The 54,421-nt window shown below is 63.9% G+C and carries 60 protein-coding genes and 2 tRNA genes (2 of these 62 only partly in view); 27 read left to right on the forward strand and 35 right to left on the reverse strand.

The features are described from left to right. A protein-coding gene (gene mbfA / locus KLP42_RS16080; protein ID WP_215567928.1) for an iron exporter MbfA crosses the window boundary here: on the reverse strand, window positions 1–142 show its 5' end (the start). The gene continues 842 nt to the left of window position 1, outside the view; 142 of the gene's 984 nt are visible here — the first part of the coding sequence; the start codon lies at window positions 140–142; its stop codon lies beyond the left edge, outside the window. 240 nt (window positions 143–382) lie between these two features. Here mbfA and KLP42_RS16085 point away from each other — a divergent pair, with 240 nt between their 5' ends. Together KLP42_RS16085 and KLP42_RS16090 are read left to right on the forward strand one after the other, a co-directional pair. Then, window positions 383–1,480, forward strand: a complete 1,098-nt coding sequence (locus KLP42_RS16085) for a TRAP transporter substrate-binding protein (RefSeq protein ID WP_215567929.1) — start codon at window positions 383–385, stop codon at window positions 1,478–1,480. Window positions 1,481–1,662: 182 nt separating this feature from the next. Further along, entirely contained in the window at window positions 1,663–1,950 is a 288-nt protein-coding gene (locus KLP42_RS16090) for a hypothetical protein (protein ID WP_215567930.1), read from the forward strand. 63 nt (window positions 1,951–2,013) lie between these two features. Here KLP42_RS16090 and KLP42_RS16095 read toward each other — a convergent pair whose 3' ends face one another. Further along, a complete protein-coding gene (locus KLP42_RS16095) occupies window positions 2,014–2,187 on the reverse strand; it encodes a hypothetical protein (RefSeq protein WP_215567931.1) in 174 nt (57 codons plus the stop codon). 176 nt (window positions 2,188–2,363) lie between these two features. On the opposite strand from KLP42_RS16095, the gene KLP42_RS16100 reads away from it, so the two are divergent. Then, a complete protein-coding gene (locus KLP42_RS16100; RefSeq protein ID WP_215567932.1) occupies window positions 2,364–3,428 on the forward strand; it encodes an alpha/beta hydrolase family protein in 1,065 nt (354 codons plus the stop codon). A 2-nt stretch (window positions 3,429–3,430) separates the two neighbouring features. On the opposite strand, the gene KLP42_RS16105 is transcribed toward KLP42_RS16100, so the two are convergent. Together KLP42_RS16105 and KLP42_RS16110 are read right to left on the reverse strand one after the other, a co-directional pair. Further along, the gene (locus KLP42_RS16105) at window positions 3,431–3,943 is read right to left on the reverse strand and encodes a GNAT family N-acetyltransferase (RefSeq protein WP_502941309.1); all 513 of its coding nucleotides are present in this window, start codon (window positions 3,941–3,943) and stop codon (window positions 3,431–3,433) included. A gap of 29 nt (window positions 3,944–3,972) precedes the next feature. After that, window positions 3,973–4,548, reverse strand: coding sequence for a helix-turn-helix domain-containing protein (locus KLP42_RS16110; protein ID WP_215567934.1), 576 nt, complete (start codon window positions 4,546–4,548; stop codon window positions 3,973–3,975). 195 nt (window positions 4,549–4,743) lie between these two features. Here KLP42_RS16110 and KLP42_RS16115 point away from each other — a divergent pair, with 195 nt between their 5' ends. The 4 genes from KLP42_RS16115 to KLP42_RS16130 all read left to right on the forward strand — a co-directional run bounded on the left by KLP42_RS16115 (window position 4,744) and on the right by KLP42_RS16130 (window position 8,552). After that, on the forward strand, window positions 4,744–6,018 hold the full coding sequence (locus tag KLP42_RS16115; RefSeq protein WP_215567935.1) for an MFS transporter: 1,275 nt from the start codon (window positions 4,744–4,746) through the stop codon (window positions 6,016–6,018). 105 nt (window positions 6,019–6,123) lie between these two features. After that, a complete protein-coding gene (lepA, locus tag KLP42_RS16120) occupies window positions 6,124–7,944 on the forward strand; it encodes a translation elongation factor 4 (RefSeq protein ID WP_215567936.1) in 1,821 nt (606 codons plus the stop codon). 78 nt (window positions 7,945–8,022) lie between these two features. After that, on the forward strand, window positions 8,023–8,253 hold the full coding sequence (locus KLP42_RS16125) for a type II toxin-antitoxin system CcdA family antitoxin (RefSeq protein WP_215567937.1): 231 nt from the start codon (window positions 8,023–8,025) through the stop codon (window positions 8,251–8,253). Continuing rightward, on the forward strand, window positions 8,253–8,552 hold the full coding sequence (locus KLP42_RS16130) for a CcdB family protein (protein WP_215567938.1): 300 nt from the start codon (window positions 8,253–8,255) through the stop codon (window positions 8,550–8,552). The genes KLP42_RS16125 and KLP42_RS16130 overlap by 1 nt, the downstream gene beginning before the upstream one ends. A 6-nt stretch (window positions 8,553–8,558) precedes the next feature. Here KLP42_RS16130 and KLP42_RS16135 read toward each other — a convergent pair whose 3' ends face one another. Next, on the reverse strand, window positions 8,559–9,845 hold the full coding sequence (locus KLP42_RS16135) for a UDP-N-acetylglucosamine 1-carboxyvinyltransferase (protein WP_215567939.1): 1,287 nt from the start codon (window positions 9,843–9,845) through the stop codon (window positions 8,559–8,561). A 136-nt stretch (window positions 9,846–9,981) separates the two neighbouring features. Beyond that, window positions 9,982–10,725, reverse strand: coding sequence for a PRC-barrel domain-containing protein (locus KLP42_RS16140; protein WP_215567940.1), 744 nt, complete (start codon window positions 10,723–10,725; stop codon window positions 9,982–9,984). A gap of 189 nt (window positions 10,726–10,914) precedes the next feature. Between KLP42_RS16140 and KLP42_RS16145 the strand changes: the two genes are divergently transcribed. The 3 genes from KLP42_RS16145 to KLP42_RS16155 all read left to right on the forward strand — a co-directional run bounded on the left by KLP42_RS16145 (window position 10,915) and on the right by KLP42_RS16155 (window position 12,310). Further along, the gene (locus KLP42_RS16145) at window positions 10,915–11,784 is read left to right on the forward strand and encodes an NAD(P)-dependent oxidoreductase (RefSeq protein WP_215567941.1); all 870 of its coding nucleotides are present in this window, start codon (window positions 10,915–10,917) and stop codon (window positions 11,782–11,784) included. 5 nt (window positions 11,785–11,789) lie between these two features. Further along, on the forward strand, window positions 11,790–12,107 hold the full coding sequence (locus KLP42_RS16150) for an Rdx family protein (protein WP_215567942.1): 318 nt from the start codon (window positions 11,790–11,792) through the stop codon (window positions 12,105–12,107). 118 nt (window positions 12,108–12,225) lie between these two features. Next, window positions 12,226–12,310 (forward strand) — tRNA-Leu (locus KLP42_RS16155). 131 nt (window positions 12,311–12,441) lie between these two features. Here the strand turns inward: KLP42_RS16155 and KLP42_RS16160 are convergent. The 4 genes from KLP42_RS16160 to KLP42_RS16175 form a co-directional block, all read right to left on the reverse strand. Beyond that, window positions 12,442–12,801 carry a hypothetical protein gene (locus KLP42_RS16160; protein ID WP_215567944.1) on the reverse strand — a complete coding sequence of 120 codons (360 nt, stop codon included), beginning with the start codon at window positions 12,799–12,801 and terminating at the stop codon, window positions 12,442–12,444. A gap of 96 nt (window positions 12,802–12,897) precedes the next feature. Beyond that, on the reverse strand, window positions 12,898–13,749 hold the full coding sequence (locus KLP42_RS16165; RefSeq protein ID WP_215567946.1) for a C40 family peptidase: 852 nt from the start codon (window positions 13,747–13,749) through the stop codon (window positions 12,898–12,900). Window positions 13,750–13,761: 12 nt separating this feature from the next. Next, a complete protein-coding gene (locus KLP42_RS16170) occupies window positions 13,762–14,112 on the reverse strand; it encodes a MarR family transcriptional regulator (RefSeq protein WP_215567948.1) in 351 nt (116 codons plus the stop codon). 67 nt (window positions 14,113–14,179) lie between these two features. After that, window positions 14,180–15,562, reverse strand: coding sequence for a leucyl aminopeptidase family protein (locus KLP42_RS16175; RefSeq protein WP_215567949.1), 1,383 nt, complete (start codon window positions 15,560–15,562; stop codon window positions 14,180–14,182). Window positions 15,563–15,700: 138 nt separating this feature from the next. On the opposite strand from KLP42_RS16175, the gene KLP42_RS16180 reads away from it, so the two are divergent. After that, a complete protein-coding gene (locus KLP42_RS16180) occupies window positions 15,701–16,540 on the forward strand; it encodes a tetratricopeptide repeat protein (RefSeq protein ID WP_215567951.1) in 840 nt (279 codons plus the stop codon). Between the two features lie 43 nt (window positions 16,541–16,583). On the opposite strand, the gene KLP42_RS16185 is transcribed toward KLP42_RS16180, so the two are convergent. The 9 genes from KLP42_RS16185 to KLP42_RS16225 all read right to left on the reverse strand — a co-directional run bounded on the left by KLP42_RS16185 (window position 16,584) and on the right by KLP42_RS16225 (window position 25,439). After that, window positions 16,584–17,564 carry a type II secretion system F family protein gene (locus KLP42_RS16185; RefSeq protein WP_215567953.1) on the reverse strand — a complete coding sequence of 327 codons (981 nt, stop codon included), beginning with the start codon at window positions 17,562–17,564 and terminating at the stop codon, window positions 16,584–16,586. 10 nt (window positions 17,565–17,574) lie between these two features. Continuing rightward, on the reverse strand, window positions 17,575–18,588 hold the full coding sequence (locus tag KLP42_RS16190; protein WP_215567955.1) for a type II secretion system F family protein: 1,014 nt from the start codon (window positions 18,586–18,588) through the stop codon (window positions 17,575–17,577). Window positions 18,589–18,601: 13 nt separating this feature from the next. Further along, window positions 18,602–20,083 (reverse strand): TadA family conjugal transfer-associated ATPase, encoded by a 1,482-nt coding sequence (locus tag KLP42_RS16195; RefSeq protein WP_215567957.1) that lies wholly within the window; start codon window positions 20,081–20,083, stop codon window positions 18,602–18,604. A gap of 37 nt (window positions 20,084–20,120) precedes the next feature. Then, window positions 20,121–21,404 carry a CpaE/TadZ family protein gene (locus tag KLP42_RS16200; RefSeq protein WP_215567959.1) on the reverse strand — a complete coding sequence of 428 codons (1,284 nt, stop codon included), beginning with the start codon at window positions 21,402–21,404 and terminating at the stop codon, window positions 20,121–20,123. Between the two features lie 22 nt (window positions 21,405–21,426). Next, window positions 21,427–22,077, reverse strand: coding sequence for a CpaD family pilus assembly protein (locus KLP42_RS16205; RefSeq protein WP_252193048.1), 651 nt, complete (start codon window positions 22,075–22,077; stop codon window positions 21,427–21,429). Between the two features lie 14 nt (window positions 22,078–22,091). Beyond that, on the reverse strand, window positions 22,092–23,699 hold the full coding sequence (locus tag KLP42_RS16210) for a type II and III secretion system protein family protein (RefSeq protein WP_215567963.1): 1,608 nt from the start codon (window positions 23,697–23,699) through the stop codon (window positions 22,092–22,094). Continuing rightward, window positions 23,696–24,508: a Flp pilus assembly protein CpaB gene (gene cpaB, locus KLP42_RS16215; RefSeq protein WP_215567966.1), complete on the reverse strand. Its 813-nt coding sequence runs from the start codon at window positions 24,506–24,508 to the stop codon at window positions 23,696–23,698. Before cpaB ends, KLP42_RS16210 begins: the two co-directional genes overlap by 4 nt. A 127-nt stretch (window positions 24,509–24,635) precedes the next feature. Beyond that, window positions 24,636–25,154, reverse strand: coding sequence for an A24 family peptidase (locus KLP42_RS16220; protein ID WP_252193049.1), 519 nt, complete (start codon window positions 25,152–25,154; stop codon window positions 24,636–24,638). Window positions 25,155–25,253: 99 nt separating this feature from the next. Then, window positions 25,254–25,439, reverse strand: a complete 186-nt coding sequence (locus KLP42_RS16225; RefSeq protein ID WP_215567968.1) for a Flp family type IVb pilin — start codon at window positions 25,437–25,439, stop codon at window positions 25,254–25,256. Window positions 25,440–25,848: 409 nt separating this feature from the next. On the opposite strand from KLP42_RS16225, the gene KLP42_RS16230 reads away from it, so the two are divergent. From KLP42_RS16230 to upp, 6 genes are all read left to right on the forward strand, one after another. Continuing rightward, a complete protein-coding gene (locus tag KLP42_RS16230) occupies window positions 25,849–26,223 on the forward strand; it encodes a pilus assembly protein N-terminal domain-containing protein (RefSeq protein ID WP_252193050.1) in 375 nt (124 codons plus the stop codon). A gap of 121 nt (window positions 26,224–26,344) precedes the next feature. Next, entirely contained in the window at window positions 26,345–26,977 is a 633-nt protein-coding gene (locus KLP42_RS16235) for a TadE/TadG family type IV pilus assembly protein (protein ID WP_215567970.1), read from the forward strand. Then, a complete protein-coding gene (locus KLP42_RS16240) occupies window positions 26,974–27,576 on the forward strand; it encodes a TadE/TadG family type IV pilus assembly protein (RefSeq protein WP_215567972.1) in 603 nt (200 codons plus the stop codon). The genes KLP42_RS16235 and KLP42_RS16240 overlap by 4 nt, the downstream gene beginning before the upstream one ends. Before the next feature lie 91 nt (window positions 27,577–27,667). Continuing rightward, the gene (locus tag KLP42_RS16245) at window positions 27,668–28,888 is read left to right on the forward strand and encodes a phosphopentomutase (RefSeq protein ID WP_215567975.1); all 1,221 of its coding nucleotides are present in this window, start codon (window positions 27,668–27,670) and stop codon (window positions 28,886–28,888) included. Next, window positions 28,885–29,898, forward strand: a complete 1,014-nt coding sequence (locus KLP42_RS16250; protein WP_215567977.1) for an adenosine deaminase — start codon at window positions 28,885–28,887, stop codon at window positions 29,896–29,898. Before KLP42_RS16245 ends, KLP42_RS16250 begins: the two co-directional genes overlap by 4 nt. Window positions 29,899–29,977: 79 nt before the next feature. Then, window positions 29,978–30,607, forward strand: coding sequence for a uracil phosphoribosyltransferase (gene upp, locus KLP42_RS16255; protein WP_215567979.1), 630 nt, complete (start codon window positions 29,978–29,980; stop codon window positions 30,605–30,607). A gap of 84 nt (window positions 30,608–30,691) precedes the next feature. On the opposite strand, the gene deoA is transcribed toward upp, so the two are convergent. From deoA to KLP42_RS16305, 10 genes are all read right to left on the reverse strand, one after another. Further along, entirely contained in the window at window positions 30,692–32,002 is a 1,311-nt protein-coding gene (gene deoA / locus KLP42_RS16260) for a thymidine phosphorylase (protein WP_215567981.1), read from the reverse strand. A gap of 2 nt (window positions 32,003–32,004) precedes the next feature. Continuing rightward, window positions 32,005–32,775, reverse strand: a complete 771-nt coding sequence (deoC, locus tag KLP42_RS16265; protein WP_215567984.1) for a deoxyribose-phosphate aldolase — start codon at window positions 32,773–32,775, stop codon at window positions 32,005–32,007. A gap of 123 nt (window positions 32,776–32,898) precedes the next feature. Then, window positions 32,899–33,702, reverse strand: coding sequence for a purine-nucleoside phosphorylase (locus KLP42_RS16270; protein WP_215567986.1), 804 nt, complete (start codon window positions 33,700–33,702; stop codon window positions 32,899–32,901). Further along, window positions 33,699–34,091 (reverse strand): cytidine deaminase, encoded by a 393-nt coding sequence (locus KLP42_RS16275; RefSeq protein WP_215567995.1) that lies wholly within the window; start codon window positions 34,089–34,091, stop codon window positions 33,699–33,701. The genes KLP42_RS16270 and KLP42_RS16275 overlap by 4 nt, the downstream gene beginning before the upstream one ends. A 2-nt stretch (window positions 34,092–34,093) precedes the next feature. After that, window positions 34,094–35,065, reverse strand: coding sequence for an ABC transporter permease (locus KLP42_RS16280; RefSeq protein ID WP_215567996.1), 972 nt, complete (start codon window positions 35,063–35,065; stop codon window positions 34,094–34,096). Window positions 35,066–35,075: 10 nt separating this feature from the next. After that, the gene (locus KLP42_RS16285; RefSeq protein WP_215567998.1) at window positions 35,076–36,179 is read right to left on the reverse strand and encodes an ABC transporter permease; all 1,104 of its coding nucleotides are present in this window, start codon (window positions 36,177–36,179) and stop codon (window positions 35,076–35,078) included. 13 nt (window positions 36,180–36,192) lie between these two features. Continuing rightward, a complete protein-coding gene (locus tag KLP42_RS16290; RefSeq protein ID WP_215568000.1) occupies window positions 36,193–37,704 on the reverse strand; it encodes an ABC transporter ATP-binding protein in 1,512 nt (503 codons plus the stop codon). A 79-nt stretch (window positions 37,705–37,783) separates the two neighbouring features. Beyond that, entirely contained in the window at window positions 37,784–38,776 is a 993-nt protein-coding gene (locus tag KLP42_RS16295) for a BMP family lipoprotein (protein ID WP_215568002.1), read from the reverse strand. Window positions 38,777–39,017: 241 nt separating this feature from the next. After that, window positions 39,018–39,671, reverse strand: a complete 654-nt coding sequence (msrA, locus tag KLP42_RS16300) for a peptide-methionine (S)-S-oxide reductase MsrA (protein ID WP_215568004.1) — start codon at window positions 39,669–39,671, stop codon at window positions 39,018–39,020. Window positions 39,672–39,712: 41 nt separating this feature from the next. Next, the gene (locus KLP42_RS16305; RefSeq protein ID WP_215568006.1) at window positions 39,713–40,027 is read right to left on the reverse strand and encodes a hypothetical protein; all 315 of its coding nucleotides are present in this window, start codon (window positions 40,025–40,027) and stop codon (window positions 39,713–39,715) included. A gap of 224 nt (window positions 40,028–40,251) precedes the next feature. On the opposite strand from KLP42_RS16305, the gene KLP42_RS16310 reads away from it, so the two are divergent. From KLP42_RS16310 to KLP42_RS16350, 9 genes are all read left to right on the forward strand, one after another. After that, window positions 40,252–40,341 (forward strand) — tRNA-Ser (locus KLP42_RS16310). A gap of 172 nt (window positions 40,342–40,513) precedes the next feature. Beyond that, a complete protein-coding gene (locus KLP42_RS16315) occupies window positions 40,514–41,464 on the forward strand; it encodes a Rossmann-fold NAD(P)-binding domain-containing protein (protein ID WP_215568008.1) in 951 nt (316 codons plus the stop codon). Next, window positions 41,461–42,312, forward strand: coding sequence for a sugar phosphate isomerase/epimerase family protein (locus KLP42_RS16320; RefSeq protein ID WP_215568011.1), 852 nt, complete (start codon window positions 41,461–41,463; stop codon window positions 42,310–42,312). The genes KLP42_RS16315 and KLP42_RS16320 overlap by 4 nt, the downstream gene beginning before the upstream one ends. Next, window positions 42,309–43,379, forward strand: coding sequence for a hypothetical protein (locus KLP42_RS16325; protein WP_215568013.1), 1,071 nt, complete (start codon window positions 42,309–42,311; stop codon window positions 43,377–43,379). Before KLP42_RS16320 ends, KLP42_RS16325 begins: the two co-directional genes overlap by 4 nt. After that, entirely contained in the window at window positions 43,376–44,539 is a 1,164-nt protein-coding gene (locus KLP42_RS16330) for an FAD-dependent oxidoreductase (RefSeq protein WP_215568016.1), read from the forward strand. Before KLP42_RS16325 ends, KLP42_RS16330 begins: the two co-directional genes overlap by 4 nt. Beyond that, a complete protein-coding gene (locus KLP42_RS16335) occupies window positions 44,536–44,970 on the forward strand; it encodes a GtrA family protein (RefSeq protein WP_215568017.1) in 435 nt (144 codons plus the stop codon). The genes KLP42_RS16330 and KLP42_RS16335 overlap by 4 nt, the downstream gene beginning before the upstream one ends. Beyond that, window positions 44,963–45,775, forward strand: a complete 813-nt coding sequence (locus KLP42_RS16340) for a glycosyltransferase family 2 protein (RefSeq protein WP_215568018.1) — start codon at window positions 44,963–44,965, stop codon at window positions 45,773–45,775. The genes KLP42_RS16335 and KLP42_RS16340 overlap by 8 nt, the downstream gene beginning before the upstream one ends. Window positions 45,776–45,967: 192 nt before the next feature. Next, window positions 45,968–47,482 (forward strand): hypothetical protein, encoded by a 1,515-nt coding sequence (locus KLP42_RS16345; RefSeq protein ID WP_215568019.1) that lies wholly within the window; start codon window positions 45,968–45,970, stop codon window positions 47,480–47,482. 156 nt (window positions 47,483–47,638) lie between these two features. Next, a complete protein-coding gene (locus KLP42_RS16350) occupies window positions 47,639–48,982 on the forward strand; it encodes a hypothetical protein (RefSeq protein ID WP_215568020.1) in 1,344 nt (447 codons plus the stop codon). On the opposite strand, the gene KLP42_RS16355 is transcribed toward KLP42_RS16350, so the two are convergent. The 6 genes from KLP42_RS16355 to KLP42_RS16380 all read right to left on the reverse strand — a co-directional run bounded on the left by KLP42_RS16355 (window position 48,979) and on the right by KLP42_RS16380 (window position 53,211). Next, window positions 48,979–49,977: a DUF3618 domain-containing protein gene (locus tag KLP42_RS16355; protein WP_215568021.1), complete on the reverse strand. Its 999-nt coding sequence runs from the start codon at window positions 49,975–49,977 to the stop codon at window positions 48,979–48,981. The genes KLP42_RS16350 and KLP42_RS16355 overlap by 4 nt on opposite strands. Continuing rightward, window positions 49,977–50,393, reverse strand: coding sequence for a phage holin family protein (locus KLP42_RS16360; RefSeq protein WP_215568022.1), 417 nt, complete (start codon window positions 50,391–50,393; stop codon window positions 49,977–49,979). The genes KLP42_RS16355 and KLP42_RS16360 overlap by 1 nt, the downstream gene beginning before the upstream one ends. Continuing rightward, complete coding sequence (locus tag KLP42_RS16365) at window positions 50,386–51,270, reverse strand: hypothetical protein (RefSeq protein WP_215568023.1); 885 nt, start codon at window positions 51,268–51,270, stop codon at window positions 50,386–50,388. The genes KLP42_RS16360 and KLP42_RS16365 overlap by 8 nt, the downstream gene beginning before the upstream one ends. Before the next feature lie 162 nt (window positions 51,271–51,432). Then, a complete protein-coding gene (locus KLP42_RS16370; protein WP_215568159.1) occupies window positions 51,433–51,834 on the reverse strand; it encodes a DUF2177 family protein in 402 nt (133 codons plus the stop codon). Window positions 51,835–51,943: 109 nt separating this feature from the next. Next, entirely contained in the window at window positions 51,944–52,633 is a 690-nt protein-coding gene (locus tag KLP42_RS16375; RefSeq protein WP_215568024.1) for a ChrR family anti-sigma-E factor, read from the reverse strand. Continuing rightward, complete coding sequence (locus KLP42_RS16380) at window positions 52,630–53,211, reverse strand: sigma-70 family RNA polymerase sigma factor (protein ID WP_215568025.1); 582 nt, start codon at window positions 53,209–53,211, stop codon at window positions 52,630–52,632. Before KLP42_RS16380 ends, KLP42_RS16375 begins: the two co-directional genes overlap by 4 nt. A gap of 212 nt (window positions 53,212–53,423) precedes the next feature. Between KLP42_RS16380 and KLP42_RS16385 the strand changes: the two genes are divergently transcribed. Further along, on the forward strand, window positions 53,424–54,421 hold the 5' portion of the coding sequence (locus tag KLP42_RS16385; protein WP_215568026.1) for an NAD(P)/FAD-dependent oxidoreductase. The gene runs 346 nt beyond the window's last position; only the first 998 of its 1,344 coding nucleotides appear in the window; its start codon is at window positions 53,424–53,426; its stop codon lies beyond the right edge, outside the window.

The following is a 54,421-nucleotide window of genomic DNA, read 5'->3' on the forward strand; positions in this document are numbered from 1 at the left end:
GCGCCTGCGCGTCGAGCGCGCGGGCATAAGAGAGATAGATGCGCGCATCCTCCTCTTCCGAGGAGATGGCCAGCGCCAGGATTTCCGCCTCGTCAAGCGAGGCGAAGCTGCGGCGGCCCTGGCCGCGGAAAAGCTCAAACATGTTTTCTGTCCTTTTTAGAATTATTATAATTCTAATGTAATGCACCCTCCCTGGCAAGCCGCCTCACGCTGCGGATGGCGACGCCAGGCGCCGGCAACCGGGCGCAACGAACCGCGCGCGCCGGTAGCGAAGAGCGCAATTTTCGCCCGTTTTGCCTTGCAGCCCTTGCAACAAAATGATTTAGGGGCAACCAGCCTGAGCTTTTGCTCAGCACCCCCTGAAATTGAAGGTTTTTAGTCCATGAACCGCAGATCCTTCTTCCGCCAGGCCGGTGTTGCCGGTGTTGGCGCCGCCGCTCTGGCCGCCCCGGCCATTGCCCAGGAAAATCCGGCGCTGACCTGGCGGCTGACCTCCTCCTTCCCGAAGAGCCTCAATATCCTGTTCGACACCGCGACCGAAATCGCGAGAAGCGTGTCCGAGGCAACCGACGGCAAGTTCCAGATCCAGACCTATGCGGCCGGCGAAATCGTGCCGCCGCTGCAGGCTGCCGATGCGGTGGCCGCCGGCACCGTGGAAATGGCCCATACCTGCGCCTATTATTATGTCGGCAAGGATCCGACCTTCGCTCTCGGCACCGCCATTCCCTTCGGCCTCAATGCCCGGCTTGGCAATTCCTGGTTCTCGGTCGGCGGCGGCAACGAGCTGCTGAACGAGTTTCTCGCCGGCCACAACCTCTATGCCCTGCCCGCCGGCAATACGGGCGCCCAGATGGGCGGCTGGTTCCGCAAGGAGATCAAGACGGTCGACGACCTGAAGGGACTGAAGATGCGCATCGCGGGCCTTGCCGGCCAGGTGATGAGCAAGGTCGGCGTGACGCCGCAGCAGATCGCCGGCGGCGATGTCTATGCGGCGCTCGAAAAGGGCACGATCGACGCCACCGAATTCGTGGGCCCCTATGACGACCACAAGCTCGGCTTCTACAAGGTCGCGAAATACTACTACTATCCGGCCTGGTGGGAAGGCGGCCCGACGGTTCATGCCTTCTTCAACAACGAGAAGTTCCAGAACCTGCCGAAGCGCTACCAGCGCATCCTGACCGATGCCTGCGCCCGCGCCAATGCGCTGATGCTGGAGCGCTACGACGCGCTGAACGCCAAGGCTCTGCGCGAGCTGGTAGCCGAAGGCGCCGTCCTGCGCCCCTTCAGCCAGGACATCCTCGATGTCTGCTATAAGGCGGCGCAGGAAACCTATGCGGAAATCAGCGCCGGCAATGCCAGCTTCAAGAAGATCTACGACAGCCAGCAGGCCTTCAAGAAGGACGGTTACCTGTGGCTGCAGATCGCGGACTACAGCTTCGACACCTTCATGATGATCCAGCAGCGCAACGGCACGCCGTAACACCAGACGGTCCACGACGACATTGCAGGAAGGCGGCAGTCCGCAGGGGCTGCCGCCTTCCTGCATCCGGAGCCCGGCACTCGCGGCCGGCGGTCACCGGCCTGACGGACCGTTTTTTAACATTTGATATTGCGCAAGTTCGGTTACGACCTATTGTTGAAGGCTGCTGAACGGAGAAAGGCATGCCGCAGCGGCACATCCGGTTTTATCCGAACATTCTCGACCCCGGCGATCTCGCCATCATGGACACGGCGGTCCGGTCGGTGCTGTTTGCCTGCACCATGCAGGAGCGCGCCCTTGATGCGGACCGCATCGCGCGCATCGTGCTCAGACTTTACCGGATGGGCCTGACCGATCCGGAAAAGCTGGCGGCTCTGGCCGCCCGGCTGGCCTGCGAGGCCTGTGTGACCGGCAGCGGCGCCGACCGCTTTGCCCGGCGCGCCGCGGTTCCGCCACCATCCCGCCAGTGAAGCCCCGCAACAAGGCGAGGCTTCGGTCATTCCTGTTCTGACACGCATCCCGAAGGAGGCGGCTCAGTTGCTGCCATTGTTCGGCCGGGCTTTCGCGCCGACCCGATCATTGTCGCTTGCCGTCTTGCCGTCCGGCTCCTGGCCGTAATAGGTGCCCCCCAGATGGCCGCCGGCGCTGGTGTTCTCCACCTGTGCCTTGGCCCGGGCCTGCTGTTCCTTGACGTTCGTCTTGCTCATGGTTTGCCTCCGTGGTTGGCGGGGATAATGGGTACCAACCGGCAGGAGGCCGGGAGGTTCCGCAGGTTTCCCCTGGCCCGGATCACGTTCGAGACGACCTCGAACATGTTCGAGGTCGAGAAGCCTCATGAGATCCGCAAGTCTCGCCTCGTCTCTTCATCCAACGAGGTTCTCCCATGACACGCCTTCTTCTGCTTGCCACCCTGCTCTCGACCACCTTCCTGCCCTGGACGGCCTCTGCCGATACCTCCATCGGCGCGACCACGATTTCCGTTCCCTCGCTGCAGCGCGGCAGGCCACTTGCCGTCGATGTCTGGTATCCCGCAAAGGCGCCTGCGCCGGAGGGTCTCATCGGCGACAACCGCATCTTCACCGGTGCTGCCGCAAAGCCGGATGCCGTAATCGATCCCGGGCGCCATCCGCTGATCCTGCTGTCGCACGGATCCGGATCGCGGGCGCAAGGGATGGCCTGGATTGCCGCACGTCTTGCGGAACAGGGCTTCATCGTCGCCGGTCCCGATCATCCCGGCACGACCAGCGGCGATTCCACGCCGATTGCCACGCCGCGCATCTGGGAACGAACGCAGGATCTGTCGAATATCATCACCTGGATGACCGGTGACGCCCGCTGGAAGGCATCGGTCGATGCCGCAAAGATCGGCGTCATCGGCTTCTCGCTTGGCGGCAGCACCGCGCTGGAGTTGATCGGTGCGCGTGCCGATCTCAATGCCTATGCCGATTATTGCGACCGCTACACAATGATGATGGATTGCCAGTGGTTTGCCGGCGGTTTTGGTTTCGTCGACGGCAAGCGGGTCGCCTCACCGGTCGTGAAGCTGCGGGCGTTCGACAAGGCGCATTTCGAGCAGTCGAATCTCGATCCGCGCGTCACCTCCGCCGTGATCGTCGACCCCGGTCTCGCCACAGCCTTCAAGGCGGACAGCCTGAAGGCGATCAAGGTGCCGACGACCATCATCAACCTCGGCAGCCCGGGCGCCGTGCCGGTCGCAGTCAAATCCGACGCGCTGTCTGCCGAAATCCCCGGCGCGCAGTATCACCAGATCCCCGGCGCCAATCATTTCAGCTTCCTGCCGATCTGCAAGCCGGGCGCTGAGGAGATGCTGAGCGAAACCGGCGATGCTGACCCGATCTGCGACGGCAAGGGCCTGCGCGACCGCGCCGAGGTTCACAAGGACGCGGAAAAGCTGATTGTCGAGGCGTTCGAAAAGACGCTGAAATAGGCTCAGCCGATCCGCTTGTAGAACACAGTGGTGTCGCAGAACCCGCCCTGCGGCCAGAGCGCATAATCGGGAATGACGCCGGCCTTTTCCCAACCGAAGCGGGGGTAGATCGCCTCCGCTTCGCTGCCGGTTGCGGTGTCCAGCACCAGCAGGGTCCGCCCGCGGCGTGCTGCCTCCTCCTCCACGGTCGCCATCAGCCTGCGCGACAGGCCGAGCCCGCGCGCCGAGCGGTGGACGAGGAGTTTCATCAGGTCGCCCCGGTGCGGCTGATTGGGCTTTTGTGCCAGCCCCACCTGCACCGTGCCAACGACGCGCCCTTCATGCTCCGCCACCGCCAGGATGGTGTGGCCGGCGGCGACGCTTGCCACGACACCGTGCCAGTAACCCAGCGCATCCTTCGGCTCGAAGGGCAGCATGAACCCCAAAGAGGCGCCGCCATTGATGCAATCGGACAGCACCTCGCTGAGGTCGGACAACAGCGGGAGGGCCTCTTGGGCGGAGACGATACGAATCATGGACATCGCGGAATGGTTCCTGGGAGTGGTCAGCGCCCGCGGTCGAGAATGACGGCGTAACGCACGGGTTTGTCGGTCGGGTTATGAAACTGGAAGGCGTCGCCGATATCCATGAAAAGGCAGTCGCCCGCTTCCAGCCGGTAGGTCTCGCCGGGCAGGATCATTTCGAGCACGCCCGCAAATACCCAGATATGCTGGGTCATGGAGCGGCTCTCCTCGCGCGGCGGAAAGCTCACGCGCGCCCCCGGCGGAAAATCCACTTCGACGATGTCCACGCGCGAGGGCATGCCGGGCGGCGAAATCGAACGGCGCAGATAACCGGTGACGGGGTCGCGCCACAGGCGCTGGTCCTTTCGCCGCACAAGCGGTGCGCGGCTCGGATTGTCGGGGGCAAAAAACTCCGACAGCGACAGGCCAAGCGCCTCGCAGAGCCGCGCCAGCAGGGCCGCCGTCGGGCTCGCCTCGCCCCGTTCGATGCGCGAGATCATCGCGCGGCTGACGCCGGAGGCGGTCGCCAGCTGGTCGAGCGTGAAGGCCTGTCGCGCCCTCAGCGCCTTCAGCCGGTCCCCCAGCGCCCCTTCGAACTGTTGATCTGTCTGTTCCATATTCTGATCATGCATTTCCACTATAGTGGAGTCAAGTGACCGCATGATGGAATTTCTGCCGCCAGACGATCAGGGCGCGGCGTCTTTACGACAGCCACGCGGCATGGCAATGCGGTATCGTTGATCGAACTCCACGACTCTTGCCCGGATGGCCGGCGCTGGTCTCGTTGCTGTTTGTGTGTTTGCGGAGGCTTCATGCACGGCCAGCCTGATCGGGCGTCCTCTCCCCTGTCGATCGCCAGCATCGTCGCCTCGATGACCACGGCAGCGGTGGGCAGCGGCCTGATGTTTGCCTACAGCCCCTATATGCTGGCGCTGTCGCCGGATGCCGCCTGGGCGCCGGGCGCGGCGGTCACGGCGGTCGCCTTCGGCGGGCTGGTCGGCTGCGTGGTGACCGGACCGCTGATCCAGCGCGTCGGCCATGCGCGGCTGTTTGCCTGCTCGATGGCCATCGTCATCATTGCCGCCGCCTTCATCGCCTCCAACCTTTCCGTCTGGCTGTGGATCCTCGGCCGCGGGCTCTACGGCGCGGCCGCCAACTGCAACTTCATCATCGCGCAGAGCTGGCTCAACCATGCCGCCTCCAACACCTGGCGCGGCCGGGCCATGTCCTTCTTCTACATGGCCTATGTGCTGGGGCTTGGCTGCGGCGCCTGGCTGTTCGGACAGATCCCGACCTCCGGAAATCTCACGCCACTTCTGACGATCTTCTTTACCGCGCTCGCCATCCTGCCGATCGGCCTGACGCGGCTGCCCAACCCGCCGGCGCCGGCAAGGGTGAATGTCGACGTGGCGATGGCCTGGCGGATCTCGCCGGTCGGCCTGATCGGCGTTCTCGCCTCTGGCGGGCTGTCGATGGTCGTGCAGGGTTTCGTGCCGATCTATGCCACCACCAATGGCGTGGCGCAGCAGCAGGTGGGCCTGCTGATGTTCGTGATGCAGACGGGCCTGCTCTTCGTGCAGTATCCGCTCGGCATCCTCTCCGATCGCATGGACCGCCGCCGGGTGCTGCTGATCACCTGCGCGATCATCCTGGCCGCAGGAAGTGCCGCGCTGTTTGCCTCCTTTGCCCAGATGATCCTGTTCATGCTGATCTTCATGGTCTTCGGCGGCGCGATCGAGACGATCTATTCGATCGCCAATGCCCATTCCAACGACCGGGCCGATCCAGGCGATTACGTGCCGCTCTCCAGCACGCTGCTGGTGGCATGGTCGGCGGCGGCCACCGTGGTGCCGCTGGCCGTCACTGCGCTTACGCCGGCCTTCGGGCCCAAAACCTTTATCGGCGCCGCCCTGCTGGTCGCCGCCGCCTATCTTCTCTTCACGCTCTGGCGCCTCAACGAGCGCGATCCGGTTCCAAGCGCCGAGCGGGAGACGTTCGAGCTGCGCAGCGCCCAGCTGCCGAATGCCGCCGTGCTGACCGATCCGGAAGCGCGTCCGGCCGACCAGCCGGCGGAGCCAACCGGCTGACGACGGCGAAACAGGCGCCCGGACCGGCGAAAGCCCCGGTTTTCTCAAGCTTTGCCGCAATTTCCCGCTAGGCGTTGCAAGGCCTCGCTGCTATATGCGCGAGCCATGAGCACAGACCGCACGCCCCTTGACCATATCCGCAACTTTTCCATCGTCGCCCATATCGACCATGGCAAATCGACGCTTGCCGACCGCCTGATCCAGTCGACGGGCGGCCTCGCCGACCGCGAGATGTCGGAGCAGGTACTCGACAACATGGAGATCGAGCGCGAGCGCGGCATCACCATCAAGGCCCAGACGGTGCGCCTGCACTACAAGGCCAACAATGGCGAGACCTATGTGCTGAACCTGATCGACACACCCGGCCACGTGGACTTTGCCTACGAAGTCTCGCGCTCGCTGTCGGCCTGCGAGGGCTCGCTGCTGGTGGTGGATGCCAGCCAGGGCGTGGAAGCCCAGACGCTGGCCAATGTCTATCAGGCAATCGACAACAACCACGAACTGGTGACGGTTCTCAACAAGATCGATCTGCCTGCCGCCGAACCGGAGCGGATCAAGGACCAGATCGAGGAAGTGATCGGCATCGATGCCTCCGATGCCGTGCTGATCTCGGCCAAGACCGGGCTTGGCATCCCGGACGTGCTGGAGGCCATCGTCAACAGGCTGCCGGCGCCCAGGAGCGAAGGCGGCGACAAGGCCCCGCTGAAGGCGCTGCTGGTCGACAGCTGGTACGACACCTATCTCGGCGTGATGGTTCTGGTGCGCATCGTCGACGGCGTGCTGGTGAAGGGCCAGCAGATCCGCATGATGGGCACGGATGCCAAATACACGGTGGAACGCGTCGGCGTGCTGACACCGAAGATGGTCAATGTCGACAGCCTCGGCCCCGGCGAGATCGGCTTCATCACCGCCTCGATCAAGGAAGTGGCCGATACTCGCGTCGGCGATACCATTACCGATGACCGGCGCCCGACGGCACAGGCCCTGCCCGGCTTCAAGCCGGCGCAGCCCGTGGTCTTCTGCGGCCTCTTCCCCGTCGATGCCGCCGACTTCGAAGACCTGCGCGCGGCGATGGGCAAGCTTCGCCTCAACGACGCCTCCTTCTCGTTTGAAATGGAAAGCTCGGCAGCGCTTGGCTTCGGCTTCCGCTGCGGCTTCCTCGGCCTCCTGCATCTCGAAATCATCCAGGAGCGCCTGGAGCGCGAGTTCAACCTCGATCTCGTCGCGACCGCGCCCTCCGTCGTCTACCAGATGACGCTGACCGACGGCACCGAGAAGGAACTGCACAACCCGGCCGACATGCCGGACGTGGTGAAGATCGAAGAAATCCGCGAACCGTGGATCAAGGCGACCATTCTGACGCCGGACGAATATCTCGGCGGCATTCTGAAGCTCTGCCAGGACCGGCGCGGCATCCAGACGGAACTGACCTATGTCGGCACCCGCGCGATGCTGACCTATGAACTGCCGCTCAACGAAGTGGTCTTCGATTTCTACGACCGTCTGAAATCGATCTCGAAGGGTTATGCCTCCTTCGATTACAACATCATGGATTACCGCGAGGGCGACCTCGTGAAGATGTCGATCCTCGTCAACGGCGATCCGGTGGATGCGCTGTCGATGCTGGTGCACCGCTCGGCGGCCGACCGACGCGGACGCGGCATGTGCGAAAAGCTGAAGGAACTCATTCCGCCGCACATGTTCCAGATCCCGATCCAGGCCGCAATCGGCGGCAAGGTGATCGCACGCGAAACGGTGCGCGCACTGCGCAAGGACGTGACCGCCAAGTGCTACGGTGGCGACGCCACCCGCAAGCGCAAGCTGCTGGAAAAGCAGAAGGAAGGCAAGAAGCGCATGCGCCAGTTCGGCAAGGTGGAAATCCCGCAGGAAGCCTTCATTGCAGCGCTGAAGATGAACGACGAGTGAGGCTTTTCACCGTCTAGCATCTGCGTCATAATCCTGTCCGCGGGCCAGCGTGGCCCGTGCAGCAAGGAATGCGCTCTCATGGTTCAGACGGGCCGCAAGAAGGGTGAGGTTCCGATCGACAGCCGGCTTCTGGCAGAGGCGAACGACCTGAAGCTGGACGTAGCCCGCGCGGCCGAAGACGGCATTGCGCGTGCCGTGAAGGCGGAGAAGGAGCGGCTCTGGCGGATCGAGAATGCCGAGGCGATTGCGGCAGCGAATGATTACGTCGAAAAGCATGGATTGCCGCTGGCAAAATACCGGCTGTTCTGATGGCGCGGTTCTGGGTTCACCGGCTGGGGCCGAACGGCGATCTGGCGCTTGATCTTCAGGCCAGCATCCTCGACGGACTGCACACGCGGGTGGTGGCGCCTCTGGTCCGGCACGACGACGTAACCCGGCTTGTGCCGCGGCTCAACCCACGTTTCGAGATCGGCGGGCAGGTCTTCGTGATGATGACCGAGTTCATCGCCACCGTTCCCCTGAAGGATATGGGTGAGCGCGTTACAGACCTTTCACACCGCGCCGACGAGATCACCGCCGCGACCGATTTCCTGTTCCGCGGCTTTTGACGCCGCCTATTCCCAGTGCACGCGGGCGCCGAGCGCCGTCAGCTTCTCCACGAAATCGGGATAGGCGCGGCGGATCGGGTCGGCATTCTTGATGCGGCTGACACCCGGCACCTGGATCGCCGCCACCAGCAGCGCCACCACCACGCGGATGATATAGGGCGCCTCCACCACGGCGGGGCGCAGCGTGTTGCCGCCGAAGACGATCAGGCGGTGCGGATCGGAGAGATGCACGCGCGCGCCGAACTTCAGGAGTTCCGCCGACCAGCCGAGCGCGCCCTCATAGACCTTGTTCCAGAACATCACGTCGCCCTGGCAGCCGACGGCAACACCGATCGCCTGCGGCAGAAGGTCGGCCGGAAAATAGGGCCAGGGCGCCGCCTCGATCTTCGGCAGCAGTTCGACGGTAAAGGGCTCCGCCACCTTGCGGCTCCAGCCGGCGGTGGTGATGGCATTCTCTTCCACCTCGAAGGCGATCCCCAGCTTGCCGAACTGGCGCAGGATCAGCTCCATGTGATGGCCCACCTGCGATTCGACCCGCAGCCGGCCGCCGGTGACGGCGGCGATGGCCAGGAAGGTTGCCACCTCATGATGATCGTCCGGCACGCTAGCGCGCGTGCCCGCAAGGCGGCCGACGCCGGTAATCGTCAGCTTCGAGGTGCCGATGCCCTCGATGCGGGCGCCCATGGCCACCAGCATCTCGCAAAGCGCCTGCACATGTGGCTCCGAGGCGGCATTGTTGAGCACCGAGGTCCCCTTGGCGACGCTTGCCATCATGATGAAGGTTTCGGTGGCAGTGACGGAGGCATAGTCCGGCCAGATGCGCGCACCGCGATAGAGATCCGGCGCCTCCATCTCACAGGGATGGGAGGAGAGGATGCGGCAGCCGAAGGCCTGCAGGATTTCCAGATGCGGATCGATTTCCCGCACACCGAGCGCACAGCCCTTCGCTTCCGTGTCGAAACAGAGCCGGCCGGTGCGGATCATGGCCGGTGCCAGGAGCAGAACGGCGGCGCGCATGCCGAGCGGCAGGTCCGCCTCGCGGGCGGCAAAGCCTGCAAAATCGTGGCGGATGGAAAGCGTCTGGGCGGCGCGGTCACGCCGCACTTTCGACCCCTTGCTTTCGAAATAGGCGACGAGCTTGTCGATATCGCTTATATCCGGAACGTTTTCGAGGGTGACCTCGTCATCGGTCAGAAGCGTGGCGCACAGCATCGGCAGCACCGCGTTCTTGTTGCCCGAAGGCCGCATTGTTCCCGCGACCGGAAAGCCGCCTTCTACCACCAGATCTGCCATGATGCCCCCACATGCGTCGATTTCCGCTGATTGGGCGTCAATCATGGCAAAAATGCAGGTGCACTGCAGGTGCGAGGGCACGGCAGAAGGCCCCGCGGCTTGCGCCGCGGAGCCACGGTTCCGGATCGGAATTCGATCAGCGTGCCGGCGTCATGCCTTCGAAGGCCGGAGCATCTTCCAGCTGTTCGCGCGTCACGTTCAGCACGATGCGCTCCGGCAGGCCGTTTTCGCCGATCTGGGCATCGCCGGTCGCGGATGCCGCGCTGTTGGCCGCCGTCTGGTTGCCGGTAGCGGCATTCGGTGTCGCGGCGTTCGGGTTGGCGGCCGTATTGGCCCCCTGCGCCCCCATGCCGACACCGCGATTATTGGTGTTGGCGCCAGGTGCCGGGTTGGAGGTGGTGGCATTATTGGTGGACGCGGTCGTCTCGCCCGACACGGCCGGGGTGGTGGCTGCCGCCTGGTTGGCTTCCTCCTGCGTCATGCCGGGGCCGAGCTGCAGGGCGTTCATCTGAACCGCGACATCCTTCTCGCCGATGCCGAGGAAGCCGCCGACGCCGATGATGACGGCGTTCACGCTGCCGTCCTGGCTGACCAGCACGTCGGAAATGTCACCGATGTTCTCACCCTCGGTGCCATAAACGGCCTTGCCTTCCAGATCGCTGACGCGCCAGGCGCCATGGCCGGGCACGGTCACGAAGGGGCCGGCTGTCGTCGCCTCGCTGCTGCGCGGCGCATCGGCCATGCCACCCTGCGCGTTGTTCTGATTGGTCATCTGGCCGGTTGCCGTGTTGGGCGTTGCCGGCGCGGTGCCGGTCTGCGCGATGGCGGCCATGGGAAGCACGGTGGAAAATGCGAGAGCGGCGATGAGCTTGCGTGTCATGGACGTTTCCTCTTGGTTGTTGATGGGACTGATCAGGAAACCGCCAGAGGGCCGCCTTGTTCCAATTTTTCGCAGCCGGCGGGGCGCCGACCGGTGGTTCGACCGATTCGCCACGTCGGTTTTTTTCTACCCACAGCCGCCGCGAAGGCGGTATGAAGGACGGCAACGGACTGCGGGAAAGGGAGGCGCATGCAGACGCAACGCATCGGGATCATCGGGCTTGGGCGGATGGGCAGCGCCATGGCCGAACGGCTTGCCAGCGAGGGTTTTTCGGTCACCGGCTGGACGCGGCGCGGCGTGAACGAGGAGCAGGCGGCAGCTCTCGGCTTTCGCCCGGCAGCGGATCTGGCAGGTCTGGTCGAAGCCGCCGACATCCTCATCCTGTCGCTGATGGACGACGCGGCGGTGGAGTCCGTGCTCGGCGAACTGGAGCGGCTCGACCTTTCCGGGCGGCTGGTGGTGGAAACCAGCACCGTCAGCCCGAACATCCTGCCCGCCCATCGGACCGCTCTGGCGGCGGCCGGCGCCCAGGCGATCGATGCGCCGATTTCCGGCGGGCCGGACCAGGTGCGCCAGGGCAGCATCGGTCTCTATATCGGCGGCGATGCCGACAACGTGGCGCGCTTCATGCCGGTGGCGGAACGGCTCTCCAACCGCATTCACCACATTGGCCCGCTGGGGCATGGCGCGGCGGCCAAGCTCGTCAACAACATGATGCTGCTCGGCCTGTGGCAGACGCTGAAGGAGGCGCTGCAACTCGGCCAGGCGGCGGGCCTCACCCGCGAGACGATGTTGCGCTTCCTCGAAACAAGCCCGGCGGCAAGTCCGGCGCTCAGATCCCGCCTGCCGGTCATTCTGGGGGAGAGCGATAGCGTCGGCTTCTCGCTGTCCGGCGTGGCGAAGGATGCGGGCGTGGTGATGGATCTCGCCCGCGCCCTGAACCTGACCCTGCCGGCGATGATCGCCGCCCGGCAGAGCTTTGTCGACGCGGAACAGGCGGGGCTCGGTGAGAAGGACCTTGCCACCATGGTGCGCGCCGCGACCGAATCGGAAGGATGAACGAAATGAGCAACAAACCCCGCGTGACGATCCACTACTGCACCCAGTGCAACTGGCTGCTCCGCTCCGCCTGGATGGCGCAGGAACTGCTGCAGACCTTTGCCGACAGCCTCGGCGAAGTGGCGCTCGCCCCGGGAACCGGCGGCATCTTCGAGATCCGCGTCGATGACCAGCTGATCTGGGAGCGGGTTCGCGACGGCGGTTTTCCGGGTCCCAAGGAGCTGAAGCAGCGGGTCCGCGATGTGATAGAGCCGGATCGCGATCTTGGCCACATCGATCGATCTTCCAGCAAAAACAAGGGGGAAGAAGCGAAAACCCCGTGAATGCAGGCTATCTGCAAAAAGCCTCATGAACGGCCGGGGAAGAAAAATCGCGCTTGACACAGAAACTTCAAAAAGGCCGTTGACAGGCGAAGCGGCTACCAGTACATGGCTCCTCGTCGCCCAGATGGCGGAATTGGTAGACGCGCAGGTTTCAGGTACCTGTGCCGCGAGGCGTGGAGGTTCGAGTCCTCTTCTGGGCACCAAATTCCCAAGGTCAAGTCGGTACCAACGGCTTGAATTCCAACAAAAAAGCCCGGCTCTGCCGGGCTTTTTTGTTGCCTGCAAACCGGGGCGCAAACGACAGCCTGCCGGTGGTGCCGGGCGGCTGTACCTTTCAGTATCGCGGCAGGTCGGTGGGGTTGAGACCGGGCACCCACGGACGGTCGGGCATCTCGGTGCTCGAATAGGTTATGCCGTTCTTCTCGCAACGATAGACGGTCACGGGAACGCTGTCGCTGCTGAGGATGTCGTCGCGCCGCCAGCGACGGTATTCGATGGCGGTGGTGCAGGTCGGCTGTTCTGCCGCCTTCTCGTTTGCCAGCGCCTCCGGGGAAACGACGCCCGGCAGATCCTTGTAGACCGGCGCCGGGTTGGCCCAGTAGGGCGTGGGCTTGCCATCGGCGGCAAGCGACGGCGTGGCCAGCAGGAGGCCGAACATCAGCGCCTGGAAAAAGCCTCGTTCTGCCATCGTCATCACACGCCCTCCGTGCTCGTCATTCATGCCTCATGTAATCGTTCCGTCGCGCAGCTGCCATAGGCCGGCAAAACGTTTGCGTGATGAATGGCCGCCTCAGACGGGGCGGCGGAAGCCGGTCGGCTGGCCATAGAGCCAGCCGATGCGGGCAATGGCATCGGTGAGCGGCTCGCGCGCCACCGTCATGCTGTGGCCATTGGCATGCAGCAGGGTGGCCTCATCTTCCAGAATGCCGACATGGCCCTTCCAGAAGACCAGATCCCCGCGCCGGGCCTCCTCCGGGAGAATAGGTGCACCAAAGGCTGCCAGCATGTCGGAATCGCGCGGTGCGGCGTGGCCGGCCATCATCAGGGCAAGCTGCACCAGTCCCGAGCAATCGATGCCGAAGCCGGAGCGGCCACCCCAGAGATAGGGCGTCTCCAGGAAGCGCGCGGCAATCCTGGTATAATCCTCGGCAACGACCTTCTCGACGGGCAGGCAATGGGCGGCAATCACCGCACCGCCGGAGGCCAGCGTGAAATAGCGCGTGCCGCGCGTTTCCGCCTCGCCCGTCACCGTGACACGGCTTCCCATGGACAGCGCCATCAGCGGCACCTTGCGCAGTTCCGCCTCGGGATAGACGAAGCTGCGCGGCGCCACGAGCCAGTGGGTGGGCGCCAGAGGCGCCTGCAGCATGCGTTCCGGCAGATAGCCGACATAGCCGTCCTGCTCCGCCTGCACCCAGGCCCAGCCATCGCGACGGTCGAAGACACGAACTTCCTCGCCGAACAGAAGCTGTGTATCGATGCCTCGCGCTGGATCGGGTGCGGGCCTGAGATCGGCAACGGGCACGGCAATTGTCGCCGGCTCGCCACGCACGAAACGGGCGGCCTCGACGCGGCCGGAGAGCCGCTCATCGGCAAGATCCGGGCGGAAGGCATGCAGGCGGCGATCGAGCGGTTCGGTCATGAGCGCCCCTCCTCAGGGCATCGGGCGGCGGGCCTCGCTGCGGATGAGGTCGCCGAGTTTTTCCAGATAGAGCGCACCCGAAAGCGTGCGCCTGATGACGACATTGCGCCGGTCACGCTCGTCACGCACCCGGTCGACCAGCTGCAGCGCGCCCATGCTGTCGAGCGCCCGCGTGATCACCGGCTTGCTGACGCCGAGCGTGGCGGCGAGCCCCCGCACCGTGTGGGGCGGAGGCACGAGATAGATGTGCAGGAGGATCGACAGCTGGCGAAAGCTCAGGTCATGCCCGCCCTGGCGCACCTGCTCCAGGGTGACACGATGCCAGAGGCCGAGCGCCTCGGTGGCCGAAAGTTCCGCCGGCATATGGCTCTCCCCTTCCCTGCCTCACGCCCTCATCCTTCCAGCAGGCCGGGAGGAGGGCAAGCCCCGATCAGGCGAGCGTGGCAATGTGACGGTAGAGCGCGCGGATCGCCTGCGCCTCACCGCCCACCGGCGTCTGCGGCTTTTCGGCAGGCGACCAGGCGTAGATGTCGAAATGCGCCCAGCTCCTGGTATTGGCGACGAATCGCTTGAGGAAAAGCGCCGCCGTGATCGACCCCGCCATGCCGCCCGAAGGAGCGTTGGTCAGATCGGCCGCCCGCGTGCGCAGATCCTTCTCGTAGCCCTTGAACAGCGGCAGGCGCCAGACCGGATCGGATTCGGCGCGGCTGGCAGCAGCAAGCGCCAGCGCCAGATCCTCGTCATCGGTGAAGAAGGGTGGCACGTCGGGGCCGAGCGCCACGCGGGCGGCCCCCGTCAGCGTTGCCATGTCGATCATCAGATCCGGCGTCTCCTCGTCGGCATAGGCCAGCGCATCGGCAAGAACGAGACGTCCCTCGGCATCGGTATTGTCGATCTGCACCGTGAGGCCCTTGCGGCTGCGATAGATGTCGCCCGGGCGGAAGGCATTGGCGGAAATGGAATTTTCAACCGCCGGCACCAGCACGCGCAGATCAAGATCCAGCCCCGAATCCATGATCATCAGCGCCAGCGCCAGCACATTGGCGGCTCCGCCCATGTCCTTCTTCATGAGCAGCATCGAGGAGGGCGGCTTGATGTCGAGGCCGCCGGTATCGAAGCAGACGCCCTTGCCGACCAGCGTGACCTTGCGGGCACCCTTGCGGCCCCAGCGCATCTCGAGGAGGCGCGGCGCCTCGGCGCTGGCACGCCCGACCGTGTGGACCAGCGGAAAATTCGCCGTCAGCAGGTCATCGCCGACGATGGAGGACGCGGTGGCGCCATAATGGCTGCCAAGCGCCCGGAACACGGCTTCCAGTCGCTCCGGCCCCATATCGTTGGTCGGCGTGTTGACGAGATCGCGGGCGAGGAAGACGGCGGCCAGCTGGCGGTTCAGCGCGTCGGCATCGACGCCGTCCGGCAGGGCGAGGAAGGCCTCGATCGGTTTCGGCGTGCGGTAGGTATCGAAGCTGTAGCCGCCAAGGCCGAAGCCGAGAGCCGCCTGCTCCGGCGTCAGCGCGCCGGCCTTGATGCGCCAGGTGCCGGGCGGAAGGGCGCGGGCAAGTTTTCCCGTGATGAAGGGATCCGGGTCGGCACCCAGACCGAACAGGGCGCCGGAGACCACGCCATCGCCCCCCTGCAGCAAAAGCAGGCTTCCCGCCTCCGCCTTGAAGCCGGCGGAGCGCGCAAAGGCCACCGCAGCGGCAGAGGGCCGGCCCTCCTCCAGCTCGGCGGGGGTCAGCGCATGGACGATCAGCGCCTCGGAATTTCCGGAAACGAAGGGGGAGGGTCTTTCGACGAACTGGTAGGGGGCCATGGAATGCTTTCAGAATCGGGCACTTAACGTGTTGTTAGGGTTAACAGACTATTGCTTGTATCGAGATTGCGCCACCCATGATCTGCCGCGCGTGAAGCAGAAAAATGGCGGGGCCTGCTTCGCTTGCGGGATATCACCATGACTGCCTCCTCCCTGCCCTTCCGTCGCCCCGGCCTGCTGCGTTCCACCGCGGCCTGCCTGCTGGTTTCGCTGGCGCTGGCCTCCTGCGCCACGCAGGGCCAGGACCGCGTGACGACGGGGTCCATCGCGGCGCCGCGACTGGCAAAGCCGGTCGAAACGATGACCGCTCCGGAACTGGCGGAGGCGGAACGCTCCGTGGGGGCGGCCTATGACCGCAACCCGAAGGACCGCGATACCGGGCTGAACTATGCGACCATCCTTCGCATGAACGGCAAGAACGAACAGGCGCTGGCGGTGATGCAGCAGGTGGTGATCGCCAATCCCGCCGACCGCGAGGTGCTGGCGGCCTATGGCAAGGCGCAGGCCGCCGCCGGCCAGCTGGAACAGGCGCTCGCGACGATTTCGCGTGCCCAGACACCCGACCGCCCGGACTGGCGGCTCCTTTCGGCAGAGGGAGCGGTGCTTGACCAGCTCGGCCGGTCCGACGAGGCACGGCGCAAGTATCGCATGGCGCTCGACATACAGCCGAACGAGCCGAGCGTGATGTCCAATCTCGGGATGTCCTACGTGCTCTCCGGCGAATTGCGCACGGCCGAAACCTACCTGCGCACCGCCATCCAGCAGCCGACGGCCGACAGCCGCGTGCGCCAGAATCTTGCCCTCGTCGTCGGCCTGCAGGGTCGCTTCGCCGAGGCGGAAGAGATTGCCCGGCGCGAACTGACGCCGAGCCAGGCGGAAGCGAACGTCACCTATCTGCGCACCATGCTGTCCGAGCAGAATGCCTGGGCACGCCTGGCCGGCAAGGACGGCAAGGCAGCGGCTCGCAGCATCGAGTGAACGGGCGGCACGCGCCCCGCGGCACGATCCCGGCCAAGCATCGTCAGAACCGGTCGGCCACCTGAATGCCGGCCGGGCCCAGGATGACGGCGATCAGCACCGGCAGGAAGAACAGGATCATCGGCACGGTGAGTTTTGGCGGCAGGGCGGCCGCCTTCTTCTCCGCCGCATTCATCCGTTCGTCTCGCCCCTCCTGCGCCAGAACGCGCAGCGCCTGGGCAACCGGCGTGCCATAGCGGTCCGCCTGGATCAGCGCCGTGGTGACGGCCTTGACGATGTCGAGCTGGGTGCGGATGGCAAGGTTCTCCAGCGCCTGGCGCCGGTCGGGCAGGAAGGACAGCTCGGCCGTGGTCAGCACCATTTCCTCCGCCAGTTCCGGCGATTGCGGCGCGAGCTCCTCGGCAACGCGGCGCATGGCGGCCTCCAGCGAGATGCCGGATTCAACGCAGATCAGCATCAGGTCCAGCGCGTCCGGCCAGGCGCGCTTGATCGAGGCCTGCCGCTTGGCGACGCGGTTGCTGACATAGATGTTCGGCGCATAGAAGCCGATATAGGCCGCCACGATGGTGGCAAGCAGCCGCATCGGCAGCGGCCGCGAGGCGAGATTGCCAAGCCCGAAGATCCACAGGGCGGCAAACGCGAGACAGACGAAGGGCAGCACGAAGCGGCAGACGAGGAAGATGTTCAGCGCATTCTGCGAGCGCAGGCCGGCAGCCTTCAGCCGGTTGACCGTCTTGTCGTCCACCAGCGCCGTATAGAGATTGAAGCGCTCGACGATCTGGCGGATCGACTGGTTGTTCTGCGCGCGAAGCGAGGCCCGGCTGTGCTCCGCATTCAGCCGCGCCCGCTCGCGGGCCCGCATCTGTTCGCGCTCGGAGGAAACCGCCTTCATGCGCTTCTTCAGCGCATCGCCTTCCAGAAGCGGCAGGACGAGCGTGCAGAGCGTGGCAAAGACGGCCACCGCGACGAGAATCGCCACCAGCAGGCCGGGATCGTTCAGTTTCGCCACCAGCGCCTCGACCATGCTGCCGCCCTCAGATCTCGAAGTTGATCATGTTGCGCATCACGAAGATGCCGATCGACATCCACACGCCGGAAAACAGCAGGATCATGTGCCCGCGCGGATCGGTGAACAGCACCGCGAGATAATGCGGCGAAGTGAGGTAGACGAGGAGCGCCACGATGAAGGGCAGCGCGCCGATGATGGCTGCCGACGCCTTGGCCTCCATCGAGAGCGCCTGTACCTTGGCCTTCATCCGCCGCCGCTCGCGCAGCACCCTGGCAAGATTGCCCAGCGCTTCGGACAGATTGCCGCCCGCCTGCGCCTGGATGGCGATGACGATGGCAAAGAAGTTCACCTCGGGCAACGGCATGGTCAGGATCATGCGCGCACAGGCATCCGGCAGGCTGATGCCGACCTGCTGGCTTTCGACCACCCGGCGGAATTCGCTTCTGACCGGCTCCTGCCCCTCGCTGGCGATCAACCGCATGGCATCGTTCAGCGGCAGGCCGGAGCGGATCGAGCGGGTAATGAGGTCGAGGGCGTTGGGCAGTTCCTCGAGAAACTTTTCCTGCCGGCGGCGGATCACAACGCCAAGCCCCCAGCGCGGCACGCCGAGGCCCGCGACAAATCCCGCACCGGCCACCACGGGCAGCGGCAGGCCGGCAAGCAGGCCGATGAGGCAGACCAGCAGGCCGAGACCGGCGCTGAGGAGGTGAAAGCGCGAGGGCGACAGCGGCAGGCCGGAACGGGAAAGCTTCGCCTTGATGCTTCGGTCACCGATCTTGCGCGACTGTTCCAGCTGCTTGCTCTCCAGCGCCTTCAGCGATTCCTGCAGGGATTTGCGGCGCCTCGAGATTTCCTGCACCCGGTCGCGCGCCGCCTTCACCTTGCCGCGGTCGGTCTCGGCCGCCTTGACGCGGGTGACGCGGCTTGCCGTCTTGCGTTCGACCTCCAGACGGGAAAACAGGAAGACATAGGCCAGCCCGCCCGCCGAAAGCGCGACGAGGCCCGCCAGGGCAAGGGCCGTCAGATCCAGTCCGAACATGTCGTCCCCCTTCTCAGCTGCTGAGCTTTTCCATCTGGTCGAGGGCGGCGGCCAGTCGCCGGTCCTCGTTGTAGTAGCGGGCGCGGTCCCAGAAATGCGGCTTGACGATGCCGGTGGAAAGATGGCGGCCGATCAGCCGGCCGGCGGCATCCTCGCCCTCGATTTCGTAGCGCATGAGATCCTGGGTGATGATAACGTCGCCTTCCATCCCGACGACCTCCGTCACATGGGTGATGCGGCGTGAGCCGTCGCGCAGGCGGGCGGCCTGGATGATGACATCGATCGAGCCGGCGATGATCTCGCGCACGGTGCGGGCCGGCAGCGAGAAGCCGCCCATGGCGATCATCGATTCCATACGGCTCAGGCATTCGCGCGGCGTGTTGGCGTGAATGGTGCCCATGGATCCGTCATGGCCGGTGTTCATCGCCTGCAGCAGGTCGAAGACTTCGGGGCCGCGCACTTCGCCGACGATGATCCGCTCGGGGCGCATGCGCAGGCAGTTCTTCACCAGGTCGCGCATGGTGATCTCGCCCTCGCCCTCGATATTGGGAGGACGGGTTTCGAGGCGCACCACATGCGGCTGTTGCAGCTGCAGTTCGGCCGTGTCCTCGCAGGTGATGACGCGCTCGTCGAGATCGATGTAGCGCGTCAGGCAGTTGAGCAGCGTCGTCTTGCCGGACCCCGTGCCGCCGGAAATCACCACATTGCAGCGCACCCGGCCGATGATCTGCAGAAGCGTCGCGCCTTCCGGGCTGATCGCCCCGAAGCGGACCAGCTGTTCCAGCGTCAGCTTGTCGCGCTTGAACTTGCGGATCGTCAGCGCCGGCCCGTCAAGCGCCAGCGGCGGCGCAATCACGTTGACGCGCGATCCGTCCGGCAGACGCGCATCGCAGATCGGGCTCGATTCATCGACACGGCGGCCGACCTGGCTGACGATGCGCTGGCAGATCGACAGAAGCTGGGCATTGTCGCGAAAGCGCACATCCGATTCGATGGTCTTGCCGCCGACTTCGATGAAGGTCTGGCCGGCGCCGTTGACCATGATGTCTGCGATGTCGTCGCGCGCCAGAAGCGGCTCCAGCGGCCCATAGCCCAGCACGTCGTTGCAGATGTCCTCGAGCAGTTCCTCCTGCTCTGAGATCGACATGGCGAAGTTCTTGATGGTGATGATGTCGTTGACGATGTCGCGGATTTCCTCGCGCGCGCTCTCGGTATCGAGCTTGGCAAGCTGCGACAGGTCGATCGTGTCGATCAGGGCGGAAAACACCTCGCCCTTCGTGTCGTAATAGGCCTCGGTACGGGTCTGGCGGCGGCGCGGCGCGGCGGAGGACGCCACGGGTGGCGACGGGATCTGCGGGCGCACAGCACCGGAGCCAACCTCGATCAGAATGTCCGGCAGCACCGGCGGCGAAACGGCAGGCGCGGCCGCCGGCGAGGCCGATGGCGCAGCCTTGCCCGTCTTTGCCAAACCATCCTGTCCGCGTCTGCCAAACATGCCGTCGTTCCGTTTCCTGTCCACTGCACGGCGAGGCCTATGCCCCGCGCAAAAGATCCAGCATGCGCGCAAGCCCGCCCTTGCGGCTTCTCTTCACCGAGGCACGTCCGGTCAGCGCATGCGACAGCTGCGAGAAGATCTCCGCCGTCGGGCACCGGGCGTCGATCTCGGAAATCATCCGGCCGCTGTTGGAGGCATTGCCGAACAGCTGGATGTCGAAGGGGATGATCGCCAGCGGTTCGAGTTCCAGCGGCTCGACGAATTCGGCGGGGGCGATTTCCGGACGTTTCGGCATGCCGACCTGATTGAGGATGAGATGTGGCGGCCGGTCATTGGGCCGCAGCTTCTTCAGCGCGTCGATCTGGTTCTTGGCATTACGCAGGTTGGGCAGGTCCGGCACGGCGGTGATGACGACCTCGTCCACATCCGCAAGCACGCTGCGCGTCCATTCCGACCAGGCATGCGGCAGGTCGATGACCGAAACCGGGGCGCTGCGCTGCAGCACGTCGATCAGCGGCTGGAAGGCGGAGCCATCGAAATCATAGGCGCGGTCCAGCATCGAGGGCGCGGCCAAAAGCGAAAGATGCTCCGAGCACTTGGTCAGCAGCCGGTCGAGAAACACCTCGTCCAGCCGCTCCGGCGCATAGACGGCTTCCGCAATGCCCTGCGCCGGATCCTGGTCGAAATCGATATTGGCGGTGCCATAGGCAAGATCGAAATCCGCCAGGATCGTTTCGGTGGCAAACAGCGTGGAAATGCCGAAGGCGCAGTTGTGGGCGATGGTCGAGGAACCGACGCCGCCCTTGGCGCCGATGAAGGCAATGGAGCGGCCGAGCGGCTCGGCATCCGGATCGACGAAGATGGTGGCGATCGCCGACAGGAGGTCCGGCATCTTCACGGGCGTGACGAGATAGTCGGAAATGCCGTTGCGGACGAGTTCGCGATAGAGCGTGATGTCGTTGTGACGGCCGATGATGATGACGCGGGTGGACGGATCGCAGACCTCGGCCAGCGGCGCCAGCTCAGCCAGAAGCTCGGCGGGCCGGGCCTCCGTTTCCAGAATGATCAGATTGGGCGTGGGGGCTGCGGCAAACATGTTGGCGGCCGCCTGCGTGCTGCCGCTCGTTACCCGCATGTTGACCTTGGCCATGCGGCGGTCCTGGCCCAGCCGTTCCATGATGCCGTGCATGGCCTCGCTTTCGCAGAAGGCATGCACGGAAATGCGCGGCAGCGGGCGCAGCTGGTCCAGTTCGCCGGGCCGCGACGCTTCCGGTTCATCGGGCTCTGCGGTGCGGCGGATGTCGTAGTCGATGGCGTTCATGGGGCTCTCATCCTTCGCCGCATCAGTCCGAGGCCGTATCCTTGCCGGACCGGTAGAGATCGATGACCGTGGAGCGACGCGCCGCATCGATCGGCGTCGTGCCGCGCGGCCCGAGAAGATCGCCCGGATTGTCCAGCTGGGCGGCGAGATTGTTCTGGGAGGCGCAGCCGAAATTGTACCAGTTGCGATTGCCCCCGGTATCGTTGGCGAGATCCTCCGGCCATTCGCCGCACGGAGCCGTGACCGCGCGGGTGGCGGTAAAGGAGAGACGCACCGGTGCGGCATCGCCCGCCGCATCGGCCGCATAACCGGTGAGGACGAGGTTCTGCGGCCGCACGCCGGCCATCGTCAGCGTGGCGCGGATCTCGCTGACGAGGCGGGCCGCGGCCGGTGCATTCGGCGAGCCATGCGGCATCTGCACCTGCAGGTGGCCGGCTGCCGAGGCGAGATAGCTCTGGGCAAAGCCGCGGATGGTATCCTTCATGCCGAGCGTCAGGCGCGTGTCGCTCGGCCCGACGGGGATGTCGAGCGCATTCTGCGCCTCGGTCAGCACCACCGGATGACGCTGGCGGTAGTCCATCGGAATGGAACCGGTCGTCAGGCTGCGGTCGGCGCAGCCGGCGGCGAGTGTCGCGGCGATCAGCAGGGCGGCAGCGGAAGATGGGCGGATCATGGTCCTTGCGCCTCTCATTTGTAGATGAACCCCACGGCACCGTGGTAGCGGCCGGTCGCCGCCTGCTCCTTGCGCCCGTAGAGCTGGTTGACGCGGTTCATGAAGAAGGTAGGTCCGTCGGCCTCCGGATTGAAATTGTCATCGGGGCGCGCCAGCTGGTTGCGGGCCACCGGCCGCACCAGATAAGGCGTTGCAATGATGACGAGTTCGGTCTCGTTGCGGATGAAATCCTTGCTGCGGAACAGCGTGCCGAACACCGGCACCTTCGCGATGCCGGGCAGGCCGGACATGGCCTGGCGCACATTGTCCTGCACCAGGCCGGCAATCACGATCGATCCGCCGGAGGGCAGTTCCACCGTGGTGGAGGCCTCGCGCTTGCGCAGCGACAGATAGGTGGAGCCCGGCACCGCATTGGAGGTGCCGTTGCCGGTGGCAATCGAGCCTTCATAGGTCGGCTCGGACACATTGGTTTCGATCTTCAGGCTGATGCGCCCCGCCGACAGCACGACCGGCCGGAAATTCAGCTCCACGCCGTAATCGACCGATTCCACCGTGCGGCTCACGGTTGTCTTGTTGTCGTCGTCGATATCGACTTCCTGCTGGCCGGCGAGGCGATATTCGCCGCCCACATAGAACTTGGCCTGCTCGCCCGAGATGGCGGTGAGACTGGGCTCGGCCAGCGTGCGCATGACGCCCGCCTGCTCCATGGCATTGACATAGGTGGCGATGCTGGTGGTGCCGATCTTGCCGACCACGCCGCCGACGCCGCCGACATCGATGGCATTGCCGAGATTGGCCGGATTGGCAAAGGAAATGCCGCCGCTCGCCTTGCTGCCGCTGGTCGTTACCGAGCCGTTGAAGCCGAGCTGCTTCAGCACCTGCCGGCTGACCTCGGCCACGGTGACCTTCAGCGTCACCTGGTCCTCGCCCTCGATCTTCAGCAGATTGACGATCTGCGAGACCTGGCGGTCCTCGGCAAAGATCGCCACGTCGCCATTCTGTGCCGAACTGGTGGCGGTCTCGTTGCGGGTTGTCGCCTCGCCACCCTTCAGGAAGGCGCTCGCCAGTTTTTCCGCCTGCAGCGCGTCCTGCGGCGTGCGCACCGTGCCGGTCAGCACGATGTTGTCGGAGATGATCTCCACCTTGATGTCGGATTCCGGCAGGAAACGACGCAGGTTCTGCTGCAGGCCGGCGATATCGCGCTCGACCTCCAGATCAAGGCTGACGATCTCGTCGCCACCCTCGCCGAAGATGAAGATGTTCGTCTGGCCCACCGCCTTGCCGAACAGATAGATGCGCCGCGAGGTGCGCGTGACGGCATCGGCGATCGAGGGATCGGCAACCAAGATGTCGTGCGCATCCGTCGGCAGGTCCACCACCAGCGCCTTGTTGAGGCCGAGATGCAGGCGCTTGCGCACGCCGCGCCCCGCCTCGGTGATGCGGATGACGCTCTGTTCCTGGGCCTGGGCAAATGCCGGTGCGACAAGGCCGCCCACGGGCGACAGAAGCGGCAGGGCGGAAAGGATGCCGAGGGCAAGTGCAACAACCGGCAGGCCCGCGCGGCGGCCCGCGGCGCTTCGGCCTGCAGTGATCCGGTGGGGACTGATGAGGGAGGTGATCATCGCGGCTCCGTGCGTGCAATGCTGCCGGTCACGATGTTGCCGGACTTGATGACCTGGACCTCGGCCTTGCCGTCGCCGCCGGAAAGAAGATAGCCGGCGGCCCGGTCGTCGGCCTCCTGCGCGTCGGCGACCGATCGCAGGGCCAGCGTCAGGCGGTCGGCCATCTGCTGCGCCACCGCCATCACCCTGGCCTGTTCCGGCGTCAGTTCCAGCGTCGCGGTGGTGCCGATGACGGACTTGCTGCCATCCTTCTTTTCCTCCACCTGCTGATCGATGGCGAGCACGCGGATATTCGTCAGCACGGCTTCGGTGAGGTAGCGGCCTTCCTCGTTCTTGCGCACCATGATCACGTCCACCCGGTCATTGGGCAGCACGAAGCCGCCGGCGCCCGTCGCGACCGAGATTTCGGTTGCCACCGCCCGCTTGCCGGCCGGCAGCAGCGAGGACATGATGCGGGTGGAGGCATCCGCGACCTTTTCTGCGCGGATCGGCTCGCCGGTGAAGATCGGCAGGCGCACGATGAGACCGTCGAGCTTTGCCATGGCATCCGGCTGGGCCGCATCGGTGATGAAGCCCTCGGCAATGCCGCTTTCGGGCCACGCCATCCAGCGAATCGAATTCCGTCCGATCCGGCTGCCGACCGGCAGGTTCTCCGCCGAGACCAGCACATTCACCGTAGGCTCCTTGCGAACGACCTCACGGGCCTGCTGCACCACCGTCTTTTGTCCCGCCAGACGCATGGCCAGCACGCCGGCGAGACCGGCCGCGACAATGGCGACGGCGAGAATGATCAGGCGCGCGGGTTTCATGACAAGACCTTGAGGAACATCGAATATGCCCCGCAGGATGTCCCGGATTGGTGTAATTAAGGTTAATAAGCGCCTTAGGGAAATGGTTAATTCACGATAACCATTGGCGGTTTGCGTTAACCCTTTGTTAGGGTGTCGCATCAAGCAGGGCGAGGATCAGCGGCGCCTTGCCGAAGCTTGCAAGCCCGCCGATCGCGATCGCGACGGCATAGGGAAGCCTGTTGGACGAGACCAGCGAGGCAGGCATGGACGATGCCAGCGCCGGCAGCCGCCGCGCGGCATGACGCAACAGGAGCACGGCAAGCGCCAGGGCGCCTCCGGCAAAGCTCACCGCAACAAGATATTCAAAAAGAGATATATTGAAACCGAACCACAGGGCCGAGGCGGACAGGAGCTTGGCATCGCCGCCACCCATCACGTTCAGTGCGAAGAGCCCGAAGCCCGCAAGGAAGACCGAAAGGGCGGCCACGGGGGCAAGCGCGATCTGCGCCCACGGCAGGCCGGCGACAACGGCGGCCGGAAAGAACAGCAGCACGAGCGCGATGGAAATCCGGTCGGGAATCGTCATCGCCCGCAGGTCGCAGACGGCGGCGAGGACCAATGCCAGCGGCAGAACCGCCAGCAGCATCATGGCAAGCACATGCATACCCATCCCCTGCGCGGCGCCGACGTTGCGGATCACGTCCGGCCAAAGTGCAAAAGCCGCCCCTTCGGCGGCTTCCCAAGGTCAAAAGTCGGTTCAGACTTACTGGTGGGCCTGGTTGGCCGTCGACATTTCCGTCGATACGCGGGTGAAGGTCGCGCTCAGATTGTCGCCGAGCGTGCTGGCGCCGGCAATCAGGGCAACGGAGATCAGGGCTGCGATCAGGCCGTATTCGATGGCCGTGGCACCCGATTCATCCTTCACGAAACGTGCGAAAAGCTTGGACATTCATCTCTCCTCATTCGGGTCTCTCAGCACCGCCGACCGCTGTTGTCCGCGGTTCGGCTGCGGGCAAACTACGGCCACGGCCTTGCGATCGGCTTAAAATGTCTGGTTAGGATTTGGTTAACATCCACTGACGGAATACACGGCAAATGTGCAGCAAACAAAATTGTCGGCATTTGATCGATGTGCCGGGAAAGACCTAGATTACCGCCAATACCCTGAATTGCAGGGGTTTTGCGATTTGCGCGCGCGGCACCCCTGCAACCCTTCGGCACAATGGCGGGCTCCGGCTGAGCGCCTCCGGCCAAAAAACGAGCAATTTCGGGACGTTAATGCTTCATTCAGCATTAACGTCCATGCTTTCGGCCAGGAACACTGACCGCAAGGGCCGAACGTCATGCTGCGCTGCGCCATGATTTTGCTGATCATTTCCGCCGGAGCCGCGGCGGCGGCGGAGCCTGGCCGGCTGCTGCGCGTCTACATGAATCAGGCGCGGGTGCTGAAGCTCGACCGTCCCGTCGCCAAGGTGATTGTCGGCAATGCGGATGTGGCCGATGCCACGGTGGCCGATCCGACCACCATCGTGCTGACCGGCCGCGCCTTCGGCACGACCAATCTCGTCCTGCTCGATTCCCGCGGCGAGGCGATCGCCGACGAGCGCATCCTCGTCTCGATCGATGAAGGCAATACGGTGCGCGTCTACCGCCAGACGGAGCGCACCGTGCTCTCCTGTACACCGGCCTGCGAACAGCACGCCGAAACCGGCAGTGCCGGATCGGGCAACTGAGCCGCCCGCGCACCATCCCGGCGGCGGCTCCGGACTGGTGCAAATCGAGACACTGCCGCAACGGAATCTCAAGACAATCGCCCTAGCGTCGGGACCTCAAGAGAGGATCCGGACAGGGGCAATGCTGCAGATCGCCGATCACCACGACAGGCAGACCGGGAAGGCGCCATCGGGCCGCTTCGCCTTGCGCCGCCTGCTCGGCGCGCGCGACGGAGCGGCCGCCATCGAGTTCGCCATTCTGGCGATTCCCTATTTCCTGATCGTGTTTGCCATCATCGAAACCTTCGTCGCCTATACGGCCGAGCAGCTCGTCTCGAACGCCGTGGAAAAGCTGTCGCGCGATCTCAGGACCGGACGCATCACCTATGGCCTGAACCGCGCCACCGACAAGAGTGCCGCCCAGTTCCGCCAGCTGTTCTGCGACGAGGTGTCCATCCTCATTCACTGCACGGGCGAGGACACCGGTTCCGGCCTGCTTTATCTCGACGTGCGCAGCTTCGACAGCTTCGCCGACATTCCGACCACCATTCCGCGCCAGTCGACCGACCTCTATGCGGATATCGACACTTCCTCCTTCCGCTATGCGCCGGGCGGGGCAAAGACCATCAACATGGTGCGCGCCTATTATCGCTGGCAGGTGATCACCGATCTGGTTCGGCCCTACATCACCAATATCCGGCCCGCCGACGGCTCGCTTCCGACCGATTTCCTGATCGTGGCGACCTCTGCCTTCCAGAACGAGGATTATCCATGAGAACGGAGCGGCCGCTCGACGGACAGCGCCACCGGCCCGGGCTGATCCTGACACTTCGCCGGCTGCTGGCCGACCGGCAGGGCGTGGGCGGGGTGGAATTCGCCATCCTGGCCCCCATCCTGATCTCGCTCTACATCACCTGCTTCGAACTGACGATGGGGCTCAGCGTCGCCAAGCGCGCTACCCGCGCGGCCTCCACCATCGCCGATCTCGTCACGCAGCAGACCTCCGTCAACAAAGCCTTCCTGGCCACCATGCCGGATGTGACGGAGGCGATCTTCGTGCCCTACCGCAAGGAGGCCGATGCGGTGAGCCTGAAGATCACCGGCATTGCCATGGATGCAAACGCCACGGCGAAGGTGCTCTGGTCGTGGCAGGAAGACGGCACCCGACCCTACAGCGCAGGCACGAGCGTCAGTGACGTGCCGGATGAGCTGAAGGCGGCCAACAGCTTCCTCGTGCGCGCCGAGCTTTCCGTGCCCCACCAGCTGCTGATGTTCCTGCCCGGCATTTCCAGCGAAACACGCACGATCACCATCAGCCGCACCTTCTTCTATCGCCAGCGCGTCGGAGACAGCATCGCCTGCACCGACTGCTGAGCAGGCTTTGCCAATCTGCCTGCGGAACTGTATGAGGAGGCTTTGGCGGTCGCCTCCCGGCAGGCGGGCTGCCCATCAGATCAGGTGAACGATGGCACGCGCCTTCCTTTTCGTACTCGATTCCTTCGGCATCGGCGGCGCCCCGGATGCCGAGCACTACAACGACCTCGGCGCCAACACGCTCGGCCACATCGCCGAATTCTGTGCCGCCGGTGCGGCCGATCGCGCCGGCCTGCGCAAAGGGCCGCTCCGGCTGCCCAACATGTCGGCGCTCGGCCTCGTGCATGTGGCAAAGCTCGCCAGCGGCGATCTGCCGGCCGGCATGCCGATGCCGGAGCGCGTCTTCGGCCTGCATGGTGCGGCAAGCGAGGTCTCACGCGGCAAGGATACCCCGTCCGGCCACTGGGAGATCGCGGGAACGCCCGTCATGTTCGACTGGGGCTATTTTCCGGCAGACGGCGAAGCCTTCTCGCCGGAACTGGTCGAAGCGATCTGTCGCGACAACGGCCTGCCCGGCATTCTCGGCAACTGCCATGCCTCCGGCACGGAAATCATTGCCCGCTTCGGCGAGGAGCATATCCGCTCCGGCAAGCCGATCTGCTACACATCGACCGATTCCGTCTTCCAGATCGCCGCGCACGAGATCCATTTCGGCCTCGACCGGCTGATCGCGCTCTGCGAAAGCGTGCGCCGGCTGATCGATCCCCTGAACATCGGCCGGGTGATTGCCCGCCCCTTCCTCGGCGAAACCCCGGAAACCTTCGAGCGCACCGGCAACCGGCGGGACTTCTCCGTCCTGCCGCCGGAACCGACCCTGCTCGACCGGCTGGTGGAGGCGGGCCGCACGGTGCATGCCGTCGGCAAGATCGGCGATATCTTCGCCCATCAGGGTATCTCCCGCGTCATCAAGGCGAACGGCAACGAGGCGCTGATGGATGCGACCCTTGCCACCATCGAGACGGCTCAGGATGGCGATCTGGTCTTCACCAATTTCGTCGATTTCGACATGCTCTACGGCCATCGCCGCGACGTGCCGGGCTATGCGGCCGCACTCGAAGCGCTCGACAGGCGGCTTCTCGACGTGCACCGGCGCATGAAGCCGGGCGACCTGATGGTCCTGACCGCAGACCACGGCTGCGACCCCACCTGGCGCGGCACGGACCACACCCGCGAGCGGGTGCCGATCATGGCCTATGGCCCCGGCATTCCGGCCCGCATGGTCGGCATTCGCGATACCTATGCCGATATCGGCGAAACAGTTGCGGCCCATCTCGGCATCGCGCCCGGCCGCCATGGACGGAGCTTCCTGTGACCGCAGATCTTCTGAAGGCCGAGATTCACTGCCACATCGAAGGAGCCGCGCCGCCGGCGCTGGCGCTGCGGCAGGCCGAGAAATACGGCGTCGATCCCTCCGGTTTCATGGATGGCGACGGCTATGCCTGGCGCGATTTCGCCGAGTTCATAGAGGCCTATGACCGGGTCGCCGCGCTGTTTCGCACAGAGGAAGACTATGCGCTCCTGACGGAAAGCTACCTGCTGGAACTGGCCGCGATCAACACGATCTACAGCGAGATCATCGTTTCGCCCGACCATGGCGACCGCATCGGCCTTGGCGCCGATGCCTATCTTGCCGGGATCACCGACGGCATCCTGTCTGCCCGCGCAAAGACCGGGATCGAGGCGCGCATCATCGTGACCGGCGAGCGCCATTTCGGGCCGGAACGGGTGGTGGCCGCCGCGCAATATGCGGCGCGCAGCCACAATCCGCTGGTCACCGGCTTCAACATGGCCGGCGAGGAACGCATGGGCCGTGTGGCCGATTATGCGCGTGCCTTCGACATTGCCCGCGATGCAGGCCTTGGCCTCACCATCCATGCCGGCGAGGTCTGCGGCGCCTTCAGCGTCACCGATGCGCTCGATCTCGTTCGGCCGTCACGCATCGGCCACGGCGTGCGCGCCATCGAGGACGACGCACTGGTGGCGCGGCTTGCCGAGAGCGGCGTGGTGCTGGAAGTCTGCCCCGGTTCCAACATCGCGCTCGCCGTCTATCCGGATTTCGAGAGCCACCCCTTGCGTCGCCTGCGGGAGGCCGGTGTACGCGTCTGCATCAATTCCGACGATCCGCCTTTCTTCCGCACCTCGCTGGCCCGCGAATACGAGATCGCCGCCGGCGTGATGGGCTTCGGCAGGGCGGAGATCAACGCAATGACGCGCACGGCTCTGGAATGTGCCTTCGTGGACGAGGAAACGCGGGCGCGCCTGCTCGCCCGCCTCGATGAATCCGCTCAGCCGGCTGGGGAAGATGCCGCAAAGCAGCGCTGAACGCTTGCGGTTGCCGGCCTTTCCGTGAAAGAAAGATGACGACAGAAAGACACAAGAAGAAGGACGAAGGCAGCTTCCCATGGACGGCGTAACAGTCATCAATCACCCGCTTGTACAGCACAAGCTCACCATCATGCGCCGCAAGGAAACCTCGACATCGAGCTTCCGCCGGCTGCTGCGCGAAATCTCCACCCTGCTCTGCTACGAGGTCACCCGCGATCTCGAACTGACCATGGAGACGATCGAGACGCCGCTGACCGAGATGCAGTCGCCGATCCTGGAAGGCAAGAAGCTGGTCTTCGCCTCGATCCTGCGCGCCGGCAACGGCCTCCTGGAAGGCATGCTGGAACTGGTTCCGGCCGCGCGCGTCGCCCATGTCGGCGTCTACCGCGACCATGAAACGCTTCAGGCGGTCGAATATTATTTCAAGGCGCCGGAAGCGCTGTCGGAGCGTCTTGTCATCGTCGTCGACCCGATGCTGGCCACCGGCAATTCCTCGATTGCCGCGATCGAAAAGCTGAAGGAGCGCGGCGCAAAGAACATCCGCTTCCTCTGCCTGCTGGCGGCCCCGGAAGGCATCAAGAATTTCCAGGCCGCCCATCCGGACGTGCCGATCTTCACGGCCTCGATCGACAGCCATCTCAACGAGAAGGGCTACATCATGCCCGGCCTCGGCGATGCCGGCGACCGCATGTACGGCACCAAGTAAGCATCGACACCACACGGAATGAACAATGCCCGCGGACCGGTTGGTCGCGGGCATTTTTATGGGCGGATATGGAAAGCGCGGCCCTCAGCCGATGCGCCTGAGGATGACCGGACGCTCCGGCGGCGCCTGATCCGCGATGCGGTAAAGCCTGGCCATGGTGGCAACCGCCTTTTCCGCCTGAGTCTCATCCGCGGCATGCACAAAGGCAATGGGATCGCCCTTTTCAACGCGGGTGCCAAGCGGCAGGATGCGGTCGAAGCCGACGCGGTGGTCGATGCCGTCGCGGGCGAGCCGCCGCCCGCCGCCGAGTTCCACCACCGCAAGCCCGATGCCGCGCGCATCGGTCTCCGCCAGGATGCCGCTTCGTGGTGCCGGGACAGGACGGATGACGGATGCTGCCGGAAGATAAGTTGAAACCCGCTCGACGAAATCGGCCGGGCCGCCCAGCAGATGCACCATGCGGGCGAAATGCTCCAGCGCGCGGCCCGAGGCGAGCGCCGCCATGGCCTGCTCCTGCCCCTCGGCCAGGGTGGAGACGAGGCCTGCCTGCAGCAGCATTTCCGCGGCAAAGGCCAAAGTGACAGCCTCGATGCGGGTTCCGCTCTTGCGGCCGGTGAGGAAATCGACGCAGTGGGCGATCTCGACCGCATTGCCGGCGGCATCGGCGAGCGGCTCGTTCATGTCGGTCAGCAGGGCGGACGTCTTCACCCCTGCCCCATTCGCCACCTCGACCAGCGAGCGGGCCAGCGCCTCGGCCTCCTCCACGCCCTGCATGAAGGCACCATTGCCGAACTTCACATCGAGAACCAGCGTTTCGAGCCCGGCGGCAAGCTTCTTCGAAAGAATCGAGGCCGTGATCAGCGGAATGGATTCGACCGTCGCCGTCACGTCGCGGATCGCATAAAGGCGCCGGTCGGCCGGGGCGAGATCGCCGGTCTGGCCGATGATCGCGGCTCCCGCTTCACGCACCACCCGGCGAAACTGCGCTTCCGAAGGCGCCACATCATAGCCGGGAATCGATTCCAGCTTGTCCAGTGTTCCGCCGGTATGGCCGAGGCCGCGGCCCGAAATCATCGGGACGGCCAGTCCGCAGGCGGCAACGATCGGCGCCAGCATCAGCGAGACATTGTCGCCGATGCCGCCGGTCGAATGCTTGTCGCCGATCGGCCGGCCGATATCCGCCCAGGAGAGAACATCGCCGCTGTCGCGCATGGCAAGTGTCAGTGCCACGGTTTCGGCGCGTGTCATGCCGCGAAAGAAGGTGGCCATGGCAAAGGCCGCCACCTGCCCTTCCGAAATGCGGTTCTCGGTCAGCCCCTTGATGAAGGCTGCGATCTCCGACGGGGCAAGTTCCACCCCGTCGCGCTTGCGGCGGATGATCTCCTGCGGGATCATGCTCAGTAACCGCTCGATACGCGGCTGGAGGGTGCGCCGGCAATCACGTTCAAAATGTCGTCCAGCAGGCTGGACGCACCGAAGCGGAAGGTGGAGGGCATCAGCCAGTTGGCGCCCATGATCGTCTCGGCAAGCCGCAGATAGAGATCGGCATCCGCCACCGTGGAAATGCCGCCGGCCGGCTTGAAGCCCACCTTCCTGCGGCTGTCGCGGATTGCCTGCAGCATGATGTCGGCGGCTTCCAGCGTGGCGTTGACGGAGACCTTGCCCGTCGAGGTCTTGATGAAATCGGCGCCGGCCTCGATCGCCAGTTCGGAGGCCCGGCGGATCCTGCCGCTGTCGCGGATCTCGCCGGTTTCGAGGATCACCTTCAGGCAGGCCTCCGGGCAGGCGGCGCGCACGGCAGTGACCATCTCGCTGACGGCCGTCTCATCGCCGGCAAGGAAAGCCTTGTAGGGAATGACGAGATCGATCTCGTCGGCGCCATCGGCGATCGCCTGGCGGGTTTCCTCGACGACGGTCTCGACCGGCAAATCGCCGGAAGGAAAGTTGACGACGGTTGCAATGCGCACCGGATGATCCGGCCCCAGAATGCCGCGCGCCTGCGCGACAAAGCGCGGCCATATGCAGATGGCAGCCGAATGTCCGTTCGGCGTCTGCGCGCGGGCGCACAGCGCCTCGATCGCGGCGGCATCGCAGTCGTCGCGCAGGTTCGTCAGGTCCAGCAGCGACAGCGCGAACGCGGCCGCTTCGCGCGGGCTCAACAGTTCCATGGGCTTACCTCCCGGCTTCATCGGAGTGTGCATCATTATCCTTCAATCGATTAGACGCAAGACAGGAAGGACCTGCCACCGGTCTGCAGCAGCCGGCAGCACGGGTGTGATCCAACGGGCCTGTCAGGCAATGGTTTCCTGCGAGAACAGGTCTTTCAGGATGGTGGCGAGGCGCCGGCCGCCGCGCGGCGCCATTTCCTTGGTTTCCTCGTGCGACAGTTCCGCCCCGGTCATGCCGGCACCGAAATTGGTGATGACCGAACAGGCCGCGACCTTCAGCCCGACATAGCGGGCCAGAATCACCTCCGGCACCGTCGACATGCCGACCGCATCGGCCCCCAGGATGCGCGCCATGCGGATCTCCGCCGGCGTTTCGAAGCTCGGGCCGGAGAACCACATGTAGACGCCGGAATGCAGCGGCGTCGCGGTGCGGATCGAGGCATTGCGGATGGCAAGCGCCAGACCCGCGTCATAGGCACTGGTCATGCCGACGAAGCGTCGGTCGCCGGTTTCGCCGATCAGCGGGTTCATGCCGGAATAATTGATGTGGTCGGCAATCTGCATCACCGAGCCGGGCGGCATGTCTTCCTTCAGCGAGCCGGCGGAATTGGTAAGGATCAGCGCCTGCACGCCGATGCCCTGCAGCACCTCGATGGGAAAGCGCATGGCCGACGCATCGCCATGCTCGTAGTAATGGGCGCGGCCGGACAGCATGATGACCGGATGGCGACCGAGAGTGCCGGCCACCAGCTCCCCGGCATGGCCGGTAACGCCGCTCGCCGGAAAGCCCGGCAGTTCGCCGTAGGAAATCCGCACAGGCTTTTCGACCTCCGCCACCAGCGAACCGAGCCCGGATCCCAGCACGATGGCATGACGCGGCATCAGCCCGTCCAGCCGGTCCACCAGCAGGTCTATGACAGACTTCATCCGATCACATCCGTCTGGAAGGAGAAGGGCAGGAGTTCATCCATGGTCAGCGTCTTCTGCACACCCACCTCGTCGCAGAGATAGACGCGGGTTTCGGGGCCTGCGAATTCGGCGATCTTCTGGCGGCAGCCGCCGCAGGGCGGGCAGCAGGCGAGCTTTTCGGCAATCACCGCAATCTCGAGGATCTTGCGGCCGCCGCCCATCACCATGTTGCCGATGGCAGTCGGCTCGGCGCACCAGCCCTGCGGGAAGGACAGGTTCTCGACATTGGCGCCGAGATAGATCCTGCCGTCATCGGCCCGGATGGCAGCCCCCACAGGGAACTTCGAATAGGGCGCATAGGCCTTCTGCATGGCCGTGCGGGCCGCTTCGAACAGGTCTTGCGCCATGATCAACGCTCCTTGGTATAGGGCACGCCGCCGGCCTTGGGCGGACGGGCCACGCCGATGAAGCCGGCCAGCAAAATGCAGGTGAGGATATAGGGCAGCGCCTGGAAGATCTGCACCGGCACTTCGCCGATGCCCGGCACAGCCTTGCCCTGCATGAAATTGGCAAAGGCATCGAGGAAGCCGAACAGCAGGCAGGCAAACATCACCGGCACCGGCTTCCACTTGGCAAAGATCAGGGCGGCGAGCGCAATATAGCCCTTGCCGGCCGACATGTCCTTGATGAAGGCCGCCGACTGGGCAATCGACAGATAGGCACCGGAGAAGCCGCAGAGGAAGCCCGCCACGATGACGGCGCGATAGCGCAGCCAGGTGACAGAGATGCCCGCAGTATCCACCGCGCCCGGATTTTCACCGACGGCACGCAGGCGAAGGCCGAAGCGGGTGCGAAACAGCACCCACCAGGTGATCGGCACGGCGAGGAAGGCGAGATAGGTGAGGATGTTGTTGCCGGAGATGACATTCGCATAGAGCGGCCCGATGAAGGGCACATCGCGCATGGCATCGGCAAAGGGCAGCGTGATCGGCGAGAAGCGGGCCTCGCCGGAGATCTGCGGCGTGCGTCCCCCCTGCCCGAACCAGGCCTGGCCGAGAACGACGGTGAGGCCGGCCGCCACGAAGTTCAGCGCCACACCGGAGACGATCTGGTTGCCGCGGTTGGTGATCGAGGCAAAACCGTGGATCAGCGAGAACAGGATCGACACCGCGATGCCGCCGAGAAGGCCGAGCCAGGCATTGCCGGTGAGATAGGCAACGCAGGCGGAGGCAAAGGCAGCCGCCAGCATCTTGCCTTCCAGCCCGATGTCAAACACGCCGGCGCGTTCGGTGAAGAGGCCCGCAAGCGCCGTAAACAGCAGCGGGATCGACAGGCGGATCGTCGAGCCGAGGATGCTGATGATGATTTCGTAAAATTCCATCTCTTGCTCCTCAGGCCCGTCTCAGGCGCTGGTACAGGTGAACCATGGCCGGGCGGAACATGTATTCCAGAGCGCCGGCAAACAGGATCACCAGACCCTGGATCACCACGATCATTTCGCGGGTGATGTTGGGCATCTCGAAGGAGAGATCGGCGCCGCCCTGGTACAGGATGCCAAACAGAAGCGCCGCCAAGACGATGCCGAGGGGATGGCTGCGCCCCATCAGCGACACCGCGATGCCGACGAAGCCGGCGCCACCGACGAATTCCACCTGCAGGCGGGCTGACGCCCCCATTACCGGGTTAAGCGCCATCATGCCGGCGAGACCACCGGAAATCAGCATGGCGATGATGACCGTGCGCCCATAGGGAATGCCGGCATAGACGGCGGCAGAGGGGCTGATGCCGAGCGTTCGCATCTCATAGCCGAGCTTGGTGCGCCAGATCAGCACCCAGACGAGAAAGGCCATCACCAGCGCAATCAGGAAGGAGACGTTGAACGGTGCCGGTCCGAGCTTCAGGCCGAACCAGGCCATCAGCCAGTCAAGCTTCGGCAACTGCCCGCCGGGCAGGAAGGTGCGGGTTTCCGGCGCCATCTTGCCCGGCACGATCAGCACGTTCACCAGCAGGTAGACCATGAGGGCCGCGCCGATGAAGTTGAACATGATGGTGGTGATGACGATATGGCTGCCGCGTTTCGCCTGCAGCCAGGCCGGAATGAAGGCCCAGGCCGCTCCGAACAGGGCCGCGCCGATCACCGCAAAGGGCATGGTCACATACCAGGGCACATAGTGATCGAGCGCCAGCGCCACCAGCGCCGCACCGAGGCCGCCGAGATAGGCCTGGCCTTCAGAGCCGATGTTGAACAGGCCGGCATGGAAGGCCACCGCCACCGACAGGCCGGTAAAGATGAAGCTGGTGGCGTAGAACAGCGTAAAGCCGATCGCATCGCCACGCCCGAGCGAACCTTCGATCAGAAGCTTCAGCGCAGCTATGGGATCCTCGCCGATCCACCAGACCACGAGACCCGAGATGAAGAAGGCCACCAGCAGGTTAAGCAGCGGCATCAGCCCGTAGGTGATCCAGTTGGGCAAGGGTACGGAAGCGGTACTCATGAAAGGGTCTTTCTCATGCGGCAATGCCTGCCATCATCAGGCCCAGCGTCTGCTCGCCGGCATCCGCGGTCTTTTCGCCCACCACCTTGCCGGCGAACATCACGAGGATGCGATCCGACAGCGAACGGATCTCGTCCAGTTCGACGGAGACGAGCAGAACGGCCTTGCCGGCGTCGCGCATGTCAACGATGCGGCGGTGAATGAATTCGATGGCGCCGATATCGACGCCGCGGGTCGGCTGACCGATGATCAGCGCCCTGGGATCGCGCTCGATCTCGCGCGCCACCACGATCTTCTGCTGGTTGCCGCCGGAAAAATTGGCGGTCTTCAACAGCGGGTTCGGCGGACGGATGTCGTATTTGGCGATCTTCTCGACGGCCTCGGCCTGCATGGCCTTCAGGTCGAGAAAGCCGGCCTGGCCGTAACGGGAATCCCGATGGTAGCCCAGCACCGCATTCTCATATTCGGAGAACTTCAGCACGAGCCCCATGTGGTGGCGGTCTTCGGGAATATGGGCAAGGCCGAGCGCCCTCAGCCGCGCCGGATCGGCGTTAGCAATCGGCTGGCCATCCAGCAGGATCTCGCCGGCGGCCGGCTTGCGAATGCCGGCAATCGCTTCCAGAAGCTCCGACTGTCCGTTGCCCGCCACGCCGGCAATCCCGACGATTTCGCCTTCGCGCACATCGAAGGAGACGTTGTCGACCATGGTGACGCCGCGGCTGTCCTTGACGGTGAGGTTCTTCACCGACAGCCGCACCTCGCCGGGCTTTGCCTCGCCCTTTTCGACACGCAGCAGCACGCGGCGACCAACCATCAGTTCGGCCAGTTCCTCGACGGTGGTGTCCGCCGTCTTGCGGGTTGCGACCATTTCGCCGCGGCGCATGACGGACACCTCGTCGGTGATCGCCATGATCTCGCGCAGCTTGTGCGTGATGAGGATCACCGTCTTGCCCTGGTCGCGCAGCACCTTCAGCACCTTGAACAGGTGGTCGGCCTCGGCCGGGGTCAGAACGCCCGTCGGCTCGTCGAGGATCAGGATGTCGGCGCTGCGGTAAAGCGCCTTCAGGATTTCCACGCGCTGCTGCTTGCCGACGGGCAGGTCTTCGATCAGCGCATCGGGATCGACGTCAAGACCGTAATCGGTCTCCAGACGCTTCAGTTCCCTGCGCGCGCCGGACGCACCCCTGGCAAGCAGCTGCCCGCCCTCGGCGCCGAGCATGATGTTCTCCAGCACCGTGAAATTCTCCACCAGCATGAAATGCTGGTGCACCATGCCGATGCCGGCGGCAATCGCGGCCTGGCTGTCACGGATGGTCAACGGCTTGCCGTCGATGCGGATCTCGCCGCGATCGGCCTGATAGAAGCCGTAGATGATGGACATGAGCGTCGACTTGCCGGCACCATTCTCCCCGATGATGCCGTGGATCGTTCCCTTTTCCACCTTCAGATTGATGTTCTTGTTGGCATGAACGGCACCGAAGCTCTTGTCGATGCCCACCAGTTCAATAGCGGGATGCTGGCTCACGCTCTGGCCTTTCCTTTCCGGAAGCCGGACATGGTAAGGGCGCATGGCGGAACCCGCGATGCGCCCTTACCGCTATGGATTACATCGGGCAGCTGTTGTCCGACATGTAATCGTGAACCTTGACGGCACCCGAGATGATGTCGGCCTTGGCCTTCTCGACTGCGGCCTTCATGTCCGGCGTGATCAGCTTGGCATTGTTGTCATCGAGCGCGTAGCCCACGCCCTCTTCCTTCACGCCATTGGCCTGGATGCCACCGGTGAACGTGCCGGCTGCGGCGTCCTTGTAGGCATTGTAGACGGCAAGATCGACGCGCTTGACCATGGAGGTCAGAACCGAGCCCGGATGCAGGTGGTTCTGGTTGGAATCGACGCCGATAGACAGCTTCTTGTTGTCGGCAGCGGTTTGCAGCACGCCGAGACCGGTGGCGCCTGCTGCCGCGTAGATGACGTCGGCGCCCTGGTCGATCTGGTTCTTGGTCAGTTCACCGCCGCGCACCGGATCGTTCCAGGCAGCACCGGTCGTGCCGGTCATGTTCTGCAGCACTTCGATCTTCGGGTTGGCGGCCTTGGCGCCCTGGGCGTAACCACAGGCGAACTTGCGGATCAGCGGAATATCCATGCCGCCGATGAAACCGACCTTGCCGGACTTCGATGCCATGCCGGCCAGCACGCCGACGAGGTAGGAGCCCTCTTCTTCCTTGAAGACGACCGAGCGCACGTTCGGCAGCTTGACGACGGAATCAACGATGACGAACTTGGTGTCGGGGAATTCGGCAGCCACCTTTTCCATGGCCGAGGTCCAGGCGAAGGAGACGGCAACGACGGGGTTGTAGCCGCGCGAGGCGAAGTTGCGGATGGCCTGCTCGCCCTGGGTGTCGCTGGTCGGTTCGAAGTCGCGGAAATCGGTGCCGGTTTCCTTCTTGTACTTCTCCGCGCCCTGGAAAGCCGCTTCGTTGAAGGATTTGTCGAACTTGCCGCCGGTGCCATAGACCAGCGCCGGCTTGATGTCAGCCGCCAGCGCCGTGGTCGAAAGCGCTGCCATGGCAATCAGTGTCAAAAGGGTTTTCTTCATCGTGCAGCCCTGTTTTTGCTCGTCATTGTGGGTCCCCCCGCACGCCTGTCTCGCGAAGGCATGTCTGCGGTTGCCGGCCTCTTCATCATTATGCCTGGCAGGCCTCTATCCTTGCATGGGTTTCAGCAAAATTCACCAGAAATTTTTCGTTTGGTCAAAAACGAAAAATCTGCGCAACTCGTCGCCATTTCAGTCGCAGGACTGCACAAGAGGGCGGCTTTTCGCCGCCAAAACAGTCAGATCAGCCGCCGACGGGGCAGCTGACGCCCGTGCCGCGCAGACCGCAATAGCCGGCCGGATTCTTGGCCAGATACTGCTGGTGATAGTCTTCCGCGTAATAGAATTCGGCCGCCGGGGCGATCTCGGTGGTGATGACGGCGGCGCGACCGGCAGCCTTCAGCGCCGCCTGGAAGGCCGCGCGCGCCCGTTCCGCCGCTTCCAGCTGCTCCGGTGTGGTCGTATAGATGGCGGAGCGATAGGTGGTACCGATGTCGTTGCCCTGGCGCATGCCCTGGGTCGGATCATGCTCCTCGAAGAAGGTCTTCAGCAGGGCATCGTAGGAGATGACCGCCGAATCGAACACCACCTTGACGATTTCGGCATGGCCGGTGAGCCCCGTCGTCGTCTCGTGATAGGTCGGATTCGGCGTCAGGCCGCCCTGATAGCCCACGGCGGTAACCCAGACGCCCGGCAGCCGCCAGAATAGGCGCTCCGCGCCCCAGAAGCAGCCCATGCCGAAATAGGCGACATGCAGATGGTCAGGATAGGGGCCTTTCAGCGGACGTCCATTGACGAAGTGATGCTCGGCAGTGGCGAGCGGGTCGACACGACCCGGCAGAGCCGCCTCCGCCGTCGGCATGACGGTCTTCTTGTTGAACATGTCGATCAGGAACATTTCGAACCTCCCTCGTTGCGGTTGCCGCCCGCGCCGCCGCCTCAGACGAACAGGCCGCGGGGCCGCGGACGCCGGTAACCGATCATCCACAGAGCCAAGGACAGACCGAGCCAGACGGCGAATGCCGGCTGGCGGATGATCACGGCAAGCCCGCTCTGCCACGCTTCGGGGTGAATATAGTGCTCGACCCAGGCTTGCACCAGAGGCAGCGTCGCGGGACTGATGGAACGCCACTCCTCCTGCAGGCTGGTCAGCACCACGGAGGAGCCGGCCACCGAGGCAATGGCATCGATCGTGCCTGCGGCAATCGCCGCCACCAGGGCGAGAAAGCTCAGAAACCGGAAGAAAAACGCCATGGCCCGATCCGATCCCTCATGCGTCCGACAGGGATTGAAAGATTAGGCCCGCATGGGCCGCTTGGCAATGCACCAACCGCCACCGGAGTTTTCCGCCAGCAAAACCAGAGACTTGGCCTCGAGGTCACAAAAGTTTCAGATTCCGGTTGATTGCGGGAAATTCATCGGTATATATCCGCCCCGACCGCTGCTTCGCCAAACCGGCCGGGCAGCCCTTGGATCAAGGACAGGTGGCCGAGTGGTTGAAGGCGCACGCCTGGAACGCGTGTATACGTGAAAGCGTATCGAGGGTTCGAATCCCTCTCTGTCCGCCATCGTTTTCCGTAAACTCCCTCAATTTATGAATTTGGTGGCACAAAGTGTGTCCTTATTCCATCAGGCGCGACTGCAACGCGGGCAAGGCCTTGCTAAGAGAAGCAGTAACGGCTTGCACGCCTTCGGCACCATGCTAGACTGCAGTGCACAAAAACTTACTGTAGGTTTATAATGTCTTCTGCACTCATTGGTCACACTGGCTTCGTCGGTGGTGCTATTTCTCGACAGCACGCATTTGACCATCTCTTCAACAGCAAGAATATTGCCTCGGCACGTGAACAGGATTTCAGCCTTGTTGCGTGCGCTGCCGCGCCAGGCTCGATGTTCGAGGCCAACCGGTTCCCGGATCGGGATGCCGCTCGCGTCGATGCCCTGATCGATATCCTCTCGACGATCTCAGCTGATCGGTTCATTCTTCTCTCCAGCATTGCCGTCCTGGCTTCCTTCGACAAGGGACTTGACGAAGAAACGGACGACTATCAGCTGGACCTGGCCTATGGCCGCAACCGGCGCCGCCTCGAGGCTTTTTGTGCAGAGCATTTCAACAACTGCCTGATCGTGCGCCTTCCGGCCCTGTTCGGCGAGGGCCTGAAGAAGAATTTCATATTCGACATCCTGAACCCCATGCCCAGCATGCTGCCGCCGGCGCGCTTTGGCGAGCTTTGTGCAGCATTGCCGGAAACGCTCGCCGTCGCAGTCCGGCGGATCTACAGCGAAGACACCGAACTCGGAATGATGATGGTCGATCGCGCCGGTCTTGATGCTTCGGGACTGCGCTCGGAGCTGGAGGCGGCCGTAACCGAACTGGGCTACTCCGCACTCGCATTCACCAATCCGGACAGCGAGTTTCAGTATTACGACATGTCGCAGATCTGGTCCGATGTTTCCCGCTCGGTCGATGCCGGCCTGCCAACGATTCATCTTGCGCCAGCGCCGCTGAAGGCCAGTGCCGTGTTCGAACTGGCAACGGGCGAAACGATGGCGCCGAACGGAGCGCGACTGCACAGGGAGGACATGCGCACGTGCCATGCCAGCCTGTGGCAGCGAGACGGCGTCTACATGCAATCGCCCGAGGAGGTCGCTGACCGGCTGAAAGCCTATTTCGCACAGGTCACGCCATGACCCGGAAGCTCGCCGTCTCCAACATCGCCTGGGCTCCGAACGATCGGGATGCGGCCTATGGCCTGATGAAGCGTCACGGCATTCGCGGCCTTGAGGTTGCCCCAGGCCTGCTCTTCCATGGCAGCCCGGATCCTCTGGTGCCGTCGGAAGAGCGCGTCGAGACTGAACGTGCCGCCATGCAGGCGCATGATCTTGCCCTGGTGTCGATGCAGTCCCTTCTGTTCGGCGTGGATGGAGCGGCGCTTTTCGAAAACGAAGAAGGCCGGTACAAGCTCAAGAAGGCATTGATCCGGGCGATCGATTTCGCCGGCAGGCTGAAGATTCCAAACCTCGTCTTTGGTTCGCCGCGCCAGCGAATCGTGCCGGCAGACATGACGTCCGACAGGGTTCTGGCCATTGCCGTCGAAACCTTTCGCGAACTGGGCGACGCCGCCCAGACAGCGGGCACGAAGTTCGGCCTGGAGTTCAACCCGGTTGCCTATGGCACGAATTTCCTAAACCGGGCCGACGAGGCGCTGGCCATGGTGGAAGCGGTCGACCATCCGGCCGTGACGCTCATTCTGGATCTGGGCGCGATGCACATGAACGGCGAGTTCTCGAAGGTCGAAGATCTCATCGCGCGCGCCGTTTCGCACATCAGCCACGTGCATGTCAGTGAGCCTCATCTGGCTCCGGCACCTGCCAGCGCCGATCAGACCGCCATCGTATTCAAGGCACTCGATCGGGCAGGCTATACGGGCTGGGCTTCCATCGAGATGAAGCAGACGGCAACACCATTGGATGATTTAGACAGTGTACTCGGCCGTTTCTGTCAAGCGGCAGGACAGGCAAAGGAGAGTGGAGCATGACGCGGCCATTGCGCGAAGACATATTTGTATCGGTTTGCCTGGCCGATGTGGCACTGGGCACCGGCAGCGAAGCCGCGCTCAAGGCTCTGGCTGGCAAACTGGCCACAGCGTTCCGCTATTGGGAGATCCTTATCATCTCCAGAGACGGCGGCGAAGAGTCCGAGCGGAAGCTGGCCGAAGACCGGTTGCTGGCGGTGGTTCCGAACATCCGCCTGCTGAGCACCCGTCACGCAACCCCCTTCTATCGCAAGAGGCTGTTGCTTGCGGCCGAAAGCATCGGCGATGTGGTTCTTATGACGGCCATTGAAGAACAGGGCTGCTTCGAACCGGTGGAAATGATCGAGACGGCCTTGCGGCAGGATTCGATCCTCGTGCTGCGCGGGCGCTCGGGCGCGTTCCGCTATGGTCTCAATCCGCTCCTGAGCAGTCTCGGCAAGACGGCAGGCTTTCATGCCGATGCTCGCGACATGCTGACGATCGCCTTGCCGAAAACCTGGCTGAACCGGGTGATGGCACATTCCGACCGGCAACTGGCCCTGCGTTTTCCGCCGATGGACAGCGGCATCCCCGTCCGCTGGATTCCGGCGCGCGAAAGACAGCCATCCCCCCTTGCGCCGCATGACCTGCGGCGCAGGCTGTCGCTGTTGCAGGACATGCTGATCAGCGCCGCACCGAGGGTCCTCACGCTGATTGCGCTAGGCGCCCTGATGGTGGCCATTGCCTCCGTCCTGTACCTGATCTACGCGATCATCGTGTGGCTGACCTATGCCGAGGTGCAGGAAGGCTGGTTCAGTACGTCGCTGATCCTCGGACTGAGTGCAGCCTTCATGGCCGGCGCCACGTTTGGCCTGTCGATCGGACTCCACAAGGTCCTGCGGATCCTCTCTGTCGATGCAATGAACGATATCAGCGACGAGCGCAGCGCGACGGATCTGTTCAATCGCGTTCTGCACGAGCTGAATGTGGAGGTTGGCATCGAGGACGACGCTGGTCTGCCTGGTGAGGATGCAGCGGGCAGCGCGCCGAGGGAAAACGAGAACCGGATCGCTGCAGGCATGCGCAAATGACCCGGACGGATGTTGATTGCCTGATCATCGGTGGCGGCTTCTACGGCTGCTGCCTTGCCCTGTTCCTCCGCTCGGTCACGGATCGCGTCCTTGTTGTCGAGGCCGAGTCCCAGTTGATGAACCGGGCCTCGCGCGTCAACCAAGCGCGTATCCACACCGGGTTTCATTATCCGAGAAGCGTGCTGACGGCGGTCAAGTCCATGGTACTGCACCGCCGCTTCGCAATGGATTTTCCCGATGCGGTGACGAGCGACTTTCAGATGCTCTACGCGATCGCGCGCAAGCGATCGAAGGTGTCGGCGAAGCGCTTCTTCAAGATGTTCTCCGACATGGGTGCACCGATTACTCCGGCAAACCCCATGCAGGCAGCTCTCTTCGATCCGGAAACGATCGAGGACGTGTTCGCCTGCCAGGAATATGCCTTCGATTTTTCCGTCCTGCGGGACCGAATGGCCGAACGGCTTCCGGCGAGCGGCGTGGAGGTGCGCCTGAAAACGGAAGCACGCGAGATCGAGGAGCGTCCGGACTGCACCATCGTCCGGCTATCGGACGGCAGCGAGATTTCGGCCCGGCATGTTTTCAATGTGACCTATGCCCAGATCAACAGCCTGCTGCGTTCCGCAGCCTTGCCACAGGCCAATCTGAAATATGAAGTCACCGAGATTGCCCTGGTCGAGCCTCCCCGGCAGATGAATGGCTATGGCATCACCATCATGGATGGGCCTTTCCTCTCGGTCATGCCCTATCCCTCGGAAAAGCTCTATTCACTGACCCATGTGCGCTACACACCGCATCACAGCTGGACGGATGCGACAGATCCGCGCAAGCCCTATGACGTGATGGCCGGCTTCAGCGCAGATGATCGCTACCGACACATGATCGTTGACGGGCAGCGTTACGTTCCAAGCCTGGCCGAGGCGCAGTGGGTGAAGTCAATCTATGACGTCAAGACGGTGCTGGTGAAGAGCGAGGCCGACGACGGACGTCCGATCCTCTATCAGCGCCTGCCGCAAACATCGCGCGTCACCTCGATCCTCGGCGGCAAGATCGACAACATCTACGATCTGTTCGACCTCGTGCGCCACATGCATCCCGAATGGCGCGAGGCGCATTCCGGTCTCGTAACCGGCCACGAACGCTCCCTGGCGGCCAGCGCATGATCAGCCGATTGCTCCAATCATCTCTGCTGCGCTTCGGCATGGTCGCCGTCATCGGTCTCGGCGTGGATCTCGGCACGGCATGGACACTGTCTGCGAAGGCCGGCCTGCCGTTGACCCTGTCGGCCTTTGCGGGTTTTGCCTGCGGTGCGGTAATGAATTACCTGATGCATGAGTTCTGGACGTTCCGGGACGCATCCTCTGCCGTTTCGGTTCGCCGCGGCGTTCTCTATCTTGTTGCCGTTGGCGTCACGCTCGTGGCACGACTGGCCGCAGTCATGGCACTGCAGCCGCTTTTCGGCGCCGTGGGTCAGGGCCTCGTCGTTCTCGTCGGCGCCACCGCATTCTCCTTCGTCGTCAACTATATCGTCAGCCGCCACCTCGTCTTCGCGCGCGCCGGCGCGGCACCAGTGAAAGCCCCTCATCATGACTGAACAGGCGCACGTCGCTTCCAGCTCTCGTCAGCTTCCCGCCCACCGTGTTGATGAATATGCGGGCAAGACGCATGACTATGTCCTCGTGATCCCCGTCATCAATGAAGGCAAGCGCATTCAGGAACAGCTCCGTCGCACGGCCGCCGCCCGTCTGCCGGTCGATGTCATCATCGCCGATGGGGGGTCGACCGACGGATCGCTGGAGGCGTCCTTCGTGCAGGAACAGGGCGTCCGTGCGGTTCTCACCAAGACCGGCCCGGGTCGCCTCAGCGCGCAGCTGCGCATGGCCTATGCCTGGTGCCTCGACCAGGGCTACCGCGGCATCATCACCATCGACGGCAACGGCAAGGACAATGTCGAAGCGGTGAAAGACTTCGTCGCCAAGCTGGAAGCGGGCTATGACTACGTGCAGGGTTCGCGGTATCGGGCCGGCGGACGCGCCGAAAACACGCCGTTCGAGCGCACGATCGGCAACCGCTGCATCCACGCCCCTGTCCTCAGCATTGCCGGTCGTCGGTTCTTCACGGATACGACCAACGGCTATCGCGGCTATTCGGCCCGCTATCTGCTGGATCCGCGCGTCGCGCCCTTCCGCGATGTGTTCGTCAACTACGAACTGCTCTTCTATCTGACGGCAAGGGCAGGCCAGCTCGGATATCGCGTCTGCGAAATTCCCGTGGTCCGCTCCTATCCGAAGGGCGAGGCCGTTCCGACCAAGATCAAGGGACATGGCGCCAAGTTCGCGGTGCTCAAGCAATTGTTCAAGGCTGCACTCGGGCACTACGCGCCATCGCGCGGGACGTGACGATCAGAATCTGTCGCATCGGAACTTCGGTGGTCTCACAGGCCAGGCGTGACGGCTTACGCGTTGTGTCTGGCCTTTTTCGTTGCCGTGCGCCGATCGAGAAGGTATTGAAGGGTCGTTGTGAGAATTGACCGTCTAGCACCTCTGGCATTCTGGAGCTCATTCGCGCTTTTCGTGTTCCTGGGCTGCCTCATGACAAGTCGCCCCCTGTGGCAGGACGAATCGTCCCTGCTGGCCAATATGGGGTTGTCCTGGGGTATCTATTTCGGACCGTTGCCGTTCCACGACCAGGCTGCCCCTCCCCTTGCTCTCATCGTGATCAACCTGCTCTGGGCAGCAGGCGGCGGAGACGTCGAAACGACGCGGTTTCTCCTGTTATGCATGACGGCAACCTGCCTTGCGCTTGCCGGCCATCTCTGCCGCATCCGCAGAAAGCATACTCTGCTGTTCGGCATCAGCCTTCTCATGCTTCTGCCGGAAACGGTGATCTATGCGACAGAGATCAAGCACTACATCCTTGAAATGCAGGCCTGTCTGCTGCTGATCGTGTTCTCCGCCTGCCTGGATCTCAAGAACAGGGCTGCGCCCGCTCTGTTTGTCGCGGCGTCGCTTCTCGCCTGCCTGTTCTCCTTTTCATCAATGCTGGTATCGGGCTGCCTTATGGCGGAGATCATCCTGTTCAGATCCTACGGCCGCTTTCGTCTGCGCTGGATTGCCTGGCTGGGTGTCTTCGGCGCCTGCTGGCTTGCCCTTTACGCTCTTCTCTTTCGCGAGACGCTCGTCTACCAGATGAGCAACTATGCGATGGTCTACAAGGAATCCACACTGCTCAGCCTTCTGCAGCAGGCACCATCCGAAGCCGGCAAGAAGATCTTCTTTCTGTTCAAACCGATCAACCTCCCATTGTTCGTGGTTATCATCGCGGTCGCGACGGCAACTTTGCGTTTGCGGAAGGATCAGGGGACGGGGAGACGGCCGGAGGCGCGTTCTCGCCCGCTGTTCGAAAGGGACGAATTCAGCAACAGCAGGATGGCCATGCTGTTACTGTCTGCAATCGTTCTGGCTTCCCTTGCAGGCCAGTATCCGTTGTCCAGTCAGCGGCAAACGCTGTTTATCCTGGTTCCCTTCGTCATGATGTTTATGGAAACCATAATCGCAATTCATGCGACGGCATCGACCCGGAGGATCGCAGCAATCGCCATCATCATCTGCTTTTCATCCGTCATGATTGACAACGCAAGAACGATCATCCGCGGCAAATATATCCAGCAGGACACGCGCTCCCTCTATAAGTTCCTTCTCGCCCACAGGCAAAAGCCGGTTGTTCCCAGCCTTCTCTTCGATCCGACGCTTCACTATTACGAGACACGAAATCCCGGCTCCGGTCTGACGATCCTCGGGTCTCTCTCGCCAGCCTCAGCCTTCATGCCGAGCAATGCCGATGTTGTTACCGGCCTGCAGTCCGGCAACGTGACAGGCCTGGGCGTTCACATCTGGTATCCCCTCGACCTGTACGGCTCGTTCCGCACCTATACAAACTGGGTGTTGGGTATCGCCAGGCAGAAGGGAGAGATTCTGTTTGCCGTGGCGCAGTTCAAGCCCGAACATCAGGAAGATCTGCTTCGTTCAGCAGCCTTGGCCGACTGTTCCGCTACCGTTGCATTCCAGGCACGCGGCGTCGCCGCATACGACCTCAAGTGTCCCTGACACCTGCGGCCGACACCGGTACGGTGCGGAAGGCAAAGGCCGACGGTGACCGCATCATGCCGGCTTACTTCCGGTACAAACGGATAGATCTTAATACGGAAAAGTTCTATGACTGCGATGACACTCAGATGAGTTGTATTACGCGTGAGGCTTCATTTGATCTCGTCATTTTCCTCGCCTAGACTGAAACCGCCGTTATTTCTCGCAGTCTTTACCGCCCTTTTCGTGATCGCTTCAGGCCTGTGGATTGCCTTTAGCAGTTTTATTGCCACGTCTTTCAGCTTCGGCCCGCTGATGAGACGCGCGTTGGCATCTCCCGATGATTTTTCCATCCAGCTCATCCGGGACTCCCTGTTGCGCTATGCGCAAAAGGGCGACGCGGACCTCGGAGGCTTCATGCTCGCCTTCGAGGAAAAGGTTCACATCGCGGCGGTGAAGATTATTGACGGGGGCGATATCGGCAGAACGGTCTACCCCTATATTTCAAACTTCAACGCCCAGTATGATGCAGTAAAGCTGCTGACCTTCGGACAGCCTCAGTGGGGAGCGTTCGCCTATATGGCGGGAAGTTTCGTCTCATGCCTGTGTATGGGGCTTGTCGTGGCGGCAATCGGACTGTGGGCGAGCCGGGAACTATCGCTGCAGGCAGGTCTCGCCTCAATGGCCGTCTTTGCATTTTCCCCCGCCCTGATAGAGCGATCATTATCACCATACTGGATGATATTTCTCGCATTTCTGCCGTTTGTTGCTTGCCTCTATCTGTACCCCACGCACAACAAGGGGAAGCGCTTCCTGCTGCTGAATGTCCTCGTCGGCACTCTGGTCCTTCTAAAATGCCTGACGGGTTACGAGTACATCACGACAACCTCGCTGATGTGCGCCGTGCCAATCATCTACCACGAGTTCAAAAGCACGTCCGGCACCGCGTTCGCGGCCGCCAGGAGAGCGACGCTCCAATCCATGATCGTCGGCGTTTCCTGCGTCGCAGGCTTCGCATGCGCCGCAATCCTTCACATCGCAAAGGCCGCGCTGTTCTTCGGAAGCCTTTCCAAGGGAGTGGACGCGTTCTTGCTGCCTCTTTTGTATTCGACCGCCGGCTCCGAGAGCGGCATACGGGGTGGTATCCAAATAACGGCCTCTTCGGTGGGGTACGCCTATCTCAGCACATTTGTCGTGCGGAACGGCCCGATAAATGCCGCCGTATTGCTTGCCTTGCTTGGCGGTCTTTATCGCTACCGGATGCGCGCACATCTGCTTCCGCTTCCGCAACAACGACACCTGCACGCCTTGTGTGCGGCGACCCTGGCAAGCGTCGCCGCAACGGTTTCCTGGGAAGTCATCGTGCTGAAACACACGATCGTCCACAGCCACCTCAACTGGATCACCATGTATCTCGGTGCCCTGCCATTCGCTGCGATGCTTGCGGCAGAGCTATGGCGGCTTGCGATATCGGACACTCCAGCCGTCAAAGCGGTGGGGGGAACGGAGGCAGCAGGCTAGGCGCCCCGATATTCCCGCGCCTCCTCCGCGATGCGGTCTCTTGCCGTATCATGCAGGTCGGAGGCGATCGTGCCGGCGCGGTGGGAGAGGTCGCTGGCGGTCTGTTCGGCCGTATCCATCGCCTGCGAGGCGCGGCGGGCGGCCATGCCTTTCACGGCATCGGAGGTCTCGCCCAGCATCTCGTCTTCCTGCTCGGTGCGCGGCAGGGCGGCGCCGATGGCGGCACCCAGCGCGAAGGCGAGCGCGCCACCGATCAGCGGCTGATCCTGGAACTGGCGCATCATGGTGTCGCTCATCCGTGCCGTCTGGTCCTTCAGCGAGGCGCCCATCTGCATCGACCCCTGGCCGGCCGAACGGCCGGCTTCGGCCATGTGGCGGCCCATGCGCCCGGCGGAATGGGTGAGACCGCGCCAGGTGCTCGACAGCCAGCCGGAGGCTTCGTCGAACAGCTTGCCCGTCTCGTCGCGGATGTCGTGAATCCGGTTGCCGGCGCTATCGGCAAAACCGCGATAGGTCTTGCCGCTCGCATCGACGAAATGGCCGGCGCGACGGCCGGTGGCATCCGTCATCGCGCGGAAGCGATTGCCGGTCGCGTCCACGAAGTGGCTGTAGCGACCGGAATGGTGGTCCTCCACCGGGCTGGTGCGGCGCACCGGGCCGGTAACCGTCGCCAGCGGGTAATCCGCATCATCCTCGAGCCCCTGCGCTGCGGAACCGGTCGCAGCAGGCGGGGCGGACTTCTGCCCCATCATCAGCCAGGCAAGGCTGACGCCCATCAGCGCCACGGGCATGGGGTTGGTCTTCATCGAGCCGCCGAGATTGGACAGGAATTCTGCGCCGCCGCTGGACTTCGCATAGGCCATCGCCTCGTCGATCAGCTGGCCCGGCGACATGCGGGCCTGGATTTCATCGAGCTTCGCGCCGATACGCTCGCGATCCTGCTCGATCTCGCGCTCGATGTCCTGCGGGCGGGCGGTGTCACTTGCATAAGCCATCACGTTCTCTCCTTGAGGACCTGCGCATCCCGGCGAAGCGAGTTTGCGGTACGGTCGAGATTGAGGGAATTGCCGCGAATGGTCGAAAGCCCCCTGGAGATAAGGCCCCAGGCAACAAAGGTGACGATGACGCCGACGACCACCGCCGAGATGGCATCCGCATTGGGTTCGGCCATGCCGCGGGCAACAAGAAAGGCCGTCAGGCCGTTCACCAGTGCGGCAAGCAGAACGCCCACTGCACCGATGGCGATGATGACACCGGCCACCAGCGTTTCCACCCCGCCCATGGCGCGCGACATCTTTTCCGACGCTTCCGCCTTGGCGAGGTTGATCTCCTTGCGGAACAGGCCGGAAATATCGCCGACCAGCCCGGTCACCAGTTCGGATAGCGGTCGAGTCTCGGTGCTGTTAGCCATGATGTGCTCCCGGTGTTGTGCCCGTGGCGGCCGCCGGACGGGCCGAGGGCTGGGTGGTCGCGGAGGTTGGAACGGTGCCGGACGTCTCCCCCTGCGGCCGGGTGCCGCCGGCCCGCGTCTGGCGCGGCTCCATGGACGGCTGGCGGCTGGCGGAAGCGCCGGCAAAGCGGCTTGCGGCCAGGCCGGCAAAGGCGGCAAGGCCCAGGAAGGCGAGCGGCTGGCGGCGGCCGAAATCCTCGGCCATGGCCGCCATTTCGCTGAGGCTCCGGCCCTTCATCTCGTCGGCCAGACGCTGCACGCTGTCGCCCAGCTGGCGGGTCACACGGCCGAGTTCGCGCTGATCCTCCGATTCCAGTTCGGAGCCGGCCCTGTCGATGGCGCGTGCGACGCTCGAGACTTGGTCGGCGGCGAAACCGCGCTGGCGATCCGCGGTCTGCGCCACCTTGTCCGTCGCCCGGGAAAACTGGCTTCCGGCCGCCTTGCGCATGGCCTCCCAGTCCTCCTCGACCTTGTCACGCAGACCGCCGCTGTCCTCGCCGGAACCGCCCATTGCCCCGTTGGCCGCTTTGCCGCTGGCTGTATTCCCGCCGGGCGTGGTCGAACCGGCAGAGGACTGGCCGGGCTTCGACCGGTCGCTGCCGCGGTCGGGCGCGGGCGAACCGGATAGTGCCGCCGAGCCGTGTGCACCAGGGCCGGAGGGCGCCGTGCCGGCAATGGCCGCGGCGCCGGTTGCGGAAGCCGGACCACCTGCCGCCGGCGGCCGGCCGCTGACGACGGATGCGGGCTGCTGCGGTTGCTCTCGCAACGGAGCCTGCGGCGTTTCTCGAGGCGAGGCGGACGGCTGCCCGTCCCGGCGTTTCTGATCTGTGTCTGCCATGGATCTCTCCCTTGTCTGAGGGCTGATCTGCCGTGCGATGCGTTCGCTGTGATCAGGGAGAGAACCGGGCACGGGACCGAATGTTCCAGCCGGTAACGATAACGGTGCCTGCAGGCAGGCAGCAAGGCGCGGCAAGACCCGCCCTGCGCCGGGAGCCTCCCGTCAGCCGAGGATCTTCTGCGTGAGCCATGCGCCGGCCGTGGCCGCCGTGGCGGTCAGGAGCGTGCCCCAGGCAAGGTCGACGAGGCTCATGGCAAGCGGCCAGTTCCTGAGCGTCGCCAGATTGGTGATGTCATAGGTGCCGTAAGCGATCAGGCCGAGAATGGCGCCCGACAGTGCCGCCTGCCGCAAACCACCACCGGCGAGAGCGGGGGAAACCGCAAAATAGACGATGCCGGCGACATAGACGAGGTAGAACAGGCCGGCGGCGACAAGATCCGGCCGCTCCCGCATCAGATCGCCGAGCTGGCTGCGATAGAAGCCGGTCGCGACGCGGCCGAGCCAGAGGAAATCAAGCCCGAAGAACACGATGGCGGTCGAGAGATAGGCAACGGCGTAAGTCATCATGGCCTTTTCTCCGTGAGACACGTTCTCCGCAAGACACAAAAGGTACCGTCGAACGTGACAGGCACCGTTGCCGCAGCAGGCACACCGTCCAGGAGGGACAAGTGTGCTAGATCTTCAGCACCGGCTGGATGAGCCGCACGATCCAGCTGGAGAACTTCAGCGGCGCCTCGGTCACGGCCAGGCAGATGCAGTCCTCGTCCTCGGTCGCGGTTGGCGTGTGCAGGAGGTCGCCATCGGCTTCTTCCAGATCGCCACGTGCAAACAGATCGTTGCCGTCGCGGAAACTGCCGCTCAACACCAGAGTCAGCTCCCGACCCTCATGGGTGTGCTCCGGCACCGGCCGGCCGGCCGGAATCTTCAGGAGGCGCACCTGGGTGGCCGGATCGCCGGTATCAATGCGGATCTGATAGGCGCCACGCCCGAGCGCACGCCACTTCAGCGTATCCACATCGCCGCCGAGATAGGAGCGCAGCGGTTCCGGAATGACGCCGGTCGCGGCCGGACGCGCAGAGTATCCGGCAATCGGCGGCCGTTCGGCGACCGCGATGTCGCCCTGCCCCCCGGGCGCGGCAGCAATGCGCGCCTTCATCTTTTCCCAGTCACTGGTGGTGACCGGCTCCTGTGCGGTGATCTTGTCGAACAGGGCACCCGCCGCCCCTTCCATGGCCGCAAGGCGCCGGCGACAGGCCGGGCACAGCGCAAGATGGGTGGCAACGGCAAGGCTCCAGCCTTCCGACAGGTTGCCTGACGCATAATCCATCAGAAGCGCGTCGCTGATATGGTGCTTGATCGTCATCGGCGGCCCTCCAGCGCGGTCCGCAATTTGTCGAAAGCGAGCCGGATGCGCGATTTCACTGTACCCAGAGGAATGCCCATGTCTTCTGCTATCGTTGAATGCGAGGCTTCATCGAAGAAGGCGCGCCTCAGCACATCGAGCTGTTCCGCGGGCAGCGATTCCATCGCCTCGCGCAAGAGTTCGGCATCCTGCCGGCCTTCCAGTTCCACATCCGCCGCCGGCGCGTTGTCCGCAACGAAAACCGGATCGTTCTCGTCGAACACCGGCCGCTTGCGGCGGAAGGCATCGATGCGCAGATTGCGCGCAATGGTGAAGATCCAGGCCGAGACATTGCCGCGGGCCGGATCGAACTGCACGGCCTTGTTCCATACGGCCGTCATGGTTTCCTGCATCAGTTCTTCCGCAAGCTGCGCGTCCCGCGTCTTCATGGCCATGAAGGAGCGCACGCGCGGCCCGTAATAGCGAAAGATCGTCTCGAACGCCTCGACGCTGCGTTCCTGCCCCACTGCCGTCAGAAGCCGCGAAAGCTCTGCCGGGGAGAGATCCTGGTCTGCGAGATATCTGTCAGTCCGCTTCATCTTCAGGCCATGCTTCACACGCGACACCGGACGACAAGCCGGTTTGTCATTGTTGTGGCACGTCCCTGCCGAGATGGAAACAGTTGCGTTCATGCGGGCCTTTACGCCCCCAATCTAAAGCCGGATCACAGCGGAAAAGAAAAATAGGCGCAAATCCGTTTGCCGGCCTGCGGCGTAGAGGCCAAACATAGGCAAACAACGGACAAGGGCTCATGGTTGCATCTGGGGGAAATAATCGTCGCTTCGCCGTCATCGGCTCCGGCATCAGCGGCTTGTCCGCCGCCTGGCTTGCCGCCCGCGGCCACGAGGTGGTGCTCTATGAGGCGGCCGACCGGCTGGGTGGCCATTCCAACACGGCCCTGGTGGCGACAGAACATGGCGACATCCCTGTCGATACCGGCTTCATCGTGTTCAACGACCGCAACTATCCGAATCTCGTTGCCCTGTTCGATCATCTGGGCGTCGAAACCCAGGCCTCCGACATGTCGTTTGCCGCTTCCATCGATGATGGCGCCTTCGAATATTCCGGCACGGGACTGAAGGGCCTGCTCGGCCAGCGGCGCAATGCGGCCCGCCCGCGCTTCTGGCGCATGCTGTCCGACGTGCTGCGCTTCTATCGGGAAGCGGAGCGACTGGTGGATCGGCCCGATCTGGAGCACCTGACACTTGGCGACTATCTGGAACAGGAGCGCTATTCGAAGGCCTTCATCGAGGATCACCTGCTGCCGATGGGCGCGGCGATCTGGTCGATGACCACCACCGACATGCGCGCCTATCCGCTCGCAAGCTTCGTCCGCTTCTTCGTGCATCACGGTCTGATCCTCCTGTCCGGGCGACCGCGCTGGCGCACCGTGACCGGCGGCAGCCGCCAGTACGTACAGAAGATCGCCGCGGATTTTGCCGGCGAGATCCGGCTCGACAGCAGGGTGACCTCGATCATCCGCACCCAGGCCGGTGTGCTGGTGACCGACCGCCACGGGCATCAGGACCGGTTCGATGACGTGATCATCGCGGCGCATGCGGACGAAGCTCTCTCGATGCTTGCCGATGCAGACCCGACGGAGCGCGCGGTGCTGGGCTCCTTCCGCTACACGGAAAACGTCGCCGTGCTGCATTCCGACGAGCGCCTGATGCCGAAGCGGAAAAGTATCTGGTCGAGCTGGAACTATATCGGCGGCAAGCGGGTGGACAATGAGGCGCCGCTCTGCGT

This window comes from Rhizobium sp. CSW-27 (assembly GCF_018760785.1).
Classification (GTDB): Bacteria; Pseudomonadota; Alphaproteobacteria; order Rhizobiales; family Rhizobiaceae; genus Neorhizobium.

Bases quoted from the DNA above. Each gene is read 5' to 3' on its own strand.
- KLP42_RS16085 (WP_215567929.1), top strand. From the start codon at position 383: ATGAACCGCAGATCCTTCTTCCGCCAGGCCGGTGTTGCCGGTGTTGGC.
- KLP42_RS16090 (WP_215567930.1), top strand. From the start codon at position 1,663: ATGCCGCAGCGGCACATCCGGTTTTATCCGAACATTCTCGACCCCGGC.
- KLP42_RS16095 (WP_215567931.1), bottom strand. From the start codon at position 2,187: ATGAGCAAGACGAACGTCAAGGAACAGCAGGCCCGGGCCAAGGCACAG.
- KLP42_RS16100 (WP_215567932.1), top strand. From the start codon at position 2,364: ATGACACGCCTTCTTCTGCTTGCCACCCTGCTCTCGACCACCTTCCTG.
- KLP42_RS16105 (WP_502941309.1), bottom strand. From the start codon at position 3,943: ATGATTCGTATCGTCTCCGCCCAAGAGGCCCTCCCGCTGTTGTCCGAC.
- KLP42_RS16110 (WP_215567934.1), bottom strand. From the start codon at position 4,548: ATGGAACAGACAGATCAACAGTTCGAAGGGGCGCTGGGGGACCGGCTG.
- KLP42_RS16115 (WP_215567935.1), top strand. From the start codon at position 4,744: ATGCACGGCCAGCCTGATCGGGCGTCCTCTCCCCTGTCGATCGCCAGC.
- lepA (WP_215567936.1), top strand. From the start codon at position 6,124: ATGAGCACAGACCGCACGCCCCTTGACCATATCCGCAACTTTTCCATC.
- KLP42_RS16125 (WP_215567937.1), top strand. From the start codon at position 8,023: ATGGTTCAGACGGGCCGCAAGAAGGGTGAGGTTCCGATCGACAGCCGG.
- KLP42_RS16130 (WP_215567938.1), top strand. From the start codon at position 8,253: ATGGCGCGGTTCTGGGTTCACCGGCTGGGGCCGAACGGCGATCTGGCG.
- KLP42_RS16135 (WP_215567939.1), bottom strand. From the start codon at position 9,845: ATGGCAGATCTGGTGGTAGAAGGCGGCTTTCCGGTCGCGGGAACAATG.
- KLP42_RS16140 (WP_215567940.1), bottom strand. From the start codon at position 10,725: ATGACACGCAAGCTCATCGCCGCTCTCGCATTTTCCACCGTGCTTCCC.
- KLP42_RS16145 (WP_215567941.1), top strand. From the start codon at position 10,915: ATGCAGACGCAACGCATCGGGATCATCGGGCTTGGGCGGATGGGCAGC.
- KLP42_RS16150 (WP_215567942.1), top strand. From the start codon at position 11,790: ATGAGCAACAAACCCCGCGTGACGATCCACTACTGCACCCAGTGCAAC.
- KLP42_RS16160 (WP_215567944.1), bottom strand. From the start codon at position 12,801: ATGACGATGGCAGAACGAGGCTTTTTCCAGGCGCTGATGTTCGGCCTC.
- KLP42_RS16165 (WP_215567946.1), bottom strand. From the start codon at position 13,749: ATGACCGAACCGCTCGATCGCCGCCTGCATGCCTTCCGCCCGGATCTT.
- KLP42_RS16170 (WP_215567948.1), bottom strand. From the start codon at position 14,112: ATGCCGGCGGAACTTTCGGCCACCGAGGCGCTCGGCCTCTGGCATCGT.
- KLP42_RS16175 (WP_215567949.1), bottom strand. From the start codon at position 15,562: ATGGCCCCCTACCAGTTCGTCGAAAGACCCTCCCCCTTCGTTTCCGGA.
- KLP42_RS16180 (WP_215567951.1), top strand. From the start codon at position 15,701: ATGACTGCCTCCTCCCTGCCCTTCCGTCGCCCCGGCCTGCTGCGTTCC.
- KLP42_RS16185 (WP_215567953.1), bottom strand. From the start codon at position 17,564: ATGGTCGAGGCGCTGGTGGCGAAACTGAACGATCCCGGCCTGCTGGTG.
- KLP42_RS16190 (WP_215567955.1), bottom strand. From the start codon at position 18,588: ATGTTCGGACTGGATCTGACGGCCCTTGCCCTGGCGGGCCTCGTCGCG.
- KLP42_RS16195 (WP_215567957.1), bottom strand. From the start codon at position 20,083: ATGTTTGGCAGACGCGGACAGGATGGTTTGGCAAAGACGGGCAAGGCT.
- KLP42_RS16200 (WP_215567959.1), bottom strand. From the start codon at position 21,404: ATGAACGCCATCGACTACGACATCCGCCGCACCGCAGAGCCCGATGAA.
- KLP42_RS16205 (WP_252193048.1), bottom strand. From the start codon at position 22,077: ATGATCCGCCCATCTTCCGCTGCCGCCCTGCTGATCGCCGCGACACTC.
- KLP42_RS16210 (WP_215567963.1), bottom strand. From the start codon at position 23,699: ATGATCACCTCCCTCATCAGTCCCCACCGGATCACTGCAGGCCGAAGC.
- cpaB (WP_215567966.1), bottom strand. From the start codon at position 24,508: ATGAAACCCGCGCGCCTGATCATTCTCGCCGTCGCCATTGTCGCGGCC.
- KLP42_RS16220 (WP_252193049.1), bottom strand. From the start codon at position 25,154: ATGCATGTGCTTGCCATGATGCTGCTGGCGGTTCTGCCGCTGGCATTG.
- KLP42_RS16225 (WP_215567968.1), bottom strand. From the start codon at position 25,439: ATGTCCAAGCTTTTCGCACGTTTCGTGAAGGATGAATCGGGTGCCACG.
- KLP42_RS16230 (WP_252193050.1), top strand. From the start codon at position 25,849: ATGATTTTGCTGATCATTTCCGCCGGAGCCGCGGCGGCGGCGGAGCCT.
- KLP42_RS16235 (WP_215567970.1), top strand. From the start codon at position 26,345: ATGCTGCAGATCGCCGATCACCACGACAGGCAGACCGGGAAGGCGCCA.
- KLP42_RS16240 (WP_215567972.1), top strand. From the start codon at position 26,974: ATGAGAACGGAGCGGCCGCTCGACGGACAGCGCCACCGGCCCGGGCTG.
- KLP42_RS16245 (WP_215567975.1), top strand. From the start codon at position 27,668: ATGGCACGCGCCTTCCTTTTCGTACTCGATTCCTTCGGCATCGGCGGC.
- upp (WP_215567979.1), top strand. From the start codon at position 29,978: ATGGACGGCGTAACAGTCATCAATCACCCGCTTGTACAGCACAAGCTC.
- deoA (WP_215567981.1), bottom strand. From the start codon at position 32,002: ATGATCCCGCAGGAGATCATCCGCCGCAAGCGCGACGGGGTGGAACTT.
- deoC (WP_215567984.1), bottom strand. From the start codon at position 32,775: ATGGAACTGTTGAGCCCGCGCGAAGCGGCCGCGTTCGCGCTGTCGCTG.
- KLP42_RS16270 (WP_215567986.1), bottom strand. From the start codon at position 33,702: ATGAAGTCTGTCATAGACCTGCTGGTGGACCGGCTGGACGGGCTGATG.
- KLP42_RS16275 (WP_215567995.1), bottom strand. From the start codon at position 34,091: ATGGCGCAAGACCTGTTCGAAGCGGCCCGCACGGCCATGCAGAAGGCC.
- KLP42_RS16280 (WP_215567996.1), bottom strand. From the start codon at position 35,065: ATGGAATTTTACGAAATCATCATCAGCATCCTCGGCTCGACGATCCGC.
- KLP42_RS16285 (WP_215567998.1), bottom strand. From the start codon at position 36,179: ATGAGTACCGCTTCCGTACCCTTGCCCAACTGGATCACCTACGGGCTG.
- KLP42_RS16295 (WP_215568002.1), bottom strand. From the start codon at position 38,776: ATGAAGAAAACCCTTTTGACACTGATTGCCATGGCAGCGCTTTCGACC.
- msrA (WP_215568004.1), bottom strand. From the start codon at position 39,671: ATGTTCCTGATCGACATGTTCAACAAGAAGACCGTCATGCCGACGGCG.
- KLP42_RS16305 (WP_215568006.1), bottom strand. From the start codon at position 40,027: ATGGCGTTTTTCTTCCGGTTTCTGAGCTTTCTCGCCCTGGTGGCGGCG.
- KLP42_RS16315 (WP_215568008.1), top strand. From the start codon at position 40,514: ATGTCTTCTGCACTCATTGGTCACACTGGCTTCGTCGGTGGTGCTATT.
- KLP42_RS16320 (WP_215568011.1), top strand. From the start codon at position 41,461: ATGACCCGGAAGCTCGCCGTCTCCAACATCGCCTGGGCTCCGAACGAT.
- KLP42_RS16325 (WP_215568013.1), top strand. From the start codon at position 42,309: ATGACGCGGCCATTGCGCGAAGACATATTTGTATCGGTTTGCCTGGCC.
- KLP42_RS16330 (WP_215568016.1), top strand. From the start codon at position 43,376: ATGACCCGGACGGATGTTGATTGCCTGATCATCGGTGGCGGCTTCTAC.
- KLP42_RS16335 (WP_215568017.1), top strand. From the start codon at position 44,536: ATGATCAGCCGATTGCTCCAATCATCTCTGCTGCGCTTCGGCATGGTC.
- KLP42_RS16340 (WP_215568018.1), top strand. From the start codon at position 44,963: ATGACTGAACAGGCGCACGTCGCTTCCAGCTCTCGTCAGCTTCCCGCC.
- KLP42_RS16345 (WP_215568019.1), top strand. From the start codon at position 45,968: ATGACAAGTCGCCCCCTGTGGCAGGACGAATCGTCCCTGCTGGCCAAT.
- KLP42_RS16355 (WP_215568021.1), bottom strand. From the start codon at position 49,977: ATGGCTTATGCAAGTGACACCGCCCGCCCGCAGGACATCGAGCGCGAG.
- KLP42_RS16360 (WP_215568022.1), bottom strand. From the start codon at position 50,393: ATGGCTAACAGCACCGAGACTCGACCGCTATCCGAACTGGTGACCGGG.
- KLP42_RS16365 (WP_215568023.1), bottom strand. From the start codon at position 51,270: ATGGCAGACACAGATCAGAAACGCCGGGACGGGCAGCCGTCCGCCTCG.
- KLP42_RS16370 (WP_215568159.1), bottom strand. From the start codon at position 51,834: ATGACTTACGCCGTTGCCTATCTCTCGACCGCCATCGTGTTCTTCGGG.
- KLP42_RS16375 (WP_215568024.1), bottom strand. From the start codon at position 52,633: ATGACGATCAAGCACCATATCAGCGACGCGCTTCTGATGGATTATGCG.
- KLP42_RS16380 (WP_215568025.1), bottom strand. From the start codon at position 53,211: ATGAAGCGGACTGACAGATATCTCGCAGACCAGGATCTCTCCCCGGCA.